At 70.7% G+C, this 57,671-nt stretch carries 34 protein-coding genes, 1 tRNA gene and 5 pseudogenes (1 of these 40 running past the window's edge); 29 read left to right on the forward strand and 11 right to left on the reverse strand.

Going from position 1 to position 57,671, the window contains the following annotated elements; translation table 11 throughout:
- From IPK27_21925 to gap, 6 genes are all read right to left on the reverse strand, one after another.
- On the reverse strand, positions 1 to 251 hold the beginning of the coding sequence (locus IPK27_21925; GenBank protein ID MBK8070169.1) for an MMPL family transporter. It extends 2,263 nt beyond the left edge of the window; 251 of the gene's 2,514 nt are visible here — the first part of the coding sequence; its start codon is at positions 249 to 251; its stop codon lies beyond the left edge, outside the window.
- A 12-nt stretch (positions 252 to 263) separates the two neighbouring features.
- A complete protein-coding gene (locus tag IPK27_21930) occupies positions 264 to 1,367 on the reverse strand; it encodes a hypothetical protein (GenBank protein MBK8070170.1) in 1,104 nt (367 codons plus the stop codon).
- A 130-nt stretch (positions 1,368 to 1,497) separates the two neighbouring features.
- Positions 1,498 to 2,856 (reverse strand): DUF1329 domain-containing protein, encoded by a 1,359-nt coding sequence (locus tag IPK27_21935; protein MBK8070171.1) that lies wholly within the window; start codon positions 2,854 to 2,856, stop codon positions 1,498 to 1,500.
- A gap of 26 nt (positions 2,857 to 2,882) precedes the next feature.
- Entirely contained in the window at positions 2,883 to 4,793 is a 1,911-nt protein-coding gene (locus IPK27_21940) for a DUF1302 domain-containing protein (GenBank protein MBK8070172.1), read from the reverse strand.
- Positions 4,794 to 4,831: 38 nt separating this feature from the next.
- Entirely contained in the window at positions 4,832 to 6,898 is a 2,067-nt protein-coding gene (locus IPK27_21945; protein ID MBK8070173.1) for an Ig-like domain-containing protein, read from the reverse strand.
- A 364-nt stretch (positions 6,899 to 7,262) separates the two neighbouring features.
- Positions 7,263 to 8,273 (reverse strand): type I glyceraldehyde-3-phosphate dehydrogenase, encoded by a 1,011-nt coding sequence (gene gap, locus IPK27_21950; GenBank protein MBK8070174.1) that lies wholly within the window; start codon positions 8,271 to 8,273, stop codon positions 7,263 to 7,265.
- 328 nt (positions 8,274 to 8,601) lie between these two features.
- Between gap and IPK27_21955 the strand changes: the two genes are divergently transcribed.
- From IPK27_21955 to IPK27_22015, 13 genes and pseudogenes are all read left to right on the forward strand, one after another.
- Positions 8,602 to 8,678 (forward strand) — tRNA-Met (locus IPK27_21955).
- A gap of 67 nt (positions 8,679 to 8,745) precedes the next feature.
- Positions 8,746 to 9,252 carry a ribosome maturation factor RimP gene (rimP, locus tag IPK27_21960; GenBank protein ID MBK8070175.1) on the forward strand — a complete coding sequence of 169 codons (507 nt, stop codon included), beginning with the start codon at positions 8,746 to 8,748 and terminating at the stop codon, positions 9,250 to 9,252.
- Positions 9,249 to 10,748 (forward strand): transcription termination/antitermination protein NusA, encoded by a 1,500-nt coding sequence (nusA, locus tag IPK27_21965; protein MBK8070176.1) that lies wholly within the window; start codon positions 9,249 to 9,251, stop codon positions 10,746 to 10,748. The genes rimP and nusA overlap by 4 nt, the downstream gene beginning before the upstream one ends.
- Before the next feature lie 56 nt (positions 10,749 to 10,804).
- Complete coding sequence (gene infB / locus IPK27_21970) at positions 10,805 to 13,423, forward strand: translation initiation factor IF-2 (protein ID MBK8070177.1); 2,619 nt, start codon at positions 10,805 to 10,807, stop codon at positions 13,421 to 13,423.
- 12 nt (positions 13,424 to 13,435) lie between these two features.
- Positions 13,436 to 13,777 (forward strand): 30S ribosome-binding factor RbfA, encoded by a 342-nt coding sequence (rbfA, locus tag IPK27_21975; GenBank protein ID MBK8070178.1) that lies wholly within the window; start codon positions 13,436 to 13,438, stop codon positions 13,775 to 13,777.
- 165 nt (positions 13,778 to 13,942) lie between these two features.
- Complete coding sequence (gene truB / locus IPK27_21980) at positions 13,943 to 14,863, forward strand: tRNA pseudouridine(55) synthase TruB (GenBank protein ID MBK8070179.1); 921 nt, start codon at positions 13,943 to 13,945, stop codon at positions 14,861 to 14,863.
- A 1,221-nt stretch (positions 14,864 to 16,084) separates the two neighbouring features.
- Positions 16,085 to 16,880: pseudogene (locus IPK27_21985) on the forward strand (SDR family oxidoreductase).
- 10 nt (positions 16,881 to 16,890) lie between these two features.
- Positions 16,891 to 17,856, forward strand: coding sequence for a hypothetical protein (locus tag IPK27_21990; GenBank protein ID MBK8070180.1), 966 nt, complete (start codon positions 16,891 to 16,893; stop codon positions 17,854 to 17,856).
- A 26-nt stretch (positions 17,857 to 17,882) separates the two neighbouring features.
- Entirely contained in the window at positions 17,883 to 18,215 is a 333-nt protein-coding gene (locus IPK27_21995) for a hypothetical protein (GenBank protein ID MBK8070181.1), read from the forward strand.
- Positions 18,212 to 19,321, forward strand: a complete 1,110-nt coding sequence (locus IPK27_22000) for a hypothetical protein (protein MBK8070182.1) — start codon at positions 18,212 to 18,214, stop codon at positions 19,319 to 19,321. Before IPK27_21995 ends, IPK27_22000 begins: the two co-directional genes overlap by 4 nt.
- Positions 19,322 to 19,344: 23 nt before the next feature.
- A pseudogene (locus IPK27_22005) lies at positions 19,345 to 20,506 on the forward strand (AAA family ATPase).
- Between the two features lie 5 nt (positions 20,507 to 20,511).
- Entirely contained in the window at positions 20,512 to 22,899 is a 2,388-nt protein-coding gene (locus tag IPK27_22010; protein ID MBK8070183.1) for a hypothetical protein, read from the forward strand.
- Positions 22,896 to 24,008: a VWA domain-containing protein gene (locus IPK27_22015; GenBank protein ID MBK8070184.1), complete on the forward strand. Its 1,113-nt coding sequence runs from the start codon at positions 22,896 to 22,898 to the stop codon at positions 24,006 to 24,008. Before IPK27_22010 ends, IPK27_22015 begins: the two co-directional genes overlap by 4 nt.
- Before the next feature lie 228 nt (positions 24,009 to 24,236).
- On the opposite strand, the gene IPK27_22020 is transcribed toward IPK27_22015, so the two are convergent.
- A complete protein-coding gene (locus IPK27_22020) occupies positions 24,237 to 25,349 on the reverse strand; it encodes a hypothetical protein (GenBank protein ID MBK8070185.1) in 1,113 nt (370 codons plus the stop codon).
- Between the two features lie 106 nt (positions 25,350 to 25,455).
- Between IPK27_22020 and kbl the strand changes: the two genes are divergently transcribed.
- From kbl to IPK27_22070, 10 genes and pseudogenes are all read left to right on the forward strand, one after another.
- On the forward strand, positions 25,456 to 26,646 hold the full coding sequence (gene kbl / locus IPK27_22025; protein MBK8070186.1) for a glycine C-acetyltransferase: 1,191 nt from the start codon (positions 25,456 to 25,458) through the stop codon (positions 26,644 to 26,646).
- 194 nt (positions 26,647 to 26,840) lie between these two features.
- Complete coding sequence (locus IPK27_22030; protein MBK8070187.1) at positions 26,841 to 27,293, forward strand: OsmC family protein; 453 nt, start codon at positions 26,841 to 26,843, stop codon at positions 27,291 to 27,293.
- A 147-nt stretch (positions 27,294 to 27,440) separates the two neighbouring features.
- Positions 27,441 to 28,457: an acyl-CoA desaturase gene (locus tag IPK27_22035; protein ID MBK8070188.1), complete on the forward strand. Its 1,017-nt coding sequence runs from the start codon at positions 27,441 to 27,443 to the stop codon at positions 28,455 to 28,457.
- A 3-nt stretch (positions 28,458 to 28,460) separates the two neighbouring features.
- On the forward strand, positions 28,461 to 29,720 hold the full coding sequence (locus tag IPK27_22040; protein ID MBK8070189.1) for an FAD-dependent oxidoreductase: 1,260 nt from the start codon (positions 28,461 to 28,463) through the stop codon (positions 29,718 to 29,720).
- 1 nt (position 29,721) lies between these two features.
- On the forward strand, positions 29,722 to 30,501 hold the full coding sequence (locus IPK27_22045) for a DUF1365 domain-containing protein (protein MBK8070190.1): 780 nt from the start codon (positions 29,722 to 29,724) through the stop codon (positions 30,499 to 30,501).
- Complete coding sequence (locus tag IPK27_22050; protein MBK8070191.1) at positions 30,498 to 31,787, forward strand: class I SAM-dependent methyltransferase; 1,290 nt, start codon at positions 30,498 to 30,500, stop codon at positions 31,785 to 31,787. Before IPK27_22045 ends, IPK27_22050 begins: the two co-directional genes overlap by 4 nt.
- A 5-nt stretch (positions 31,788 to 31,792) precedes the next feature.
- Positions 31,793 to 32,332 (forward strand): DUF2878 domain-containing protein, encoded by a 540-nt coding sequence (locus IPK27_22055; protein ID MBK8070192.1) that lies wholly within the window; start codon positions 31,793 to 31,795, stop codon positions 32,330 to 32,332.
- Positions 32,329 to 33,111, forward strand: a complete 783-nt coding sequence (locus tag IPK27_22060; GenBank protein MBK8070193.1) for a DUF1295 domain-containing protein — start codon at positions 32,329 to 32,331, stop codon at positions 33,109 to 33,111. The genes IPK27_22055 and IPK27_22060 overlap by 4 nt, the downstream gene beginning before the upstream one ends.
- 17 nt (positions 33,112 to 33,128) lie before the next feature.
- Positions 33,129 to 34,235, forward strand: a pseudogene (locus IPK27_22065) (class I SAM-dependent methyltransferase).
- Positions 34,236 to 41,800: 7,565 nt separating this feature from the next.
- A complete protein-coding gene (locus tag IPK27_22070) occupies positions 41,801 to 42,850 on the forward strand; it encodes a hypothetical protein (protein MBK8070194.1) in 1,050 nt (349 codons plus the stop codon).
- A 252-nt stretch (positions 42,851 to 43,102) separates the two neighbouring features.
- Here the strand turns inward: IPK27_22070 and IPK27_22075 are convergent, their stop codons facing one another.
- Complete coding sequence (locus IPK27_22075) at positions 43,103 to 45,859, reverse strand: DUF11 domain-containing protein (protein ID MBK8070195.1); 2,757 nt, start codon at positions 45,857 to 45,859, stop codon at positions 43,103 to 43,105.
- 176 nt (positions 45,860 to 46,035) lie between these two features.
- Between IPK27_22075 and IPK27_22080 the strand changes: the two genes are divergently transcribed.
- The 6 genes and pseudogenes from IPK27_22080 to IPK27_22105 all read left to right on the forward strand — a co-directional run bounded on the left by IPK27_22080 (position 46,036) and on the right by IPK27_22105 (position 52,982).
- Positions 46,036 to 47,577 carry a CRTAC1 family protein gene (locus IPK27_22080; GenBank protein ID MBK8070196.1) on the forward strand — a complete coding sequence of 514 codons (1,542 nt, stop codon included), beginning with the start codon at positions 46,036 to 46,038 and terminating at the stop codon, positions 47,575 to 47,577.
- Between the two features lie 117 nt (positions 47,578 to 47,694).
- On the forward strand, positions 47,695 to 50,370 hold the full coding sequence (mutS, locus tag IPK27_22085) for a DNA mismatch repair protein MutS (GenBank protein ID MBK8070197.1): 2,676 nt from the start codon (positions 47,695 to 47,697) through the stop codon (positions 50,368 to 50,370).
- Positions 50,371 to 50,531: 161 nt separating this feature from the next.
- Positions 50,532 to 50,942 (forward strand): hypothetical protein, encoded by a 411-nt coding sequence (locus IPK27_22090; GenBank protein MBK8070198.1) that lies wholly within the window; start codon positions 50,532 to 50,534, stop codon positions 50,940 to 50,942.
- A 50-nt stretch (positions 50,943 to 50,992) separates the two neighbouring features.
- Positions 50,993 to 51,952 carry a GGDEF domain-containing protein gene (locus IPK27_22095; GenBank protein MBK8070199.1) on the forward strand — a complete coding sequence of 320 codons (960 nt, stop codon included), beginning with the start codon at positions 50,993 to 50,995 and terminating at the stop codon, positions 51,950 to 51,952.
- Positions 51,953 to 51,980: 28 nt separating this feature from the next.
- Positions 51,981 to 52,397 (forward strand): annotated as a pseudogene (locus IPK27_22100) (hypothetical protein).
- An 85-nt stretch (positions 52,398 to 52,482) separates the two neighbouring features.
- Positions 52,483 to 52,982 (forward strand): annotated as a pseudogene (locus IPK27_22105) (M23 family metallopeptidase).
- Between the two features lie 3 nt (positions 52,983 to 52,985).
- On the opposite strand, the gene IPK27_22110 reads toward IPK27_22105, so the two are convergent.
- The 3 genes from IPK27_22110 to IPK27_22120 form a co-directional block, all read right to left on the reverse strand.
- A complete protein-coding gene (locus tag IPK27_22110; GenBank protein ID MBK8070200.1) occupies positions 52,986 to 53,639 on the reverse strand; it encodes a hypothetical protein in 654 nt (217 codons plus the stop codon).
- 76 nt (positions 53,640 to 53,715) lie between these two features.
- Positions 53,716 to 56,223 (reverse strand): ABC transporter permease, encoded by a 2,508-nt coding sequence (locus IPK27_22115; GenBank protein ID MBK8070201.1) that lies wholly within the window; start codon positions 56,221 to 56,223, stop codon positions 53,716 to 53,718.
- A gap of 247 nt (positions 56,224 to 56,470) precedes the next feature.
- Positions 56,471 to 57,448, reverse strand: a complete 978-nt coding sequence (locus IPK27_22120) for a hypothetical protein (protein MBK8070202.1) — start codon at positions 57,446 to 57,448, stop codon at positions 56,471 to 56,473.
- Positions 57,449 to 57,671: the final 223 nt, after the last annotated feature.

Below are 57,671 nucleotides of genomic sequence, written 5' to 3' on the forward strand. Positions count from 1 at the left end.
TCGATCAGCGCCACGAACACCCGATTGGCGCCGCCGAACTCGACCTCGTAATCCACGAAGGTCTGCATGTACTCATGCTGCAGCGGCAGCTGCTTGCGGAAGCCGGCGTCGATGCGCAGCTGGCTGGCTGCGAGCAGGAAGCCAAGCGTGATCAGCGCGAAGATCGCCAGAACAACGCCGCGATTGCCGAAGATGATGCGCTCGAGCACAGGGTAGCCCTGATGGTCGGCGCCCGATCCAAAACCTGCCATGGTCTGATCCCCTCAGTTCGGCTGGTAGGTGGCGAGACCGTTCTCGCCGATCGTGAGGAACTCGCTCTCGGTGATCGGCAACACGGCGCTCATGACGCCACCGTCGGAGAACGTGTAGCCGCGCAATTGCAGCGAATTGGCCGGCAGCAAGAGCACACTGCCGCTGGCGCCCACCAGCACGGCGCGCGCACCGGGTACGGCTGCGCCACCCAGCAACGTCGCTTCCGTGCCGGTTTCCAGGCGCTCCCAGTTGCGGCCGAGATCGGTGGTCAGGAAGGCATTGCCACGCAGGCCGAAAGCAACCACGGTGTCGTTGTCCAGGCCGACCAGGCCGAACATCGAGCCCTCGTATGGCAGGTCGCCGCGGGTCCAGTTGGCGCCGTTGTCGGTGGAGCGGTAGGTCGATCCGGCTTCGCCGACGATCAGCAGGCCGGCAGAGGTGCGAACGATGGCGTTGAGGTGCGGGTCGCCCTCGTCCTCGCCCATGTCGGTGCTCGCCAGACCGGAATCGTCCTCGCCCATGTCTGTCGCCTCGTCGGCCGCGACTGCGGCGGGGGCCGACGCGCCGACCCGGTCGCTGATCGTCTGCACGGTCCAGTTCGCGCCGGAATCCGTGGTACTCAGGAACTGGCCGTAGGCGCCGATGGCGTAACCGCGTTCGGCATCGAGGAAGAGCACGTCAAGCAACGGGCCTTCGGCGGCGGCGTCGTGATGTTGCAGGGTCCAGGTCAGGCCGCCATCGCTGCTGTAGACGATGACCTGGTCATGACCCACTGCCCACAACTTGTTGTCGACCGCATAGACGGAAGTCAGCATGCTGCGGGTCGGTACCGGCACCTGGCGCCATTCGCTGCGCGATTCGGAGACCAGGATGTGACCGCGATCGCCGACAACCACCGCGCGGTCCCGCGCGTTGGCTGCGTCGAGCAGCAGCGACTTCTGGATGCGCGCCACATCGAGGATCTCGGCCGGAGACGACGATGGGTCGGGCCAGTTGGAAGCGCTCGCGGGCGGCGCGGCCTCGTCCTGCGCATTCGCCGCGCCGGCCATCGCCAGCAGGAGCAAGGGTACGACCGGCCATCGCCGCCAGTCGACCAGGTGTCGGTGCTGCCTCATTCGCTTCCCCTCGAATCAGCCCTGTTCATGGAAGAGCACGCGCCGATGGTTCCGCCGCGGTCTCGATGTCCTGAAAACGCGAACGCCAGCCGGGCACACCTGGCCCCGGCTGGCGTCCGTCAACCAACGCTCAGCGGACGCCGCGGCCGCGCAGTGCCTGCGGGGAGAACTTGTCTGCCGAGGTTTGCAGCGAGAAGTCGACCACGGTTTCCATGTTGTCGATGCCGGAACTGATGTAGCGGCCCGACTTCAGGTCGTGGTGCGTTTCCAGCGTGGTCCAGCACATGGGCTGGTCGTAGAAGTTGATCGTCGCTGCCTCGCTGTAGCGCCACAGCTGGTTCTGGCTGTCGTAGTGATCGATCATCACGATCTGCCAGCTGTCCTCGTCGAGGTAGAAGGTGCGGCGCTTGTTGATGTGACGGAAGCCCTGCTTCAGCGTGGCATCCACCACCCACACGCGATGCAGCTCGTAGCGCATCAGGTCCGGGTTGACGTGGCCGGGACGCAGGATGTCCTTGTAGTCCAGGCCCTTGGCGTGGATCTTGTAGTTGTTGTACGGGATGTACATCTCGCGCTTGCCGACCAGTTTCCAGTCGAAGCGGTCGAGCGCGCCATTGAACATGTCGGTCATGTCATTGGTGCGCAGGCCGTCGGACGCGGTACCCGGATTGTCGTAGGCGACGTTCGGCGCCTTGCGCACGCGGCGCTGGCCGGGGTTGTACACCCAGGCCTGGCGCTGCTGGGCTTCCTGGTTCAGCGTTTCGTGGACCAGCAGCACGCTGCCGGCCAGACGCGCTGGTGCCAGCACTTCCTGGTAGAAGTAGGTCAGCACGTTGTTGATGTCGGCGATCTTGTTGCCTTCCTTCCAGTACAGGCCGAGCAGCTCCTCGCGGATGCGGATCGGCGTGTAGGCGCCGGCCGCCGTGGGGGCTGCCTGGTTGGCCCAGCGACGCACCGCAACGCCCTTGTACTTGAGCTTGTGATTCCAGATGACCTGGAAGCCGTCCTGCGGAATCGGGAACGGGATGCCCTCGGCCGAATCCTCGACGCCGGCGCCCTGCCCGATCATCTTCGCCGTCACCGCATTCTGCTTGGTCATGCGGTAGATGCGCTCGGCGAACGAGGCGCTGCGACGGGTCTGGTACACGTCCATACGGAAGGTCGGGTACTTGGCGAACATCGCCTGCTGACCCGGCGACAGCTTGGCCGCGTAGTCCTTGTAGTTGGCCGGCGTGATGGCCATCGCCACCTTGTCGCCCGGGAACGGATCCGGATGGAAATCGCCCAGCTTGTAGGTGGCCGGCGGCTTGGTGATGCCGCCCTCCCAGGCCGGGATGGTGCCCTCCTTGTTGCCTGCCTTCTCGGCGCCCATCGGCGTCAGGTCCCGGCCCAGCCGATCCGCCTGGGCCTGCGGCACGGCGGCCTGCAGACCCGCGACGAACGACAGGCCAGCTATCGCGCCCAGCAGGCGCAGCTTGTGCTTTGTCATGATGATCTCCCCTCCTGTCGACTGGATCAGAACGCGTAACGTGCGGTGAAAGCGACGAAATCGCGGTCGTGGATCAGATTGAAATTGCCGGCTCCCATGAAGCGCGTGTAGCTCACGTCCACCGACCATTCATTGAGGTAGTTGGCCTCGACACCTACCGTCAGCGAGCGGCGACCCTCGAGGAAGTTGCCGCCCGGCCCCGGGGTGATGCCGTTGACGTCGTGGTTGAACGCAAGGCGCGGAGACAGCGTGAACGGCGAACCGAAGGCATTGTTGTAGTCAGCGCGGCCCGCCAGGCGATAGCCCCACGAGAACTGCGTCGGGAAGCCTTCGTCCAGCGTCTGCGGATTGCGGAACGCGCCGGTCAGGAAGTCCGGGCCGCCACCGGTATCGGTGCCGTCACCCTGGTAACGGAGCACCGAGTGGTCCGGCAGGTCCCACACCTTGGTGAAGCCCATTTCCATCACGGCGGAGATCTGGTCGGCAGCCACCCAGTTGTCGGGTCCGATGATCTTCGTCGCGGTGAACTGGAACTGGCTGACTTCGTGGCGCTCCCAGCCGCGGATCTCTTCGCCCGGCGCGTAGCTGCCAAGCTGGCTGATGAAGCGATTGACCGGCTGCGGAATCACTGCGTTCAGCGGGCTGAGCGCAGAGAACAGCAGTTCGACGTCGTCGATCTGCAGCGGCTGGTTCGGGCGATAGCTGATTTCACCCTGCAGTGCGATGCCGGAGCCTTCCAGCGTGGTGTTGAAACTGAAGCCGTAGAGCTCGATGTCCTCCGGGTACTCGGCGAAGTAGCGGGCCGAGAAGGCATTCGAGTTGGTCACCGCCACGCCCGACAGCAGCGGCAGGCGGCTGTGGTAGTTGAGGAAATACAGGCCGAACTCGGTGTTGTTCAGGTCCGGCGAGAAGTAGGTGAACTTGACGCCGTACTGACCGTCGTCGTCGGCGAAGCGGTCAGGATTGCGCGGCACTGCGGCCGAGCAGGCGGTGCGGTCGATGGTGAACAGCAACTGGCCGGCGGCACTGGTGCCGTAGGGGTTCACGCCGGACAGGATCGTCGGGCAGAGATCGTAGTTGCTCGGCTCGCCGACCAGGCCGAAGTTCAGCATCACGTACTCGCCGCCGAGGCTGGCAAAGTCGTTGGTGCTGAAGTAGGTGCCGGCAGGCTCGGGCTCGGTTTGTTCGAACTCGAGCATGTACAACATCTCCATCGACAGGTTCTCGTTGAACGCGAAACTGGCGAAGACCATGTCGATCGGCAGGAAGGCTTCCTTCAGCTCCGAACCGGCGACGCGCAGTTTGGAGATGTCGATCGGGTTGACGACGTTGATGCCCTGCTGGATGAAGGTGCTCTCACCCCAGCTGACCACCTGGCGGCCGAGGCGTACCTGACTGTCCACCGACCCCATCTGGAAGTTCGCGTAGGCGAAGAAGTCCAGCAACTGGGTGTCCTTGCCGACCTTCTGCTTGGCCAGGTCGGAAATATCGTCGCGGCGCTGGTTCTCGTAGTCGTAGAACGACAAGGCGCGGGCGAAGCCACCGAAGTGCTCGCCGTACTGCCAGGAGAGTTCCCCGTTCCACTTGATCGCGTTGCTGAAGACGTCGCCGCGATCCCACTTGAGGTTGCCGTCGTCCGAGTTGACCGAGAAACGGCCCGGCAGCAGGCGCTGCTGGGCATTCGGCAGCTGCGCCGGGAACAGCACGCCGGCAGCGGGGTTGGGCGTGAACAGATTGGCCTTGCCGATCAGGTTCTCGGCGGGCTTCTGCATGCGCGACTGCACGCCGTAGCTGATGGTGTTGGAGGTCGTCAGCGAAAAGTCGCCGTTGGTGTACTCGAAGGCCAGCGCCGGGGTGGCGCCGACCGCGAGGGCCACGGTGACGGCGGCCACAAGCACTCGGTGCTTCGGCGCGCGGGAGGTTCCGGTGAGCTTCATTGTGTTCTCCATGATCGATCCGGTATTCGCGTCGAAGGTCACTGGGCGCGGATGACGCTGGTGTTGGTCACCGGCACCTGGGTGCCGCCCGTCGCCAGCATCGCCGCCATCTGCGTCTGCATCTCGACCGTCGCGGCACCGGAGGCAGCTGGCGACAGCAGCGAACCGTGGTCGCCCTGGATGAAGCGAACCGCGCCGCGGATACCGTTGGCGTTCTGCGTGGTGGCCGTAATCGTGCTCAGGCCCATCGCCGCGATCAGCGGTTCGGTGCCAGCCAGCGGCGCGCCGGTGACCGTATTCGGAATCACCTGGTCGGGCAGCACGCTGCCACCACCGACGACTTCGTGCAGCAGGATGCGTTCGCTGGTGGTCAGGCGGGCGTAGTTGACCGGGTCAGCCGAATCCACCACGGTCTGAGTCACCAGCAGGAACTGCGACAGCAGACCCGGGAAGCTCGGATCGGTCTGGGTGATACCGCGGGCGGCGGCAATGCCGGCGCGGATTCGCGGGCCGAAGGTCGGGCTGCCGTTGAGGAAGAACGCGATCTGGCCGCCCGGCACGCTCAGGACGCCGGTATTCACAGTCGATTCGAGCGCCATGAATGGCGTACCGACAATGCTGCCCAGCGACTGGCCGGTGAACACGATGCGCGAACCGTCGAAGTCCGGCACCTGGTTGCCGTTGACGTCCATGCTCGGGATCGACGCGGCGACCACGAACAGGTCCGCCACCGCCTGGCGCAGGTTGTCGCGCGAGGTCAGCAGGCTGCCGAGGTTGATCGAGTGCGCACCGCTGGAGTCGACCGTGCCATCGGGCACGTAGGCACCGGTGGTCTCGTTGAGGATGTCGACGTCGAAGGTGCGTTCACGCGCACCAAGCTGGGCGAACGGCGTGCCACCGATGTGGAACGGACGGCAGGGATCCGAGGTACGGGTCGGGTGCGCGCCATGCAAGGGCTGGTCGATCGCGATGACCGCGAAACCGGCTTGCGCCATCGTCGCCGAGATCGCAAGCATGTCGCAGCGGTTGCGGGTCACGCCGTGCTGGAACATCACCACCGGCCAGCCGGAGGCCGGACGGGTGCGGCCGGAAGCAGCGTTCGGCAGCGTGGCCAGGACCGGGACGGTGACCGTGGTGGTGGCCAGCGGGATCGGATTCGCGACGGTGACGTTGGTCGAGGTCGGATCCAGGCCGAGCTGGTTGAACGGGGCCACGTAGGCGCCCGCGCCAGCGCGCCAGAATCCGGTCAGGACCGCGGTCGGCGGATTCGCCGGCGTGCCCACGCCCGGCGCCGTCAGGTAATACGGCAGGTCAATGGTACCGATATAGATGTCGGCGATCGGCGGCAAGCCCGCCGCCGCGGTGGTCAGGCCCGAAAACGCGAAGCGCGTGGTGGACGGGCGCGTCAGCGTGCGCAGTGCACGCAGGGTCGGCGTCACACCCTGGGTGTTGAAGACCCAGGAGACCACGATGTCATTGCGCACCACGCCCGCAGTCACCGCAGCGGCTTCGAAGGTGTTGGTCAGCTGGCGCAGCGGCTCCAGCGCGCAAGCCGAGCTGGCCGGCAGCAGCGGATCCAGCGAGACGCAGGCAGTGCCGCTGCAGGAGGCGAGCGGCGAGGTGCGCTTGGCCAGGAAGTAGGTCTGGTCTGGCGTGGCGTTGTTGCCGGCGGTATCGGTGACGCCCTTCGTGACCACCGCCATGTAGGATTTCAGCTCTTCCAGCGGACGCGTCGGGACGATCGCCAGCGTGCGGCCGGCGGCATCCGAGGTGGCGACTGCAGCCACGTACTCGGAGGGCGAGGCCAGCTCTCGGACCACGCGCTGCACGGCGCCAGTCGCCGGGCCCGAGGTCACGATCTGCACCTCGAAGACGCGCACGGTGGAGCCGCCAACCAGAGTGCCCGGCGCGATCGCCGCGGAGAACACCGCAGTCAACGGTGCCGTGGTGCTGAACCCGTCGAGCGCATTCAGCGCCACGGTGGGGTCGCCAAAATTGTTGGGGTTGGCCGCCGGCGCGTTGATCGTCAGATCGCGCGAACCCTGACTCAGCAGGTTGTTCGGGAACGGGATCACCGCGGCGGTGGGATCGAAGCGCGCGGTCATGATGCCGCTGACGAACGTGCCATTGCCGTTCGTGGCGGGGGCTGCGGGGTAGCCCGCGGGCTGTTGCTGCTGCCGGAGCAGGCGCCCAACAGGAGACCGGCGATAGCCAGTGGAACGAGCCGCTGGAGGTGCATGCGCGGATTCCTTATTCGGTGATCGGGACGAGGGTGTGACGCCTCGATGATAAGGAGCGGCATCAACTGAACGCAACATAAAACTAACGCTTGAAACAAGGACTTATGCTGCGCTGCAGCAGAGCCTGTCGCAGGCGCCGGACACGCAAACGGCGCCCGCAGGCGCCGTTTGCGTTCCACGGTACGCCCCCGTCTTGACGCGCTGCAGGGCGCGCCGGAGGGGTGCAGTCTCAGACCTTCATCATTGCCAGCGCGGTATCCAGCATGCGGTTGCTGAAACCCCACTCGTTGTCGTACCACGCGCACACCTTCACCAGCGTACCGCCCATGACCTTGGTCAGGGTCGCGTCGTACACCGAGGAACGGGCATCGTGGTTGAAGTCCACCGACACCAGCGGCTTCTTGTTGAAGCCAAGGATGCCCTTGAGCGGGCCCTCGGCGGCGGCGGTCACCAGTTGGTCGATCTCTTCCCTGGACGTGGCGCGGGCGGCCACGAAGGACAGGTCGACCACCGACACGTTGATCGTCGGCACGCGCATGGCGAAGCCGTCGAGCTTGCCGTTGAGTTCCGGCAGCACCAGACCGACGGCGGCCGCCGCACCGGTCTTGGTCGGAATCTGCGACATCGTGGCCGAACGCGCGCGGCGCAAGTCGGAGTGATAAACGTCGGTCAGCACCTGATCGTTGGTGTAGGCATGGATGGTCGTCATCAGGCCGTGCGTGATGCCGATGCCCTCGTGCAGCACCTTGGCCAGCGGCGCCAGGCAGTTGGTGGTGCAGGAGGCATTGGAGACAACCGTGTGCTCAGGGCGCAGGGTCTGATGATTGACGCCGAAAACCACCGTATTGTCGACATCGTTGCCGCCCGGCGCCGAGATCAGGACTTTCTTGGCGCCTCCGGCCAGGTGCGCGCCCGCCTTTGCCTTGCTCGTGAACAGGCCGGTGCATTCCATTACCAGGTCGACACCCAGTTCGCCCCACGGCAGCTTGGATGGATCGCGCTCAGCGAGCGCGCGCACGCGATCACCACCGATCACCAGCGAATCGCCATCAACCCCGACGGATTGATTGAAGCGGCCATGCGCGGTGTCGTACTGGGTCAGGTGGGCATTGGTGCCCGCGTCGCCGAGGTCGTTGACCGCGACGATCTGGATCTCATGGTTGCGCTGCGACTCATAAAGCGCGCGCAGGACATTGCGACCGATGCGGCCGTAGCCGTTGATTCCGACTCGAAGGGCCATTGGAGACTCCGTGGGGCTGGGAAAGTGAGGCCGGATACTAGCGGGTGGGACGCACCTTGGGTTTGGCAGGGATCAAGCCAGCGGCGAGACGGTGCTGGTTGCTGGTGTTGGTTGTTGGTGTTGGTTGTGGGAGTTGGTATTGGTTTTGGCGTCAGAGGCTGTTGCGGGGTACAGCATCAACCAGGTTGCAGCGACCGGGTGCTGCTGGCCGGTTATCGCGTGCAGGAACTCTCCCGATCTGCCGGCCTTGTCCAACAACCAACACCAACAACCACCTGCCACCCCCTTGCGCCGCCCACCCATCGACGCTACTATGGCGAGCTTCTGGTGCGGGGTGGAGCAGTCAGGCAGCTCGTCGGGCTCATAACCCGAAGGTCGCAGGTTCAAATCCTGCCCCCGCTACCAATGGTTTTCGACAGAAAGCCTCTTCGGAGGCTTTTTTGTTGCCCGAATTCCACCCAGGCAGGGCCAAATGGCTGCGCAGCGCAAGGCGGAAATCGAGGCACTGCTCGGCCCCACGGTGCAGGCGCTCGGACTCGAATTATGGGGCAGCGAACTGGCGCTGTCGCGCGCCGGCGGCCTGTTGCGCCTGTACATCGACCACCCGGACCGCCCGGTCACGCTGGAAGATTGCGAGCAGGTCAGCCGCGAGGTGTCGGCGCTGCTCGACGTGCATGACCCGATCAGCGGCAACTACACGCTGGAAGTCTCCTCCCCAGGCCTGGATCGCCCGCTGTTCCGCGGCGAGCAGTACGCGCGCTTCGTCGGATCGGACGTGCGCGCCACCACCGGCGTGCCGATCGACGGCCGTCGCCGCTTCCTGGGGCGCATCGCCAGCGTGGACGGCGACCGGGTGACAATCGAAATGGACACCGGACCGGTCACGCTGGCCGTCGCCGACATCGAAAAGGCGAAACTGGTGCCGCGCTTCGCGCCGGCGCAGGTTTCGCGCTCACCGCGCAAGGGTAAGAAAGCATGAGCAAGGAAATGCTGCTGGTCGCAGATGCCGTCGCCAACGAGAAGGGCGTCCCGCGTGGGGTGATCTTCGACGCGCTGGAGGCGGCGCTCGCTTCAGCGGCCAAGCGCAAGCATGGCGGCGACATCCTGACGCGGGTGTCGATCAATCGGGTCACCGGCGCCTATGAGACCTTCCGTCGCTGGGAAGTGATCGCCGACGACCAGCCGCTCGAATTCCCGGAGCGACAGACCGCGCTGACCGTGGCGCGCGACGACAACCCCGGGATCGAGATCGGCGGCTTCGTCGAGGAGCCGATCGAGAACGCCGAATTCGGCCGCATCGCCGCGCAGGCCGCCAAGCAGGTGATCGTGCAGCGCGTGCGCGAGGCCGAGCGCGGCCAGGTGGTGGACCAGTACAAGGAAAAGGTCGGCACCCTGGTCACCGGCATCATCAAGCGCATCGAGCGCGGCCACATCTACCTGGACCTCGGCGCCAATGCCGAGGCGATCATCCTGCGCGAACGCGTGATCCCGCGTGAGAACTTCCGCGCCGGCGACCGCATCCGCGGCATCCTGTACGACGTGCGCAGCGAGGCCCGCGGCCCGCAACTGTTCGTCTCGCGCACCGCACCCGAATTCATGATGGAGCTGTTCAAGCTCGAAGTGCCGGAAGTCGGCCAGGGCGTGGTCAACGTGATGGCCGCCGCGCGCGATCCGGGCGACCGCGCCAAGATCGCCGTGCGCGCCAACGACAACCGCACCGACCCGGTCGGCGCCTGCATCGGCATGCAGGGCTCGCGCGTCAAGGCGGTGTCGAACGAGCTGAATGGCGAGCGCATCGACATCGTCCTCTGGAACGACAACCCGGCGCAGTTCGTCATCAACGCGATGGCGCCGGCGGAAGTGCAGTCGATCGTGGTCGACGAGGAAAAGCACTCGATGGACCTGGCGGTGGCCGAGGACAAGCTGTCCCAGGCGATTGGCCGCGGCGGCCAGAACGTGCGCCTCGCCAGCAAGCTGACCGGCTGGCAGTTGAATGTCATGACCCAGCAGCAGGCCCAGGCCAAGAGCGAGGCCGAATCGACCCAGGCGGTGCAGTTGTTCGTCGACAACCTGCAGGTGGACGAGGAAATCGCCGCGATCCTGGTGCGCGAGGGCTTCAGTACGGTCGAGGAAGTGGCCTATGTGCCGGCCGGCGAGCTGCTCAACATCGACGAGTTCGACGAGGACCTGGTCGAGGAGCTGCGGGCGCGCGCCCGCGACGCGCTGCTGACCGAGATGATCGCCAAGGAAGAGGCGCTCGAAGAACACAAGCCGGACGATTCGCTGCTCGCGGTCGCGGGCATGGACGAGGCCACCGCCTATGCGATGGCCGCCGCCGGCATCCGTACCCGCGACGACCTCGCCGACCTCGCCACCGACGAACTGATGGACGTCGAGGGCATGACCGAGGAGCGTGCGGCGGCGCTGATCATGGCGGCGCGCGCGCCCTTGTTCGATGGCGACACCCAGGCTTGAGATGAACCGGTGCGCGCCCCTCCCGGGCGCGTCCGACGCTGAATTTGGAGAAGCGAATGGCAGGAGTGACCGTCGAAAAGCTGGCGACCGTGCTGGGGGTGAGCCCCGAGCGCCTGCTTGAACAGCTGGCCGAGGCCGGCATGAAGTTCAACAGTGTCCAGCAGGAGGTCAGCGCCACCGAGAAGGTCGCGCTGCTGGAGCATCTGCGTTCTGCACACGGCAAGGCCAAGGCCGACCTGAAAGCGCCGAGCCAGATCACGCTCAAGCGCAAGACTGTCAGCGAGCTGACGGTCCCCACCGGCGGCCCCGGCCGCGGCGCGAAGACGGTCAACGTTGAAGTCCGCCAGAAGAAGATCTACGTCAAGCGCAGCACCGTCGCCGAGGCCGCCGAGCACGATCCCGAACGCGAGGAAGCCCAGCGCCTGCTGAACGAGTCGCACCTGCGTCGCGAGAGCGAGGACATGGTCCGCCGCGACGCCGAGGCGCGGCGCCAGGCGGACGAGGAAAAGCAACGCGAGATCGAAGAGGCGCGCAAGCGCGACCGCGAGGAAGCCGAGCGCCGCGCCGCCGAGGAAGCCGAGCGCCTGCGCGAGGAAGAAGCCAAGCGCAAGGCCGAGGAAGAGCGCGTAAAGACCGAAGCCGCCAAGCCGAAGAAGCCGGGCCGCGTCGAGGCCGACGACAAGCCGCGTGGCCACAAGCCGGACAAGAACGCGCCCAAGCGCGCGCCGGTCGCCCGTGCGATCGAAGACGAGGTGGTGGTCGACGAAGCCGAACCGGTAGTTCCGGCCGCCGGCCAGCTGCACCTGTCCGATCACGCGCGCCGCGCCAAGAAGAAACCGCACAAGCGCTATGGCGCTCCTGAGCCGCAGCGCGGCGGCGGGCGCGACCACGGCTTCTCCCGTCCTACAGCCCCGGTGGTGCGCGAAGTGGAAGTTGGCGACACGATCATTGTGGCGGACCTGGCGCAGAAGCTTGCGGTCAAGGCACCGGAAGTCATCAAGGCGTTGATGAAGATGGGCGTGTTCGTGACCATCAACCAGAGCATCGACCACGACACCGCCGTGCTGGTCTCCGAAGAGCTCGGCCACTCAGTCAAGAAGTCCGGCGCCAAGGACGTCGAGGCCGACATCCTGTCGCACGATCCGAGCGCGGGCGACGCGCAGACGCGTCCGCCGGTGGTCACCATCATGGGTCATGTCGACCACGGCAAGACCTCGCTGCTCGACCACATCCGCCGCACCCGCGTGGCGGCTGGCGAGGCTGGCGGCATCACCCAGCATATCGGCGCGTACCACGTGAACACCAAGAAGGGGATCATCACCTTCCTGGACACGCCGGGCCATTCGGCCTTCACCCAGATGCGTGCGCGTGGCGCCAAGATCACCGACATCGTGATCCTGGTGGTCGCCGCCGACGACGGCGTGATGCCGCAGACGATCGAGGCGATCAACCACGCCAAGGCGGCGAAGGTGCCGATCATCGTGGCCGTCAACAAGATGGACAAGGCCGACGCCGATCCAGAACGGGTCAAGCAGGGCCTGCTGCAGCACGAGCTGGTCCCCGAGGAATACGGCGGCGACGTTCAGGTGATCCCACTGTCGGCCAAGTCCGGCATGGGCATCGACAACCTGCTCGACGCCATCCTGGTGCAGTCCGAAGTGCTCGAACTGAAGGCCGCAGCCAAGGGCCGTGCGCGCGGTACGGTGGTCGAATCCACCCTCGACAAGGGCCGCGGCCCGGTGGCGACGGTGCTGGTGCAATCCGGCTTGCTGAAGAAGGGCGACATCGTGCTGTCCGGCACCCAGTGGGGCCGCGTGCGCGCGATGTTCGACGAAGCCGGGCGCCAGATCGCCGAGGCTGGCCCGTCGATTCCGGCGGTGGTCATCGGCCTGCAGGGCACGCCGAATGCCGGCGACGACTTCCTCGTCGTGGCCGACGAACGCGCCGCACGCGACGCCGCCACGGCGCGCGAACTGCGCAACCGCGACGTGCGCCTGGCCAAGACCTCGAACAAGCTGGACGACATCTTTGCCCAGATGGGCCAGGGCGAGGTGCAGACCCTCAACCTGCTGGTCAAGGCTGATGTGCAGGGCAGCGCCGAGGCACTGCGCGAGTCCCTGACCAGGCTGGCCACCGACCAGATCAAGGTCAACATCATCGCCTCGGGCGTCGGCGGCATCACCGAATCCGATGCCACGCTGGCGGTCGCCAGCAAAGCCATCGTCATCGGCTTCAACGTGCGTGCCGATGCGCAGGCTCGCAAGGTGCTGCAGGAAGGCGGTGTCGAGATCAACTACTACAGCATCATCTACGAAGCAATCGATCATGTGCGCAAGGCGCTCACCGGCATGCTCGGCACCGAGACGCGCGAGCAGATCATCGGCCTGGCGCAGGTGCGCGACGTGTTCCGCTCCAGCAAGTTCGGTGCGGTGGCGGGCTGCATGGTCATCGAGGGCGTGGTCAAGCGCAACAAGCCGATCCGCGTGCTGCGCGACAACGTGGTGGTCTTCGAGGGCGAACTGGAATCGCTGCGTCGCTTCAAGGACGTGGTCGAGGAAGTGCGCAACGGCATGGAGTGCGGCATCGCGGTGAAGGCTTACAACGACGTCAAGGTCGGCGACCAGATCGAGTGCTTCGACCGCATCGAAGTGCAGCGCACGCTGACGTCTTCCTGAGGAGCACCGCCGATGGCCCGCGGTGGATTCGAACGTACCGATCGCGTCGCAGCGCTGCTGCGGCGCGAGGTCGCGGTGCTGGTGCACGAGGACGTCAAGCAGCACCAGCTGCCGGAGATCAGCGTGTCCGACGTCGAAGTCAGCCGCGACCTCGCGGTGGCCAAGGTGTTCATCACCGCGCTGAACCCGGAAGACGCCAAGCCGGCGCTCGCACTGCTCAAGGAAGAGGCCAAGCGCTACCGCCAGGCCTTGTCGAAGATGATGAGCACCCGTACGGTCCCCGAGCTGCGTTTCCACTACGACGATTCGGTGGATCGCGGCAGCCGGATCGATGCGTTGCTGCGGGGTGGGTGAGGCGGGCAGCGAGAGTGGGGAGAGGGTCAGGGGTCAAGGGAACGGCCTCAAGGCATCCAGGCCTCCATCGCTGCTCGGAGCGCGCCTCCTTCGACTGAGCCACTGGCTGTTCCTGCGCAGGCTCCCGTCCCTCGCCCCCTTCCCCCTGCCCCGCTTCTGCTCCACATGTCCTCCCTGCCTCCCCGCCGCCACCTCGACGGTGTCCTGCTGCTCGACAAACCCATCGGCCGCAGCTCCAACGCCGCGCTGCAACGGGTCAAGTGGATCTATCGCGCCGAGAAGGCCGGCCACACCGGCAGCCTGGATCCGCTGGCCACCGGCCTGCTGCCGGTGTGCTTCGGCAATGCCACGCGGCTGTCGTCCTACCTGCTGAGCGGCGACAAGGGTTACCGCGTCACCGCGCGGCTGGGCATCCGCACCGACACCCTCGACGCCGATGGCCGCCCCGTGGCGGAGGCGCCGATCGGTGACCTGGATGCGGCCGCCATCGAAGCCCAGCTCGGGGCTTTCCGCGGCGAGATCGAGCAAATCCCGCCGATGTACTCGGCGCTCAAGCGCGACGGCCGCCCGCTGCATGAACTGGCGCGCGCGGGCGTCGAGATCGAGCGCGAACCGCGCAAGGTGCGCATCGACCGCCTGCAGCTGGTCGAGTGGACCGCTCCCTTCCTGGTGCTCGACGTCGACTGCACCACCGGCACCTATGTGCGTACCCTGGTCGACGACCTCGGCCAGCGTCTCGGCTGCGGCGCGCATGTTCACGCGCTGCGGCGCACCTGGGCCGCGCCCTTCCGTGACCCGCAAATGCACCCGATGGACGAACTCGACCAGTTGATCGGCGATTTGCCGGCGCTCGATGCGCTGCTGCAGCCGATCGAGACCATGGTCGCCTGGATGCCGCAGGTGCACATCGAAGGCCGCGACCTCATCAGCTGGCGCCACGGCAATCCGCTGACCCTGAAGGATCCGCCGGTCGCCGAAGAGATCGCGGTCACGTCGATGGACGGACGCCTGCTCGGCATCGGCCGCTGCGCCGACGCGCAGACGGTCTATGCGGTACGGGTGCTGGCGCGGCCGGGCGCGAGTTAGCCCCGGGGCTGTGGGTTGTGGGCAGCGCAGTTTGAACGCCGCAGGTCTGTGAGATTCCCGGTCGCCCCTGCCCGTGCGCTTGTCCTTGCATCGAACTGTCGCATTCCGGTGCCTGCTTTCTTGTCCGCAAAGGACGCAAAGGACGCAAAGAAGGCAGAAGCGCCTTGTGTTGCGCAGAATCCCCATGTCCCGCATCCGGCTATGGATTTGGCTCCACTTCGCGTCCTTTGCGTTCTTTGCGGACAAAAGTGTTTTCTTTCCTGCACTTGAATCATGTTCGGTGAGAGTTCCGGTCGTCCCTGCCGGTGCGCTTATTCGCGCATCGAATTGTCGCGGACCGATGCCTGTTTTTGTCCGCAAAGGACGCAAAGGACGCTAAGAAGGCAAAAGCGTCTTGGGTTGCGCAGAGTCGCCATGCGCCCGCATCCCCCTATGGATTTGGCTCTACTTTGCGTCCTTTGCGTCCTTTGCGGAAAATGTCTTGTATTTCAGAACTTTAATTCATGTTCGGTGAGAGTTCCGGTCGCCCCTGGCGGTGCGCTTATTCGCGCATCGAACTTCTTCGCGACCCGCGCTACTTTTCTTGTCCGCAAAGGACGCAAAGAACGCAAAGGAAGCGAAAGCGGTTTCCGCTCTTCTTTGCGTCCTTCGCGTCCTTTGCGGACAAACTGCTCTTCAGATCAATGAGTTATCGGATGTTTGGTGAGAGTCCCGGTCGCCCCTGCCGGTGCGCTTATTCGCGCATCGAACTGGAGGGCACGAGGCCACGAGGGCACGAGGGCACGCAAGAGCCAGTTCGGTGCGAAGGAGCGCCTTCGCGTGCCCTCGTGCCCTCTTGCCCTCGTGCCCTCCGAGTTTGTCATTTATAAATCAATGCCTTGCGACATGTTCGGTGAGAGTCCCGGTCGCCCCTGGCGGTGCGCTTATTCGCGCATCGAACTGGAGGGCACGAGGCCACGAGGGCACGAGGGCACGCAAGAGCCAGTTCGGTGCGAAGGAGCGCCTTTGCGTGCCCTCGTGCCCTCTTGCCCTCGTGCCCTCCGAATTTACCTTTTCTAAATCAATGCCTTGCGACATGTTCGGTGAGAGCCGATTCTGTCGGCGATCTCTTGCTGGCAACTACAGGAAGGATCGCGGAGTGAGTCCGCTCCGACTGGCGGACCCAAGACAGCCCGCCGCCACCCGGTTATCGTCGCGCCATCGCCTCGACGGAACCGCGTCATGAAACACCGAATGTTGATCACCGGGGCCTCGGCCGGCATCGGCGAGGCCTGCGCGCGGGAGTGGGCGCGGCGCGGCTGGGACCTGATCCTGACGGCGCGGCGCACCGATCGACTGCAGTCACTTGCTGACGCTCTGAAGACCGAGTTCGGCTGCGATGCGGCGGTATTCAGTGCCGACCTCGCCGACCCGCTGGCACCGACGCAACTGGTCGAGGCGATCCAGGCGCGCGGTTTGCAGGTCGACGGCCTGATCAACAACGCCGGCTACGGCGTGTCGGGCACCCTGCTGTCGGTGCCCTGGCGCACCCATGCTGATTTCCTGCGCGTACTGCTGTGGGCACCGACCGAGCTGATCTACCTGCTGCTGCCCGGCATGCAACAGCGTGGCTTCGGGCGCATCGTCAATGTCGCCTCGCTGGCCGGACTGGTGCCGGGCACCGCGGGACACACGCTGTATGGCGCGACCAAGAGCTACCTGATCCGCTTCTCGCAGTCGCTGGCGCAGGAAACCCTGCCGCGAGGCGTGCACGTGACCGCGCTCTGCCCCGGGTTCACCTACAGCGAGTTCCACGACGTCAACCAGATGCGCGAAACCGTGTCGAAGATGCCGAAGTTCATGTGGATGGACGCGCGGACCGTGGTGCGCCAGGCCTATGAAGCCAGCGAGCGCGGCGACATCGTCTACGTCAACGGGCGCTGGAACCGCTTCGTCCGCACCCTGACCAAGGTGCTCCCCGGACCGCCTCGCGCTGGCCCTGGTCTCCGGCCAGTCGCGCAAGTTCCGCAAGACCTGAGGCGCAGGACGTGAGCGCGAAGGACCTCCTCCAGGCCGAGATTTCCGCCGGCGCGAACCTGTCGCTGCAACTGCGCACCCAGGCCAACCTGCTGCTCGCCATCTACTGGAGCGCGAGCACCTGCCATGCCTACCTGCAGACCGTTTCAGCCGATGGCACGCCGCACCGCCGTCTGCAGCACTATTCGCGGCATGATGGCGATGTCGGCCGCGTGCTGCAGTTGCTGCTCCCGCATTGCGATGCGGTGCGGCTGGGCAGCGTCGAGATCGCTGCGACCGGATTCTCGGCCAACGCCGCCGCGCTGCGGCCGCAGGTGATCGCCGCCCTCGCCGACCTGATGAACCTGCCGCAGCCCGACGCCGCCGCGCTCAAGGCCGAGCAGCGCGCCCGCAGCGAGCAACGCAAGGCTGAGCGCGCGGCGCGCGCTGAGGCCAAGGTCCGGCTGGCGGCGCGCATCGAGGAGCGTCGCCAACGCGAACTGGCCGAACGCACGCCGGCGCAGGCGGTGACCGATGTCGCCAGCCTGATCGCTGCCCTGCCGGTGCGCCTGAAGGATGGCGCGCGCCTCGCCAAGGCCCTCGCAATGCTCAAGAAGGAGGGCTTCCAGCTGTTCCATGAGGTCGGCGACGACGCGATCGCGGGCGTCGTGCGCAGCCAGTCCGGCGATGACCTGGTCTATGCCTGTCGCCTCGGCGCCAATGGCGACGTGTCCTGCTGCACCCAGAACCTGAATGTCTGCGGCGGCCTGCGCGGCGAGGCCTGCAAGCATCTGCTGGTGCTGCTGATCGGCCTGGCCCAGGCGGGCGCGGTGGATGCGGCTACGGTGGACCGCTGGCTGGCCGCTGGCCTCGAGCGCAAACCGGTCCTGGACCGCGAGCTGATGGCCGAGGTGTTCCTGCGCTATCGCGGCGCCGAAGCAGGCGAGGTCGACTGGCGCCCGACCGCCACCTTGCCCGAGGACTTCTATGCCTACTGAGGGGCGCCTTCACGCTGGGGCGGCGGATGTCGGCTGACGCGGCCGCCGCCGAAGCGCTGCTGCTGGTCGAGCGCCTGAATGCCCTGCTGGATGCCCTCGCGGTCCGCGGCCTGCGCGCCGCGGGCAGCGAGGAACGCGCGCGCCTGTCCAGCCTGCGCGATGCGCTGGCGCAGATCGGCGCGGAGCATCTGCGCGATGGACTGGCGCAGTTGCTGACGGACCTCGACGCCGGCCGCCGCGAGGCGGCCCGCACGCTGCTGCGGACGCGCGCCAGCGTGCGCGTGTTCGAACGCCTGCTCAGCCTGCACATCGTGCGCGCCGAACTCGCCACTGCGGTGCGCGAAGCGGAGGGCGCATGAGCGATCAGCGCCAGCTGGCCTTGTTGGACGAGGTCGCGGGAGCGATCGAAGCGTTGCTGCTGGGCGGCACCACCACGGCCTCGGCAGCCACCCAGCGCACGCTGTCGGCCGCCTTCGAGGAGGCATCGCGGGCGCGCTTCCTGCGCCTGGGCTCGACCCTGCGCATCGTCATCGAGGAACTGAAGCGGCTGGACAGCGCGCCCGAACGCTTCTCCGGCAGCCGCCTCGCCTTCTTCCTCGATCGCGCCTGGCTGCTCGCCAGTGCCACCCGCAAGGCGCTGAGCGACCAGGACGCCAGCGCATTGCAGCGAATCACCGCACTCCCGGCGAACGAGCCAGTCGCCGCGCTGGCCGTGGCGACCCTGGGCGTGCACAAGCGGGTGGTGCCGGGTGCCTTCGCCGCATTCGAGTTCCGGCTCCGGCTGACCCGCCCCTTGACCCTGGCGGGTGGCGCGACGCTGGCCCGTGGCACGCCCCTGCTGTGGTCGATGGTGTTCCCGCTGCGCGCCGACCTGGCGGTGCCACCGGAGGCCTTCCTGTCGCTGCAGCAGAAGCAGGGTTTCCGCCCCACCGATTTTCTCGACCGGCGGGAGATCTTGATTACCCAGGTGCAGCTCAGCAGTGCCCCGCCCTACCGCATGACGCTGCTGCCGGAAACGCGCGTGACCCAGGGCGAAGCGGTGTCCGACTGGACCTCGCTGGCGCACTGGGACCTGCCGGGCTGGCTTGCGCAGCTGCGCGCGCATCGCCCCGATCCGCTGGAGCTGGCGGTGGAGCTCAGCAGCGAGGCCCTGTTGCCCGACTGGCGCATCGACGGCGAGTTCGCGCCGTCCGCGGTGCCCGGCCGCGAGGCCAGCGAGCGCGAGGCGGAGATCAGCGCGCTGGGCTGCCGCTTCCGCCTGCGCATCGACGCCGGCGAATCCGCTCTGGAGCAGCGCCTGGTCGCCGCCAGCGGCCAGTGCGCGCTGATGGCGAATGTGCATGTCGAATATGGCCGCCAGGTGCTGATGCCGTTGGCCTTGATCGACAGCGCGCCGGAGTACCCCACGCTGGACCCGAAGAAGTTCGACAAAGCCGCGCTGGTGCGCGCCCTCAACACCCGCTGAAACCCTCGTATTGGTGACCCGTCATGGCCAGGAAATCCCCGCCACCCGCCACAACCGCCGAGGCCGAGCGCCCGGAGGACCAGGTCCTGCGCCAGCCCGCGGAACAGGAGCATGCGCTGGAGCTGGCCGCGTTGCGCGAGCACGACGGCGAGCCGCGCCCGGCCAACTGGCTGCTGTCGCCGCGCGCGGTGCTCGCCTACATCTGTGGCCGCGATCCGCTGCCGCTCGCCGGCCAGGCTGCCCCGGTGCCGATCCGGCGCAAGTTCTTCGGTGACATCGCGCTGGTCGAACGTGCCATGGTCACCCTGGCTTCGGAGCGCGCGCTGCTGCTGCTCGGCGAGCCCGGCACCGGCAAGAGCTGGCTCAGCGAGCACCTCGCCGCGGCCATCTGCGGCACTTCCCTGCTGGTGATCCAGGGCACCGCCGGCACCACCGAGGAGCACATCAAGTACTCGTGGAACATCGCCCGGGTGATCGCCGAGGGCCCGCGCGCCGACAACCTGATCCCCTCGCCCACCCTGCAGGCGATGCGCCGCGGCGCCCTGCTGCGCTTCGAGGAAATCACCCGCTGCGTGCCCGATGTGCAGGATGCGCTGGTCTCGATCCTGTCCGACAAGCGCGTCGCCATCCCGGAGCTACCCGGCGACAGCAGCATCGCCGCCCGACCGGGTTTCAACGTGATCGCCACGGCGAACTCGCGCGACCAGGGCGTCAACCAGCTGAGCGCGGCGCTCAAGCGGCGCTTCAACTACATCCACATCCCGCTGGTGGCCGACAAAGCAGACCGAGATCGCGATCGTGCGCGAGCGCAGCGCGCAACTGATTGCGCGCTACTGCATCCCGGCCACCCTGGATGAGCCGATCCTCGATCTGCTGACCACCGTGTTCCGCGAGATCCGCCAGGGCCGCAGCGAGGACGGCGTCAGCCTGAAATCGCCGGGCACCACGCTGTCCACCGCCGAAGCGATCGGGGTGGCGCTGGATGCCGCGCTGCATGCGCGCTATTTCGGCGGCAGCGTGGGCGGGCGCGGCATCGCGCGGCAACTGGTCGGCTCGGTGGTAAAGGAGGACCCGGCCGACCTGGCGGTGCTCAAGGAGTATGTGCATCTGGTGGCGAAGAAGCGTGCGCAGAAGGGCGGCCCCTGGCGCGAGTTCTACGACGAGGCCGAGGCGACACTGGGCTGAGTGCCGTGACCGCGAGCGCCTTGCGTCTGGAACTGCCGCAGCCGGCCGAACTGGCCCGGCGGGTGGACGCCGTGCTCGGCGATGCCCTTTACTGGTTCCCGCTGCGGCACCACTCGCCCACGGTGGCGAGCGTGCTCGAACGCGCGATCCGCCAGCGTCGGCCACGGCTGCTGTTCCTCGAAGCCCCGGCCGGCCTGGAGCACCTGCTGACGCCCTTGCTGGAACCGGATACACGCCCGCCGGTGGCCCTGTACTCCAGTTTCCGCGACGACACCCGGATGTTCGGCGGCGACCCCGAAGAGCCGCCGCTGCAACTCGCATCGTGGTTTCCGCTGCTCGCCTGCTCCCCGGAGTACGTGGCCATCCGCACCGCACGCGCGGTCGGCGCGGAGGTGGTGTTCATCGACCTGCCCCACGCTGCGGTCGCGGCCGCGCGAATCGGGCTGGGCGCGGCGGCGCCCGCGCCGGAGGCCGCCGACAGCGATCAGCTGCTCGCGCATACCGATTTCTACGCCCGGCTGGCCCGCGCCGCGGGCTATCGCCGCTGGGATGAGGCCTGGGACAGCCTGTTCGAGCACGGCGCCATCGGCATGGATGTCGAGGCCTACCGTCACCCGCTGGCGGCTTTCTGCGCCGCGGCGCGCGCCAGCAGCGGCACGCCCGACGAGGACACCCTGGCGCGCGAACGTCATATGTGGCGCTGCATCCGCGAGACCCTGGCGGCACGCGCTTTGCCGGACAGCGCGGCCATGGTGGTCTGCGGCGGCTACCACCTGTTCCTCGACCGCGCCGACCCGCTCCCACCGCCGCCGCTGCCGCCGGGCACGCTGCACCATGCGCTGGTGCCCTACAGCTACCTGCGCATCTGGGAACGCACCGGCTATGGCGCCGGCAATCGCGCGCCGCAGTTCTACCAGCGGCTGTTTGAGGCGATCCGCGGCGGCAACCCGGATGAAGTGGTGGGTGCGCACGTGGTCGACATCCTGCGCGCCGCGCGGCGCCAGGGCGAGCGCCTGGCAACTGCAGACGCCATCGCGGTGCAGCACCACGCCACCCTGCTGGCGCAGTTGCGCGGCCGCAGCCGGGTGGTCCTGGATGACCTCGACGACGCGCTGCTGAGCTGCTGCGTCAAGGGCGACCCGGCGCAGGAGGGCGCGCTGCTGCGCAAGACCGCGTTGGAGATCCACATCGGCAACCGGGTCGGCAAGGTCAGCGCCAGCGCCGGGCAGTTGCCGCTGGTGCGCGACTACTACGCGCAACTGGAGGCGCTGGAACTCGGCGGTCGCTTCGAGGCGGAACAGGTGCAATGGCTGGACCTGGACCGCCGCACCCCGCTGGATGCGGCGCGCTCGGCCTTCCTGCACCGCCTGCGGCAACTGGAGGTGCCGCTGGGCGAGGCGGAGACGCGCAAGGATGGCTTTGGTCAACTGCTTTTCCGCGAGCGCTGGCGGCTGGCCTGGAGCGCCGGCATCGAGGCTGCCCTGATCGAGCGCAGCCTGGACGGCGACACCGTCGCCGGCGCCGCACTCACCGCGCTCTCCCGCGCACTCGCGCAATCGGGGCACGATGCCGCCGGCACCTGTCGCTTGCTGCGCAGTGCGCTGGCCATGGACCTGCCTCAAATGCTCGCGCGGGCGGAATCCGCGTGCCAGCAGGCGCTGGACATGGACAGCCGCTTCGCCTCGCTGGTGGATGCCCTGACCACCCTGCGCGTGATCGAAGGCATGCTGGCCGGCCAAGCGGCGGCCCGCACCGACGTGGCACAACTGATCGAGCGCGCCTGGGACCGCGCCTGCTTCGCGCTGGCGGATGTGACCGCCGCGCCGCAGGACGAGCACCCGGCGATCATCGACGCGCTCAAGGCCCTGGCCGAGGTGGCGCTGACGCGCGAGGACGTCGATGCCGAGCTGTTCGCGCGGAGCGTGCAAGGCGCTGCGGCGCAGACCGCGCAACCCGAATTGCGCGGCGCCTTCCTCGCGATGCTGGTGGAAATCCGCCAGCTCGACGCCGCCAGCCTGGCCGCCGAGCTCGCCGGCTATGCAGATTCCGCGCCGCAGACACAAGCACTCGCGGGCGATTTTTTGCACGGCGTGCTCGCGGTTTCCACCACCGCGGTGATGGTCGGCGCCGGTGCCCTGGTCGCCGCGCTGGACCGTTTGCTGAAGGTCGCCGACAGCGAGGTCTTCATGGCGATGCTGCCGCGCCTGCGTGCGGCCGTCGAACAACTGCACCCGCGCCATCGGGATGCCTTCGCGGCGGCGGTGGCACGCCACCTGGGCCTGGGCGAAGCGCGACTCGACCGCATGCTCGACCACAGCGCGGCCGGCCAGGCCCTGATCGTGGAACTGGACCGCGAGACGGCCGCGATCATGGCCGACTGGGGGCTGGCATGACCGCCGCCCGCTGGCGCGTGGTGCTGGGGCGCGAGCGCGCCGAGCAGCAGGGCATCGGCCCCGGCAACGGGCCGGGCGCGGAAGGCGAGCGCCTGGACCGCGCCGGCGAGCTGCTGGATTTCCTGTTCGCGCCGGAGGGCAACGGACGCGACGGCGGTCAGGCCGGCGAGGGACTCACCATCGCGCACTGGGTCGACGCCGTCGGCGAGCTGTTCCCGCACAGCGCCAAGGAAGTGATGGAGCGGGAACTGGTGCGCCGCAAGGGCTTGCGCGAGCTGCTGCAGAAGCCCGAGTTGCTGGAGCGCATCGAGCCCAGCGTGGACCTGGTCAAGACCCTGATCAGCCACCGCGATCTGCTCAACGAACAGACCCGCGTGCTGGCGCGCAAGATCATCGAGCAGGTGGTGGCCGAGCTGCGCGAGCGCATCCGCCTGTCGGTGGAGGATGCGCTGACCGGCGCGATCCGGCGCGACCGTCATTCGCCGCGCCAGGTCGCGCGCAACTTCGACCTCAAGACCACCGTGCGCCGCAACCTGCAGCACTGGGACGCCGAACGCGGGCAACTGATGGTGCAGCGGCTGTACTTCCATGCCGCAGAGCGCAAGCAGCGTCCGTGGCACATCATCATCGCCGTGGACCAGTCCGGGTCGATGCTGGACTCGGCCATCTTCAGCGCGATCATGGCCTCGATCTTCGCCGAGCTGCCGTCGCTGCGCACCTCGCTGTTCCTGTTCGACACCCGCATCGCCGATCTCTCGGACCAGGTGGGCCAGCCGGTCGATGTGCTGATGAAGGTGCAACTCGGCGGCGGCACCCACATCGGCATGGCCGTCGAGTACGCCGCCAGCCTGGTGCGCGAACCCGCGCGCAGCATCCTGGTGCTGATCACCGATTTCTACGACGGCGGCGACACCCAGCGCCTGCTGCGCGGCATCGGCGAGCTCGCCGAAGCCGGCGTCCGCTGCATCGGCCTGCCCGCCCTCGGCTCCGACGCCCGGCCGCAATACGACAAACACACCGCCGCGCGCTGCCGCAAGGTGGGCATGGACATCCTCGTATGCACCCCGGAGCGGCTCGCCGAGGCCATGGCCGAGATCATCCAGGGGTGAGACCGGGCCGATTCAACGCGGAGACGCGGAGGACGCAGAGAAAGGCAGAGGAAGCTGGTGGAAGCGGAATCCCAGCAGGTGCCCGCTCATGCTCTTCCCGGCGTCCTCCGCGTCTCCGCTTCAGCGGAAGAGATGGAACGAGGCGCAAGGCGCAAATGCAGCAAGAAGCGCCCTCCTGCTTTTCTCTGCGTCCTCCGCGTCTCCGCGTTGAATGGGGCTGAATTGCGCTCAGAACGCGTAATAGTCCTCAGGCACGGTCTCCATCGGGCGCCAGTCGAGTTCGCCGGCGGTGGCGGCCTTGTAGCGCAGGATGGTGTCGGCCAGCAGGTCGCGCATGGAATCGCCGCCGGTGGTCTTGCGCGACTTCGGCTGCGCGGCGGCGGCCAGCCAGGTGCGCGCGGTGGAGGGCGGCAGCTGCCCGCCCTGGACCAGGCCCATCAGCAGGACCAGGAGGTGCTTGCAGACGCCGCCGCCCATGCCCATGCACCAGGCCAGGCCGGAGTCGCAGCAACTGAAGCGCCCGTCCGCCGAGAGCCGGGTCGAGTAGTAGTCGGCAAATCCGGTCTGGCTGCGCACGATGCCGGCGACGTGCTGTTCGCCGACATCGGCGTACAGCTGCATGCGTTCGCGCTTGAGCATGTCGAGCGCGCGCTTGATGCGGCCGGCGTCGGTGACGCTGGGCAGGGCGACGAACAGTTCCGCCAGCGGGCTGGCCGCCTGCACCGGCTGCGCGGCGGATCCCGCGTGGGCGCGCAGCAAGTCGACGAACATCTCCTCGCTGAGCAGTTGCAGGCGCGCGCCGCCGGCGATCAGTTTCTCCGCCGCCGCCAGCGCCGCGGCCTTGCCGGCGCCCCGGCGCAGGCCGACCACCAGGTAGTCGAGGGTGTCGTCCACCTTCTCTGCGTAGACGCCACCGAGAGTGGTCACCAGCGCCGGCGGCGCAGTGGCTGCGGCGCCGCGGCCAAAATCCAGCTCGCCGGCGACATGGAAGCGCGCGCCGTCCAGCTTGGGCCGCAGCAGGTGGATGAACCCGGCCTCGTCCAGCACCACCAGCCCTGCGCCAGCCGTTACCAGCTTCTCGGCCTTGCGCTGGGCCTCGGCCTTGCCCTTGCCGCGGCCGTTGCCGAAGACCGCGTAATCGACACCGGCCACCAGCGCCGGCTCGACGATGCCACCGCGCGCCTGCACCGCCGCCTCCGGATCGCGCCCGAGGTAGCGCGGGAAACGCTCGAAGGCACCGCAGATCACGAAGCGCTTGTTGCGCAGGTCGGCGTGCCAGTCGAGCCTGGGGAACAGCTGCGCGCGCTGCGCTTCTTCGATTTCGTCCCTGGTCGGATACATCGCTGCCACCCCCGATTGCGTAGCCGCCGAGCATAGCCCGCGTGCGCGGCAGCGGTCGCGGCAGGCAGAATGCGCCTCCCTGCCCCGCCACCGATGGACCGCCGCCATGACCTACCCCGCCCAGGACCGTTTCCAGGCCGAACTGGCCGAGATCGAGGCGCAGGGCCTGTACAAGCGCGAGCGCATCATCGCCACGCCGCAGTCGGCTGAGATCGTGCTGGCCGACGGGCGCAAGGTGCTGAACTTCTGCGCCAACAACTACCTCGGCCTGGCCGACCACCCCGAGGTGATCGCGGCGGCCAAGGAGGCGCTCGACAGCCACGGCTTCGGTGTCGCCTCGGTGCGCTTCATCTGCGGCACCCAGGCGCTGCACAAGCAGCTGGAAGCCAAGATCAGCGAGTTCTTCGGCACCGAGGACACCATCCTCTACGCCGCCTGCTTCGACGCCAACGGCGGCTTGTTCGAGCCGCTGCTGGGCGAGCAGGACGCGATCATCTCCGACGCGCTGAACCACGCCTCGATCATCGACGGCGTGCGTCTGTGCAAGGCGCAGCGCTACCGCTACGCCAACGGCGACATGGCCGACCTCGAAGCCCAGCTCCAGGCCGCCAGCAGCGCGCGCACGAAGATGATCACCAGCGACGGCGTATTCAGCATGGACGGCGCGATCGCCCCGCTCGACCGCCTGACGGCGCTGGCACGGCAATACGGCGCGCTGGTGCACATCGACGAATGCCACGCGACCGGCTTCCTTGGCCCCACCGGCCGCGGCACCGCCGAGTTCCACGGCGTGATGGACAAGATCGACGTCTACACCTCGACCCTCGGCAAGGCGCTCGGCGGCGGGCTCGGCGGCTTCACCACCGGCCGCCGCGAGATCATCGATCTGTTGCGCCAGCGCTCGCGCCCGTACCTGTTCTCCAACTCGCTGCCGCCGCCGATCGCGGCCGCCAGCCTCAAGGTCTTCGACCTGCTGATGCGCGCCGACGATTTGCGTATCCGGCTGCGCGACAACGCGCGCTATTTCCGCGAGCGCATGACCGCGGCGGGCTTCGACCTCAAGCCCGGCCAGCACCCGATCACCCCGGTGATGCTGTACGACGCCAAGCTGGCGCAGGCCTTCGCGGCGAAACTTCTGGATCACGGCATCTACGTGATCGGTTTCTTCTTCCCGGTGGTGCCCAAGGGCCAGGCGCGCATCCGCGTGCAGATCTCGGCGGCGCACACGCGCGAGCATCTGGATCGGGCGGTGGACGCGTTTGTAGCCGTGGGGAGGGAGCTGAACGTCGTGACCTGAAATCTGCGCCACGGGTCAAACGTGAAACGGAAAACGTCAACCGGAGCCCGCTTCCGTTGACGTTTCACGTTTCACGTTTGACCCTGATAGCGCAAGACCGGGACGTGCCCTGCTGCCGCGCCAACCCCCACACGCTTGCGCATGCTCCCCGCGATGCGCGCTAATCGCGGTTTGCCTCCAGACCGGGAATGACCATGAGCGAACATCACGCGCGCATCGAATGGCGCCACAGCGCCGGCAGCTTCGCCGACAAGAGCTTCTCGCGCGACCACCGGATCCATTTCAAGGGTGGCCAGAGCGTGCTCGCGTCGTCGGCACCCGGATTCAATGGCAACCCGGAGGCCGTGGATCCCGAGGACGCCTTCACGGCGTCTATCTCGTCGTGTCATATGCTGACCTTTCTGGCGGTCGCCGCAGTCAAGGGCTTCGAGGTAGCGTCCTACGAGGATGCCGCTGTCGGCACCCTGGACAAGAACGCCGAAGGTCGCTTCTGCATGACCCGTGTCGTGCTCCGGCCCCGTGTGGTCTTCAACGGCCGCCAGCCGAGCGCCGAGGAACTGGCCGGCCTGCACGAGCGTGCCCACAAGGGCTGCTTCATCGGCAACTCGGTCAAGACCGAGGTGGTGGTGGAGACGCCGGAACCCTGATCGAGACCGCACCCGATGAGCAGCCGCAACGACAGCCTCGCCCTCGACTCGAACCCGCTGCAGCAGGCGGTCGGCGAGACCCTGGATGAGGCGCGGCGCCAGGCCATCGCCGCAGCCCAGCAGGTCGAGCGCGGCGTCGGCGAGGCAATGGACTCGGCGCGCGCCCAGGTGGGTCACGCGGCGGAGCGGGTGGAACTGGCCTACGACGAGACCGTCGCGCGCACCCGCAGCCTGTGGCGGCGCGCGCTGGTCGCGGTGCGCAACTGGTTCGACACCAGCGCGGTGCTGCCGGTCGACGGCCCGGAAGCCGATCGCATCGCCTGGCTGCGGGTGGTGCCCTTCATCGGCCTGCACCTCGCCTGCCTGGGCGTGATCTGGGTCGGGATCAGCGCGTTCGCCGTCGGCGTGGCGGTGGCGCTGTACCTGCTGCGGATGTTCGCAATCACCGGCTTCTACCACCGCTATTTCTCGCACCGCGCGTTCAAGACTTCGCGCCTGCTGCAGTTCGTGTTCGCGCTGATCGGCGCCAGCTCGGTGCAGCGCGGGCCGCTGTGGTGGGCGGCGCACCATCGGCATCACCACCGTAATTCGGACCAGCCGGGGGATCTGCATTCGCCGGTGCAGCACGGTTTCTGGCGCAGCCACATGGGCTGGTTCATGACCCCGCGCGCCTTCCCGATCGACTTCAAGGTCATCCCGGACCTGGCGAAGCATCCGGAACTGCGCTTCCTCGACCGCTTCGACATCCTGGTACCGGTAGCGCTGGCAGTGTTCCTGTTCCTGCTCGGCGGCTGGCTGGAAACCCAAGCACCGGGGCTCGGTACCAGCGGCCCGCAGTTGCTGATCTGGGGTTTCTTCGTGTCCACCGTGGTGCTGTTCCATGCCACGGTGACCATCAACTCACTGGCGCATGTCTGGGGCAAGCGCCGCTACCAGACGCGCGACGACAGCCGCAACAATTTCTGGCTGGCGCTGCTGACCCTCGGCGAAGGCTGGCACAACAACCATCACCACTACCCCGCGTCCACCCGCCAGGGCTTCTACTGGTGGGAGATCGACATCACCTACTACCTGCTGAAGGCGATGAGCTGGGTCGGCCTGGTATGGGATTTGAAGCCGGTGCCGCCGCGCATCCGCGACGCACGCACGCGCGGGCGGGGCTGAGCGATGCGAATTGCCATCGTTGGCGCCGGCATCGCCGGCCTGGGTGCGGCTTACCTGCTCGGACGCAAACATGAGGTGGTGGTCTACGAGGCCGAGCAGCGCCTCGGCGGCCACACCCACACCCACGCAATCGATCTCGCTGGCGAGAAGCACGCGGTCGACACCGGTTTCATCGTGTTCAACCCGGACCACTACCCGCTGCTGACCCGGCTGTTCGGCGAACTCGGGGTGGAGTCGCAGCCCACCATCATGAGCTTTGCGGTCAAGAACGAGATCACCGGGCTCGAATACAACGCGACCAATCCCGAGCGCCTGTTCTGCCAGCGGCGCAACCTGTTGCGCCCGCGCTTCTGGGGCATGGTGCGCGACATCCTGCGCTTCTACCGCGAGGCGCCCGCGCTGCTGGCCGATCCGGCCCCGGGCCCGACCATCGGCGAGTACCTCTACCGCGGCGGCTACGGGGCGCTGTTCATCGAGGACCACCTGCTGCCGATGGCCTCGGCACTGTGGTCCTCGCCCACCGAAACGGTGATGGACTTCCCGGCGAAGTACCTGGTGCAGTTCATGGCCAACCACCAGATGCTGGATCCGGGCACGCGCAAGCCCTGGCGCGTGGTGCGCGGCGGCTCGTCGCGCTACCTCGACAAGCTGATGCCGGCGATCCGCGCCGAGTTCCGTCGCGGCGCGCCGGTGCGCAGCGTTCATCGCGACGGGGACGGCGTGACCCTGCGGGTGGATGGCGACTTGAGTCGCTTCGACCAGGTGGTGCTGGCCTGCCACGCCGACCAGGCGCTGGCCATGCTCGGCGATGCCAGCGCGGCCGAGACCGAGGTGCTGGGCGCGATGCGTTTCCAGCGCAACGACACCGTGCTGCACACCGACACCAGCCTGTTGCCGCGCAACCGGCGCGCCTGGGCGGCCTGGAACGCGCTGCGACTGAAACCGGATCCACGCCATCCGGCGGCGCACGCCTGCACCGTCAGCTATTCGATGAATCTGCTGCAGGGGCTGGCGACGGATACCCAGTTCATCGTCACGCTCAACGCCACCCAGCGCATCGACCCGGCGAAGATCCTGGCGCGCATGGACTACGCGCACCCGCTGTACTCGCACGCCTCGGTCGCGGCGCAGGCGCGCTGGGCCGAGATCAGCGGCGCGCGCCGCACCTGGTATGCCGGCGCCTACTGGGGCTGGGGCTTCCACGAGGACGGATTGCGCAGCGGCGTGCGCGTGGCGCAGGCGCTCGGTTGCGAATGGACCTGAGATGAGCCTGGCCAGCGCGCTGTACCTCGGCCATGTGCGCCACCGCCGCAGCCGCCCGCACGCGCACGCCTTCCGCTATCGCATCGCGCAGCTGTATGTGGACCTGGACGAACTGCCGCAGATCGTGGCCGGGCGCTGGCTGTGGTCGCTGGAGCGGCGCAATCTCGCGTCATTTCATCGCGCCGACTACCACGGCGATCCGGCGATCCCGCTCAAGCAGGCGGTGCTGGACACCGTCGAACGCGCCACCGGCGCGCGGCCAGGCGGCGCGGTGCGCATGCTGGCCCACTGGCGTTACTTCGGCTACTGCTTCAACCCGGTCAGTTTCTACTACTGCTTCGACGCGGCCGGCGCGCTGCACAGCATCGTCGCCGAGATCACCAACACTCCCTGGGGCGAGCGTCACGCCTATGTGCTGCCGCTCGCCGCGGCCAGCCACCATGGCACCGGCGGGCGCGTGCATGCGTGGGCCTTCGACAAATCCTTCCACGTCTCGCCCTTCCTGCCGATGGAGCTGCGCTACGACTGGCGCTTCGAGGAACCGGGCGAGCACCTGCGCGTGCACATGGACGTCGCCGATGGACAGGGTTCGATCTTCGATGCGACCCTGGTGCTCGAGCGTCGGCCCATCGATGGCGCCGCCCTCACACAGTTTCTGCTGAACTATCCTGCGATCACCGCGCAGGTGGCGCTGAAGATTTACTGGAACGCCCTGCTGATCCGGCTCAAACGCAATCCCTTCCACGACCACCCGCAGACCTCCAAGGCCGACCGTCGATGACCGAGCACACCCTGGCTGCCGACCGCACGCCCACCCCGACGACGCTGGCGGAGATCAGCGGACCCTTCTTCAAGCGCCGCCTGCTGGCGCAGCTGACGCGCCTGCGCCATGGCCACCTGACGCTGGTCGACGGCAGCGAGCGCTACGATTTCGGCAATGTGGGGCGCGACGATGGCCCGCGCGCGACGGTGCGCATCGAAGATGCGGACGTCTACCGCCAGATGGCGCTCGGCGGCAGCGTGGGCACCGCCGAGGCCTACATGGACGGCGCCTGGAACTGCGAGGACCTGACTGCGCTGGTGCGCATCATGGTGCGCAACCGCGAGGTGCTGGACGGCATGGAAGGCGGGCTGGCGCGCCTCGCCACCAGCGCGCTGCGGCTGTGGCACAGCCGCCGGCGCAACACCAAGAGCGGCAGCCGTCGCAACATCGCCGCGCATTACGATCTCGGCAACGATTTCTTCCAGCTCTTCCTCGACGAATCGCTGATGTACTCGAGCGCGATCTACGTCGATCCCGCCGAATCGCTGGAAACCGCGCAGCGGCGGCGGCTGGAGCGAATCTGCACCAAGCTGGACCTCAGGCCCGGGCAGCGGGTGGTCGAGATCGGCACCGGCTGGGGTGGGTTCGCGATCCACGCCGCGCGCGAGCACGGCGTGCACGTCACCACCACCACGATCTCGCAGCGCCAGTACGAACTGGCCCGCGAGCGCGTGGCGCGCGCCGGCCTGAGCGACCGCGTGACCCTGCTGCTGGAGGACTACCGCGACCTCAAGGGTCGCTACGACAAGCTGGTCTCGATCGAGATGATCGAGGCGATCGGCCACCAGTACCTCGACACCTACTTCGGCAAGGTGTCGTCGCTGCTGGAAAGCCACGGCGCGGCGCTGATCCAGGCGATCACCATCGAGGACCATCGCTACCAGCGCGCGCTGACGGACATCGATTTCATCAAGCGCTATATCTTCCCAGGCAGTTTCATCCCGTCGAACGCGGCGATGCTGGGCGCGGTCGCCCGCAGCAGCGATTTGCGCCTGACCCATCTGGAAGACATCGGTCCGAGCTATGCCCTGACCCTGCGCGCCTGGCGCGAGCGCTTCATGGCGGCGCTGCCGCAGGTACGCACGCAGGGCTACAGCGAGGCCTTCATCCGCATGTGGCAGTTCTACCTCAGCTACTGCGAGGGCGGCTTCCTCGAGCGCTCGATCGGCGATGTGCACCTGCTGCTGCAGAAGCCCGGGAACCGCCGGCCGCAATTCCTGCCCGACCTCGCGCCGGCCGTCTGATCCCGATGAATATCCTTCTGAACCTGGTGCTGTTCCAGCTGGGCTGGGTCGCCACGGTCGCCGGTGCCGGGAGCGGCATGTGGTGGGCGGGCCCGCTGTCGCTGCTGGTGCTGGCGACGGTGACTTTCCGCCTGAGCCCCTGGCCGCGCACGGACCTCGCGCTGGTTTGCAGCGCCTGCCTGATCGGGCTGGTCATCGACAGCGCCTACATCCAGCTCGGCCTGATGCGCTTCGCCGAACCAGTGCCATTCATGGACCTGGCGCCGATCTGGATCCTCGGCATGTGGATGAGCTTCGCGCTGACGCTGAATCACTCGATGCGCATGTTCAAGCGCCATCTGCTCGCAGCCAGCGTGTTCGGGCTGGTTGGCGGGCCGCTGGCCTACTACGTTGCCGCGCGCAATTTCCAGGCGGTCGAGATGCTCGCCTCGCCCTGGGCGGTCTACGGCACCATCGCAGTGGTCTGGGGCGTGGTGACGCCGCTGCTGCTGGCCATGGCCAACCGCTGGCTTCCGTCCTTCGACCCGGCGGCGCGCCAGTCATGACCGAACTGGTCGCACCGCTGTTGTCCGTGTGGGCGGGTTCCGCCGTCGTGATGACCATGGTCTGGTGGCTGCAGGTGCGCACCCGGAATGCGGGCTATGTCGACGTCGCCTGGGCCGCCCTGCTGGCTTTTTCCGCGCTCTACTACGGGGTGATCGCCGACGGCGCACTGCTGCCCCGGGTGCTGGTGGCGGTGCTCGCCGCCACCTGGGGCTTCCGCCTGTCGCTGCACCTGCTGCACCGCGTGATCAGCGAGAAGGAGGACGGCCGCTACGCCCACCTGCGCGAGCACTGGAACGGCCACCAGGGCAAGTTCTTTGCCTTCTTCCAGGCGCAGGCGCTGGCCGTCGCGCTGTTCTCGTTGCCGTTCCTGGTCGCGGCGAACAACCCGGTCGCCACCCTGACCCCATGGATCGTCGTCGGCGTGCTGGTCTGGCTGTTCAGCCTGGCCGGGGAATCCATCGCCGACCTGCAGCTCGCGCGTTGGCGCGCGGACCCGCGCAACCGCGGACGCACCTGCCGCGCTGGCCTCTGGCGCTATTCCCGGCATCCGAACTACTTCTTCGAATGGACCCACTGGTTCGCCTACGTCGTCCTCGCCATCGGCGCGCCGCACGCCTGGGCAGCACTCATCGGCCCGGCCCTGATGCTCACCAGCCTGCTGTGGGTGTCCGGCATCCCCTTCGTCGAAGCCCAGTCCCTGCGCTCGCGCGGCGACGATTACCGCGAGTACCAGCGGACCACCTCGATGCTGGTGCCGTGGGGGCCGAAGAAGCGGTAAAAAGTAAAAGGTAAAAAGTGAAAGGAGAGCGGCCGCTCGCTTCACTTTTCACTTTTCACTCACTTCGGACTCCTTTCACCTCACCTTTCACTCCACGAGCTCCCCATGTCCCTCATCAACTCTGCGAACGCGGCCTGATCCCCGACCCTCTCACCCGCATCGGCATCCGGCGGCTGTGTGCGCAGCGGCTGCGCGATGAATACGCCGGCGACTGGTATGCGCGGTTCGCCGAGCGCATCGATGGACTGCGGACCAGTCCGATCGCGATCGAGACCCGCGCGGCGAACGAGCAGCATTACGAGCTGCCGCCGCCCTTCTTCCTGCGTTGCCTGGGCAAGCGGCTCAAGTATTCGTCCTGCTTCTACCAGACCGGCCGCGAGACGCTGGACGTCGCCGAGGAGGCGATGCTGTCGCTGTACAACCTGCGCGCGGAACTGATCGACGGGCAGGAGATCCTGGAACTCGGCTGCGGCTGGGGCTCGCTGACGCTGTGGATGGCCGAGCACTTCCCGAACGCGCGGATCACCGCGGTGTCCAATTCCGCGCCGCAGCGCGAGTTCATCGAGGCGCGCTGCCGCGAGCGCGGATTCGGCAACGTGCGGGTGATCACCTGCGACGTCAACCAGCTCAAGCTCGACCCCAACACCTACGACCGCTGCGTCTCGATCGAGATGTTCGAGCACATGCGCAACTACGAAGTGCTGCTCGGGCGCATCGCCTCGTGGCTGAAGCCGGGCGGCAAGCTGTTCGTGCACATCTTCGTGCATCGCGAAGTGATGTACCCCTTCGAAACCGAGGGCGAAGACAACTGGATGGGCCGCTACTTCTTCACCGGCGGCCTGATGCCGGCGGCGGACACGCTGCTGTATTTCCAGAAGGACCTGCGGCTGGAAGAGCAATGGCGGGTCAACGGCCGGCATTACCAGCAGACCAGCGAACACTGGCTCAACAACACCGACACCCACAAGGCCGAGATCCTCGATCTGTTCCGCGCCACCTACGGCGCCGACCAGGCCGCCGTCTGGCTGCAGCGCTGGCGCATCTTCTACCTCGCCTGCGCCGAATTGTTCGGCTACGCGGGCGGCGAACAGTGGATGGTGGGGCACTACCGCTTCGTCCGGCGCGGGGGGGGGGGGGGGGGGGGGGGGGGGGGGGGGGGGGGGGGGGGTGCCGTGCTCGGCGTCGCGCCGAGGCGAGCCGGGGGCCGGGGCGGCCCCGCCCCCGGCGCCCCCCCCCCCCCCCCCGCCCCCCCCCCCGGCCCGGCCGGCCGCCCCGGGCCGCCGGCCCCCCCGGGGGGCCCCCCGCGGGCCCCGGCGGGCGGCCCCCGCGGCGGCCGGCCCCCCCCCCCGGCCCCCCCCACCGGTCGATGAACTGAAGACATCCATCCGCCAGGGGCGGCCGCAGCGCCGGCGGGGGTGTCGGGGGGGTGCCCGGGGGGGGGGGCCCGGCCGGGGGGCCACGCCCGGGGGCCCCCGGGGCCCGGCGGGCCCCCCGGGGGGGGGGGGGGGGCGGCCCGGGTTCCGGGGCCCGGCGGGGGGGGGGGTTTCGCCCCCCGCCAGGGGGGCGCGACGGCGGGGGGGGGCCCGGGGTCCCGGCCGGGGGCCCCGGGCGGGGGGGGGGGGGAAAGGGCCTCGCCAAGGGGGGGGGGGGGGCCGCACGGGGGGGGGGGGGGGGGGCCCGGGGGGGTCCCGGCGGCGGGGGGCCGGGGGGGGGCGGGGGTGTGGGGGCCCGGCGCCCTCGCCGGCGGGGGAGACCTCGGGGCCCGGCGGGGGCCCCCGGGGGGGCCCCCCCGGGCGGGGTCCGCGGGGGCGGGGGGGCGGGGGCGGCCGGCGGGCCCCCCCCCGGGGCGTCCCCCCCCGCGCCTTCGGGGGGGGCCGGCGGGTTGGGGGTGGGGGGGGGGGAGGGGGGGGGGGCGGCGGCGCGGCCGGCCCCCGGGCCCGGGGGGGGGCCCACGGGGGGGGGGGGGGGGGGGGGGGGGGGGGGGGAGGGGGGGGGGGGGGGGGTGCGCTGGGGGGGGGCGGGGGGGGGGCCGGGGGGGGGCCCGGCGGGGAACGGGGGGGGCCGGGGGGGGGGGGGCCTCCCGGCCCCCAAGACCGGGGGGGGGGGGGGGCCCGCCCCCGCCCACGGGGCCCGGGGGGGCCGTCCCCCGGGGGGGGGGGGGAAACCGGCCCCCCGGGGCCCCGCGCGGGGGGGGAACCGGCGGCCCCCGGGGGGGGGGGGGGCTTCGGGGGGGGGGGGCCCCGGGGGCGGGGGGGGGGGGGGCGCGGCCCCCCCCTCCCGGGGGGGGGGGGGGGGGGGGGGGGGGGGGCGGCCCCCCGGGGGGAAGGGGCGGGGGCGGCCCCCGCCGGGGGGGGCCCCTGCCCCGGGGGGGGGGGGCTACAGGGGGGCGCGGGGGGGGGGGCCGGGGGGGGGGCGGGGGGGGGGGGGCTCCCCGGGGGCGGGGGCGGGGGGGGGGGCCTCCCGGGGTTCGGCGGAGGCCGGGCCCCCCGGGGGGCCTTGCGGGTTCCTCCCCCGGGGGGGGGGGGGGGGGGGGGGGGGGGGGGGGGGGGGGGGGGGGGGGGGGGGGGGCGGGGGCCCCCGGGGGGGGGGGGGCGTGGGGCGGGGGGTGGGGGGGGGGGGGGGGGGGCGGGGCCGGGGGGGGCGGGAACAGGGGGGGGGGGCGGCGCCCCGGGGGGTTTTCGGCCCCCCCGGGGGGGGGGCGGGATAGAGGGGGGCGGGGGGGACCCCAGCCCCCAAAACCCCCCCGCGCAAAAACGAAAGAAGAGCCCGCCCCCCCAACCACGGCCGCCCCCCCCCCCCGCCCGCCAAGACCCCCGCGGCGCCCCCCCCCCCCCCCCCCCCCCCCCCCACCCCCCTTTTTTTTTTTTTTTTCCCCCTGGCCCCAACAAAAAAAAAACCCCGCCCGGGGCGGCACCCCCCCCCCCCCCGCCGGCCCGCGCCCCCAGAAGAAAAAAAAAAAAAAGAACAACCCGCCCCTTCCGGGGGGCAAAACGCTTTTTTTCCGCGCCCCCCCCCCAGGCGCCCCCCGGTTGCCGGGGGGGCCCCCCCCCCCCCCCGGCCGCCCCCCACCGGCCGCGGGGCCGCGCCGCCCCCCCCCCCCACCCCGCCCCACAACAAAACCCCCCCGCCCCCCGGCGCGAGGCGGGGCGGGGCCGCCCCCCCCCCCGCCCCCCGCCGCGGCGGGCGCCGGCGCGGCCCCTCCCGCCGCGCCCCCCTCCCCCCCCCCCCCCCCCCCCCCCCCCGGCCGGCGGCGTGGGGGGGCCGCGCGCGCGCCCCCCCCCTTCCCCCCCCCGCCCCGGGGCGCGGGGCGGGGGGCGCGGCCAACAACGCCGAGGGGGGGCCCCCCAAACCAAAAGGAAGGGTTTTTTGGTGTGGTGTTGTGGTTTTTCCCGGGGGGGGGGGGGGGGGGGGGGGGGGCCCGCCGGTTTTTTTTTTTTTTTGGCTTGCTTTTCCCCCCCCCCATTCCCCCCGCCAACAGATGCCACAAAAGGGGTTTTTTAGGCTACGGCCGGTGGCCGCTCCCTTTTTTTAGGGGGGGCGTGGGGCGGGCCGCGCCCCCCGCCGCCGGGGGGGGCGCCGGCGGGGTCCCCACCCGCCCCGCCTCAGGGGGGGGCGGGCGCGGCCCGCCGCCCCTTTTCTTTTCTCTCCCGCCCCGCGGGGGGGAAAACGGCGCCCGGGGGCAAACACCGCCCCCGCCCCCCCCCCCGCCGCCGCGCCCCTCCCCCCCGGGGCGGCCCCCCCCCCCCCCCCCCAAGCGCAGCGCGCCCGGCCCGCCCCCCCCCCAACCCCCGCCCGCCGCCCCCCCCGCCCCCCCCCCCCCCCCCCCCCGCCCCCCCCGCCCCACCCCCCCCCGGCGGGGCCCCCCGGGGGCCCCCCCCCCCCCCCCCCCCCGGGGGGCCGCGGCCCCGCCCCCCCCTCCCCCCCCGCCGCCCCCCCCCCCCCCCCCCAACGCCACAACCCCGCGGGCCGCGCCCCGCGGGGGCCCCCCCCCCCCCCCGCCGGCCCCCCCCCCCCCCCCCCCCCCGACCCAACAAAAAAAAGGCGCGCCCCCCACCCCCCCCCCCCGCGCGCCACCCCCCCCCGGGCCCCCTCCCGCCCTTTCCCCCACCCCCCGCCCCCCGGGCCACCGCCCCCCCCCCCCCACACGAGGCCCCCCCGCCCCGCGCCCCCCCCCCCCCGGGCCCCCCCCCCCCCGCGCCGCCGCGCCCCCCCCCCCCCCCCCCAACCCCCCCCCCCCCCGCGCGGGGCGGCGCCCCCCCCTTGCTTTCCCCGCGCGCGCCCGGCCCCCCCCCCCCCCCCCACCAAAAAGACGGCCCTCACCCCCGCCAGGGCGCCCCCCCCCGCGGCGGCCCCCCCCCCCCCGCCGCCGCGCCCAACAAAACGACAAAAAGGCAACACCCCTACTCCTGCCGCCCCGGCGCCCCCCCCCCGCGCGCCCTCCCCCCCCCCCCCCCCCCCGCCACCCAAACACCAACCACGCCCCCCCCCCGCGCCCCCCCACAACCCCCCCCCCCCCCCCCCCCCCCCACCCCCGCGCGGCCGCCCCCCCCCCCCCCCCCCCCCGCACGACGAGCGGCGCGCCCCTTCCTACCGGCGCCCCGCACAAACCCCCCCGCGGGGCACCCCCGCGCCCCGCGCCGCGCGCCGCCCCCCCCCCCCCCCCCCCCCCCCCCCCCCCCCCCGCCCCCCCCGCCAACAACAACAACAACCGCGGCGCCCCCGCCCCCCCGCCCCCCCCCGCCCCGCGCCCCCGGCCCGCGCGCCCCCCTTTCCCCCCCCCCCCGCGCGGCAGGCGCGCCCCCCCCTTTCCCCGCCGGCGCCGCCCCCCCCCCCCCCGCCGCCCCCCCCCCCCGCCCCGGGGCCGGCGCCGCCGCCCTTCCCCCCCCCCCCCCCCCCAACCCACGCCCCCCCGGCCCCCCCCCCACAGTTCCCCCGCCCGCGCCGGCCGGCCCCCCCCCCGCCCGCCCCCCCCCCCCCCCCGACCCCAACCCACCCCCGCGCCGCGGCCCGCGGCGCCACCCCCCCCCCCGCGCCGCCCGCCCCGCCGGCCGGCCCGCGGGCCCCCCCCGCGCGCCCCTCCCCCCCCGCCGGCGGCGCCCGCCCGCCTTCCCCCCCGCGACGCGGCCCTCCCGCCCGCGGCCGCCCGCGCCCCCCGCCCCGGCCGCGCCCCCCCCCTCCCCCCCCCCTCCCGCGCGCCCGCGCCCCCCCCCCCGCCCCCCCCCCCCCCCCCCCCCCCGCCCGTGCCCGACAAGGGCGGCTTCCGCCCCCGCCCGGCCCCCCCCCCCCCCCCCCGCGGGGGGCCGGCCGCGCGCGCGCCGCCCGCCGCGGCCCCCGCGCCCCCCCCCCCCCCCGCGCCCCCGCCCACCCCCCCCACCCCCCCCCCCGCCCCCCCCCCCCCCCCCCCCCCCCCCCCCCCCCCCCCCCCCCCCCCCCCCCCCCCCCCCCCCCCCCCCCCCCCCCCCCCCCGCCCCCCCCCCCCACCCCCCCCCCCCTCCCCCCCCCCCCCCCCCGCCCCCGCGCCCTCCCCCCCCGCCGCCCGCCCGGGCGTTCCCGCCGCCCCACCCCCGGCGCGTTTCCCGCGGCGCCCGGGGGCGCCCCCCCCCCCCCCCAAAGCCAACGCCCGGCGGCCCCCGCGCCCCCCCCCCCCCCCCCCCCCCCCCAAACCCCCCCCCCCCCCCCCCCCCCCCCCCCCCCCCCCCCCCCCCCCCCGCCGCGCCCCCCCCCCGCCGCGCCCGCGCCGCCGCCGCCGGCGCCCGCCCCCCCAGCGGCGCCCCCCCCGCGCGCGGCGCCAACAACCCCCCCCCCCCCCCCCCCCCCCCCCCCCCCCTTCCCCCGCCGCCGTCCCCCCCCCCCCCGCCGCCGCCCCCACCCCCCCCCACAGAACCCGCCCCGGCGGCGCTCCCAACCCCCCCCCCCCCCCCCCCCCCCCGAAGGAGGGGGCGGGGGCGCGGCGCCCGCCGCGCCGCCCCCCCCCGCCCCACCCCGCCCCGCCCGCGGCGCGCCGCCCCGGGGCCGGGGGGGGCTTCCCTTCCAACCCGCCCGGCCCCCCCCCCGCGGCCGCCGCCCCTTTTTTTTTTTCCCCCCCCGCGGCGCCCCGCGGCCGCCGCCCCCGGCCCCCCCGCCCCCCCCACCGCGCCGCGCCCCCCCCCCCCCCCCCCCCCCCCCCCCCCAACAAGGGCGGCCCGGGGGGCCGGCCAGAGGCGGCCCCACCCCCCGCCGCCCCCCCCCGACCGGCGCGCCCGCGGGGGGCCCCGCCGCAGGGGGGGCGCCGCCACACCCCCCCGCGGGGGCCGGCGACACCGCCGCGCCGCGGCCGCGCGCGGCCCCCCCCCCGCCGGTTCCCTTTCCCCCCCAAAGGGGGGCCCCCGCGGCCGCCCCACCCCGCCGCCCCCCCCCCCGCCCGCCCCCCACCCAACCCCCCCCCCCCAACGACGCGGGCGTTCTTTCCCGCCGCCCCCCCCCCCCCCCCCCCCCCCCCAACAACAAGAAGGCCAGCCCCCCCCGCCCCCCCCCCCCCCCCCAACCCCCGCGCCCCCGCCCCCCGCCTCCCCCACCCCCCCGCGCGCCCCGCCCCGCCGCCCCCACCGCCCACGGAAGGGGGCCGGCCGCGGCGCGCCACACAAAACAGCGCCGGCGCACGCCCCCCCCCCCGAAGGAAAGCCGCCGCGCCCCCGCCGCGCCGCGGCCGCGGCCCCCCCGCCCTTTTCCTACCCCCGCCCCCGCGCGGGGGGGGGGGGCGGCCCCGCGGGGGCGGCCCCCGGGGGGCGCCCCTCCCCCCCCCCCCGGGGGCCTTTCCGCCCCCCCTCCCCCCCCCCCCCCCCCGCCAAGACGCAAAGGAAAAGACGGCGGCGCGGCATGGCCCCGACGCGCCCACGATTCGCCGGTGCGCCGCCCTGGACGCTCAAACCGCTCTCCTCCGTGGCCGGGGCCCCGCCGGGCGGGGCGGGGCGGGGGGCCCCGGGCCCGGGGGCCCGCGCCCCCGCGGCGGGCCGGGGCCCCGCGGGGGGGGCCCCCGCCGCGCGCCCGCCGGGCCCGCGCGGATCTCTCTGCTTACTGCCTCTGCGTTCTCTGCGTCCCGCTTTTCGCCGGGGGGCGCCCGGGAGGGACCCGCCCAGACCCCCCCCCCCCCAAACGGAGGGCCGCCCAGACCGGAACTTTGGCCCCCCCCCCGCCCGGAATTTAAGCTTGCGTGGCCGGCCCGTACCACTTTTTCGCACCGCATTTTGTTGGCAGCGACGGCGGAAGCGAAAGGTTCCTCTTTTGGCCTCCGCCTTGGGACCGACAGGGGGTTCGGGAGGAGCTGCGCCCCGGGCGTCCACAATGAGGGCCGAGGCCACAGGGCACACGGCACCGCGCCGTCTGGGCGAAGGAGCGCCTGCGGCCCCGCCCCCGCCCTCGGCCCCCCTCGGCTTCCTCTGCGTTCCTCCGCGCCGGGCCGGCCCCGCCCCCCCCCCCCCCCCCCCCCCCCCCCCCCCCCGGCCCCCCCCCCCCCCCGCCCCCGCCGCCCCCCGCCCCGCCGCGCGGCGCGCGCGCCCGCGCGCCCGCCCCCCCCCCCCCCCCCCCCCCCCCGCCCCCCCCCCCCGCCCCGGCCCCCCCCGCCCCGCGCCCGCCCCCCCCCCCCGCCCCCCCCCCCGCCCCCCCCCCCCCGCGGCCCCCCCCCCCGCCCCCCCCCCCCCGGCGCACGCGCCCCCCCCCCCCCCCCCCCCGCCCCCCCCCCCGCCCGGCCCCCCCCCCGCCCCCCCCCCCCGGCCCGCCCCCCCGCCCGCCGCCCCCCCCCCCCCCCCCCCCCCCCCCCCCCGCCCCCCCCCCCCCCTCCCCCCCCCCCCCCCCCCCCCCCCCCCCCCCCCCCCCCCCCCCCCCCCCCCCGCCCCCCCCCGCCCCCCCCGCCGGCCGCCGCCCCCCCCCCCCCCCCCCCCCCCCCCCCCCCCCCCGGCCCCCCCCCGCCCCCCCCCGCCCCCCCCCCCCCCGCCGCCCACCGCCCCCCCCCGGCCCCCCCCCCCCCGGCGCCGGCCCCCCGGCCCCCCCCCCCGCCCCCCCCCCGGCCCCCCCCCCCCCTCCCGCCCCCCCCCCCCCGCCCCCCGCCGGGCCCCCCCCCCCCCCCGCCCCCCCCCCCCGCCCCCCCCCCCCCCCCCCCCCCCCGCCCCCGGGCGCGGGGCCCCCCCCCCGCCCCCCCCCCCCGCCCCGGCCCCCCCCCGGCCGGCCCGCCCCCCCCCCCCCCGCCCCCCCCCCCGCCGCCGCCCCCCCCCCCCCCGGCCCCCCCGCCCGCCCCCCCCCCCCCCCGCCCCCCCCCCCCCGGCCGCCCCCCCCCGGCCCCCCCCCGCCCGCCCCCGGGCCCCCCCCCCCCGGCCCCCCGCCCCCGCCCCCCCCCCCCCCGGGGCCCGCCCCCCGCCCCCCCGGCCCCCCCCCCGCCCGGGCGCGCCCCCCCCCCGCCCCCCCGGCCCCCCCCCCCCCCCCCCCCCCCCCCCCCCCCCCCCCCCGCCCCCCCGGCCCCCCCCCCCCCCCCCCCCCCCCCCCCCCCCCCCCCCGCCCCCCCGCCCCCCCCCGCCCGCGCCCCCTCGCCGGCCGCAACCGCCGACCTGAGCGACCGATGCTGCTCCGGCGCTGATCGTTTGCAGTTGGCGCTGTCCGGCGCGGCGCGATCGGACGTTTGGCATGACTGTCGGATGTCCGACGGCCTCGCCCTGCCCCGATGCTGATCTTCGGCAATCTCTGCCTGTGCCTCGCGGCACTGGTCTACCTGGTTCCATGGCAAATGGTGCTCAACGAGGTGCCGCGCGGGCCAGACGCCGGGGCGGGCGTGTTCTGGGGCGCGGTGATCATTGCGCTGCCGCTCGGGCTGCTGCTCACTGTCGGCTGGGTCGCGGTGGTGGCACGCGATGGCCTGCAGTGGCTGACCCAGGCGCGCGCCCTGCAGTACCTCGCGGTGCTGACCGGCGGCCTCGCGGTGACCGTGGTGATTGCGCTTGCGGCCGCGATGCGCACCGAGTCAGCCGCGCAGGTGCCGTGGGCGATCCGCCCGCTCGTTCCCTACGCCGCCTGGGTGCTGCCGCCGCTGCTGGTCGCCGGCGGGATCTTCCTGCTGAATGCCGCGGGCAGCGCCGTCCTGGTGAGCGCGTCACGCATTGGCTGGGTGGTCGCGGTGGCATCCGCGCTCGTGGTCTGCTGCGGATTGCTGGTCCAACTGGTCCAGTCCCAGGCAGCGCGCGCCGATGCGCGGGCGCAGGAAGAGACCGCGTTCCAGCTGAAGCGCGACCATCAGGTGTTTTCCGAGGTCGAGCGGATGACCGCCGCGCAAGACCTGCCGCGCCTGCTCAACCACAGCAATGTCTGGGAATCCCCGCGCATCCGGGAACTGGCGCTACGCAAGCTCGCCGACCACCCGGACCTCAGCGCCGGCGTCGAGCGTGAGCTGCGCGAAGGCGCCGCCTACGAGGCGATCATCTACCTGCAGGGCAATGACCCGCCCGATCCGGCCCGCCTGGCAGCCGCCGTCGCCATCGCGATCGAGCGCATCGCCGCGCGCCTCGCGGCCGAGATCGCCGGCACGCACACGCTGTACGCCGAGCAGGGCGAGCCCGAGGTGATCCGCATCCTCGAGGTCGTCGCCCGCTTCCAACGGTATGGCGTCGATTTCCGCCCGGCGCTGGTGAAACTGCGCCAGGCGCTGGACGATTCGCGCCCCAACCAGGTCCGCCTGCTGGCGCGATCGCGGCTGGATCGCTGGTTGGCGGAACACTGACGCTTTTCGCCAACGATGTGACCCGCCTGAATCAAGCGCAGGGGCACCGAGCCTGCTTCGCCAAGCAACGGATGCCTGGACCCAGCCCGCGCCGCGCAACCCGAAGCAAGGCCACCGCAGCGGACTCAAGCGGTGGTGAGATGCGCGACAGACCAACCCCCGTGCGCGTGCACTCGGATGCAATCCCGATCCGCCATCGAAAAAAAGGGGCGGCCCTGCGGCCGCCCCTTCCCGTGACCAACGCTTCTGCGATCAGCTCTGGCGGCGCACCGCCACAAAGCCCATCAGGCCCAACAGCAGCCCCAGCAGCATCAGGCCGGACTGGCTCAGCGTCGGGATCTCGTTGAACGGGTAACCGACCACCACGCTCAGCGACGCGTTGTTGTTGCCGGGCACCAGATCAGTCGTCTGCGACATCGTGTTGGCATTCACTGCGGTGTTGCCCTCGACATTGCTGTAGGCCACGACGGTCAAGGTGCGCGTCGCACCCGGAGCCGTTGCGCCCGCCCAGGTGCACACGATCGCACCGGTAGTGCCGATCTGTGGCGTGGTGCAGGTGGCACCGGTCGCGGAGTGACCACTGTAGCGGAAGTCCGGCGTCAGGGTGATCGTCACCGAGACGTCTTGCGCATCGGACGGCCCACCGTTGCTGCTGATCGCGGTGAATGTCACCGGGACGTTGATCAGGACTTCCGGCACCGAGGAGGTCAGGGTGACGCCCAGATCGGCCCTGGCGATCACATCTGTCGTCGTGCTTGCGCTGTTGTTCGCCCCATTCGGATCCGGCGAGCCGGCGGTCACGCTGGCGGTGGCATTGATCACCGTGTTCTCCAGCACCGAGGCCGCAACCAGCACCGTGATGGTGACCGTGCGCGAGGTGCCCGGCACGATGCTGCCGGTGATCGAGCAACTGATACCCGCGGCACAGGAACCACCGCCCGTCACTGTGCCGGAAACGAAGCTGGTACGGGTGGGCGTCGGCAGGTTGACGACCACGCCGGTGGCATCCGACGGACCGGCGTTGCTCACGACCGCCGTGTAGGTCAGCTGGGTGCCGGCGATCACCGGATCCGGCGCATCGGTCAGCGTGATGCCGAGGTCAGCCTGCACTTCCACTTGGGTAGCCGCGGTTGCCATGTTGTTCGCCAGCGCCGGATCGGTGGTAGCGGACGCCGCAGTCACGGTGGCGCTCAATGGCGCGGTTTGGCCCGAGTTCACGCTCACGACGATGGTGGCGGTGCGCGTGGCGCCTGGCACCGTTGCACCAGCCCAGGTGCACACCGAGGGGTCGCCCGCGGTGCAGATGCCGCCAGCGCTGGCGCCGACCGAGAACGACATGGTGCCGGCCGGAATCGGCAGGCTCACCGACACATCCTGCGCATCGGACAAGCCGCCGTTGGTCACCGTGGCAACGTAGGTCAACTGGGTTCCGGCGATCACCGGGTCCGGCGAGTCGCTCAAGGTGACGGACAGATCGGCCGCCGCATTGACCGTGGTGGCCACCGTGACGACGTTGTTGCCGCCCGCGGGATCGTTCGTTGCAGACATGACCTGCACGTCTGCATTGATGATCGTGCCCTGCGCCACGTTCGCCGCGATGGTGGTTGCCACGGTGACGGTGCGCACTGCCGCGGGAGCGGTGACGCCGACCCAGTTGCAGGTGATCGTGCCGGTGCCGCTGCAAACGCCGCCCGCGCTGGCCGTCACCGTGCCCTGGGTCACTTCCGCGGGCAGGTTCAGCGTCAGCTCGGCGTCCTGCGCATCGGAAGGTCCGGCGTTCGTCAGCGTAGCGGTGTAGCTCAGGGCATCGCCGGCGATGGCCGGGTCGGGCGTGTCGGTCAACGTCGCGACCAGGTCGGCGGCGGTGATCACGCCGGTACCAGCGGTCGAGGTGTTATCGGCCGGATCCGGATCCGGGGAGGCGGACGTAGTGGTCGCAGAGGCCGAGATCAGCGAGTTTTCGGCGGTGTTGGCCGGGACGCCGACCACCAGAGTCGCGGTACGGGTAGCGCCATTGGCGGTGCTGCCGGCCCAGGTGCAAGTCACCGGGCCGCTGCCGGCGCAGGTGCCACCGGCGCTGGCGCTGGAAGAGACGAAGGTCGTGCCGGCGGGCAACGGCAGGGTTACCGAGACATCTGAAGCCGCAACCGGGCCGGTGTTGGTCACCACTGCCGCGTAGCTGATCGTCTGGCCGGCCGTCACCGGATCCGGCGTGTCGGTCAACGTGATCGCGAGGTCAGCACCCACACCGCTGCCGAACGGGAAGGCCGGGTGATAAATGCACTGCGCGGACCCGGCGGGCACCGAGGCCGCCGTGTTGCAGGCGTAGTTCAGGGCGACCGTCGGCGGCGGCGCGTTCTGCAGGCCGGTGGTTGAGCCACTGCCCTCCTCGGGATTGCCGGCGCCATGCTGGAACACTATGCCGAAGCTGGTGGTGTAGAGCACCGCTTCGAAGGTGAAGGGGCCGCCGCCACCAAAGTGGGTCATGTTGGCCCACTGGAACACATAGCAGCCCTCCGCAGCGCCCCAGCCGCTCGGGCGCGGGCACACGGGGAAATGCTGGAAGTAGACGTCGCCGATCAGGTCGTCGTGCAAGGGATAGATGCGCGCGCCACCGCCGGTGCTGGGCAACACCGGCAACGGGCAGTCATTGCTGAGATCCCCGCCGGTATCGGCGGGATCGGTGCTCAGGTAGCCGTTGGTGATCGCGGCCAGTTGGGTGAAGGTCGAGCCGTAGAAGTTGAATGCGGGCCCCGGCAAGTTGACCGGCGCGCCCGCATCGTCACCAGTGACCACCAGCGTACCGGTCGCCGTGATGTCGATGAACTGCGCCGTGCACTGCGGCTCCGCCTGGTCGTAACCCTGGTAGCCGAAGGCATCCGGGCCGAACGCTGTGCGCGGCGTCGATGCGGGCGCGCCCACGGCCGGATTAGGATCCTTGGCTTCCTGGGCGCTGGCCGCGGTGGCGGCGAGCAACGCGACAGCCAGCAAGTGCTTTGGCAGATGCATGAGAGTTTCCCTGAATGAAGGACCTGGGCAAGGCGCCCGAACCGCAGGGAGGATACCCGTCCAGGTCACGAACTGCACCCATCAGATGGCGCCCGCCGCCGGCGTTATGCTGTGCACCCCATGACCGGCCAGCCGGCCAAGGGTATCTCACCAGGCACCGGGCGAAGGAAACGGCGATGGCAGGGACACAAGCGAAGGGACTTGCCCTTGCCGGCGGCTGCCTGCTGGCCGCAGCCGCAACGATCGCACAGGCGGGCGCAATCGAGCTGACGCCCTTGGGCGGAATGCCGCCGACCGACCATGTGGGACCCGGCGTCGGAATCGACTATTTCGCTTCTGGACTGGCCTTTGCCGATTTCGACAACGACCACAGCCTCGACCTGGTCATGACGTCCTCCAGCGCGGGCAATGTGCTGCTCGCCAATGCCGGTAACGGCGTGTTGCAGGTTTCGCCGCGATCGGCAGACATTGCGCTGCCAGGCGCCTTTCACGGCGGCGCACTGGCGCTGGACTACGACAACGACGGCTGGCGCGACCTGCTGGTGCTCTCCTTGGACCGGGTGCAGTTGTTTCGCAACCAGGCCGGCGAGGGCTTTGCCGATGTCACCGTGGCCTCGGGACTGGGCGACTTGCGGATCCAGGGCGAGTCCGCGGCGGCTGGCGACATCGACGGCGACGGCCTGCTCGACATCTACCTGGTCGGCTGGTTCGACATCGGCCACCCGCTGACCAGCGATCGCCTGCTGCGGCAACGCCAGGGCGGCGGCTTCGATGACTGGTCGGCAGCGCTGACACTGGCCACGCGCGCCCGCCCCGGTTTTGCCGCCAGCATGCTGGATCTGGACGACGACGGCGACCTCGACATCTACGTTGTCAACGACAAACAGGTCGGCAACGCACTCTGGCGCAACGATGGCCCGGGCTGCGGCAGTTGGTGTTTCACCGACGTGGCCGCGGCAACCGGCGCGGCCCGGCCGGTCTTCGGCATGGGCCTGGGCCATGGCGATTACGATCACGACGGCGATCTCGACCTGTACTTCTCCAGCATCGGCGAACAGGTGCTGCTGCGTAACGAGCTGCAGTCCGGTCACCTGGCTTTCACCGATGTCGGCAGCGCCAGCGGCACCCGCTTCACGGGCATCGGCTGGGGCGCCGAACTGGTCGATCTCGACAACGACGGCTGGCTCGACATTTACCTGTGCACGATGAACTCGGCGCCGTCGATGGGCAACCGGGTCTATCGCAACCGCGGCGACGGCAGCTTCGACGATGTCTCCCTGGCAAGCGGCGGCAGCGACAACGGACCGTCAGTGGGGCTTGCCCGCGGGGATTTCGACGACGATGGCCGGATCGATCTGGCGATCGGCAACTGGCGCGAGCGTTACGTCCTCTACCGCAACCAGACTGCGCCCGGCGGGAACTGGCTAGGACTGCGACTGGTCGGCACCGGCGCGGTCAACCGCGATGCGGTCGGCGCCAAGGTTTACATCAACGACAGCGCCGGGCGGCGCCACCGCCGGGATGTGCACCTGGGTTCGGGCATGGGCGGCAGCGGCGATGTCCGCATCCATGTCGGGCTCGGCAACGCCAGCGCTACCGACGGCCTGATCCGCTGGCCGGATGGCACCATCCAGTGGATCGCGCCAGTCATGGGCGCCTACCAGGATGTGGTGTACGCGGGCGTACCGGAACGGATGCACGCCAACGGCTTCGAGTAGGCCAGCCCGAGCCCAGGCGTCGCGGCGGCGCGGCCGGCCTTCTATGCTGCGCGCCAGTCCCATGTCGAACTGCCCATGTCGGCCGCCGTCCAAGAATTCCCCGAACATACGCCCCTGATGCGCCAGTACCTCGCGCTGAAGGCCGAGCAGCCCGACCTGTTGCTGCTGTTCCGCATGGGCGATTTCTACGAGTTGTTCTACGACGACGCGCGGCGCGCGGCGAGCCTGCTCGACATCACGCTGACCCAGCGCGGCCAGTCGGCCGGCGCACCGATCCCGATGGCCGGCGTACCGGTGCATGCACTCGACGGCTACCTCGCCAAGCTGATCCGGCTGGGCGAGGCCGCCGCCATCGCCGAACAGATCGGCGATCCGCGCGAAGCCAAGGGCCTGGTCGAACGCCGCATCACGCGCATCGTCACGCCGGGAACCGTGGTCGACGATGCGCTGCTGGAGCAGCGGCGGGACAATCTGTTGCTGGCGGTGGCGGTGGGAGAGCGGGGCAGGCTCCACGAGGGCACGAGGGCACAGGCCGCCCGGGCTCAAGGTGCGAGGGAGCCAACCGTCGGGGCTCTCCCCTGCCCCCTGCCCTCGTGCCCTCGCCTGGGCCTCGCCTGGCTGGACCTCGGCTCCGGCCGGATCCGTGTCAGCGAGATCGATGGCGAGGCGCTGGCGGCGGAGATTGCGCGGCTGGCGCCAGCGGAGACGCTGGTGCCGGAGGACTTGCTGTCGCTCGACGGCATCGAGGCCGGGCTGGTGCGCAAGCTGGCGCCGTGGCATTTCGACGTAGACGCCGGGCGCCGCGCGTTGACCCAGCAGTTCGCGGTGCGTGACTTGTCGGGCTTCGGCTGCGATCACCTCGGTGCGGCGCTCGGGGCCGCGGGCGCGCTGCTGCACTATGTGCGCGAGACCCAGAAGGCCGCGCTGCCGCGGCTGGCCGGCCTGGCGGTGGAACAGGGCGAGGACTCGCTGCACCTGGATGCCGCCACGCGGCGCCACCTGGAGATCGAGGAACACCCCTCGGGCCGGCGCGAGCACACCCTGATCGGCATTCTCGACCGCTGCCAGACGCCGATGGGCGCGCGCCTGTTGCGGCGCTGGCTGGCGCGTCCGCTGCGCGACCACGCCGAGTTGCGCCGGCGCCAGGATGCGATCGAATCGCTGCGCAACCTCGCGCTGATCGCGCCGTTGGCCACGGCGCTGGAGCCGCTGGGCGATGTCGAGCGCATGCTCGGGCGCGTGGCGCTGGGCTCCGCGCGCCCGCGAGACTTGTCCGGCTTGCGCAACGCGCTCGGCGCCTGCCCGGCCATCGCCGACCTGGCAGCACAAGGCGAGCCGAGCGCGCTGATCGAATGGGCGCAGGCGCTGTGCGGGATGGAAGACACCCACGCGCTGCTGCAGCGCGCGCTGGTGGCCGAGCCGCCGATCTTCATGCGCGACGGCGGCGTCATCGCGCCGGGCTTCGATGCCGAATTGGACGAACTGCGCACCCTGTCGGCCGGCGCGGACGAATTCCTGGTCGACCTGGAACGCCGCGAGCGCGAGGCCACCGGCATCGCCAACTTGCGCGTGGCCTACAACAAGGTGCACGGCTACTACCTCGAAGTCACCCGCTCGCAGCTCGAGCGCGTACCCGCGCGCTGGTCGCGGCGGCAGACGCTGAAGGGCGCCGAGCGCTACATCACCGAGGAACTGAAACTCTACGAAGACAAGGTGCTCGGCAGCCGCGAGCGCGCGCTGATGCGCGAGCGCGGGTTGTACGAGGAACTCGTCGCCGAGCTGCAGCGCCACCTGGACACCCTGCGCCTGGCCTCCGATGCCCTCGCCCACCTGGACGTCGTCACTGCGCTGGCCGATGGCGCCGAGCGCTGGAACTGGGTGCGCCCCACGCTGACCGACGAGCGCGTGCTCAAGATCGAGGGCGGACGCCACCCGGTAGTCGAGATCGTGCGCCGCGAGCCCTTCGAACCGAACGACCTCGACCTGCACAACGACCGCCGGATGCTGGTGATCACCGGCCCCAACATGGGCGGCAAGAGCACCTACATGCGCCAGAACGCGCTGATCGTGCTGCTGGCGCACATCGGCAGCGCGGTGCCCGCCACCCGCGCCCGCATCGGCCCGATCGACCGCATCTTCACCCGCATCGGCGCCGGCGACGACCTGGCCCGAGGCCAATCGACCTTCATGGTCGAGATGGCCGAGACCGCGCGGATCCTGCACAACGCCAGCGATACCAGCCTGGTGCTGATGGACGAGATCGGCCGCGGCACCAGCACCTACGACGGCCTGGCCATCGCACGCGCCTGCGCGATCGAACTGGCCGAGCGCAACCGCGCCTACACCCTGTTCGCCACCCACTACTTCGAGCTGACCGAGCTTGCCGACGAGTGCGAGGGCGTCGCCAATGTGCACCTGGACGCGGCCGAGCACGGTCATGCGCTGGTGTTCCTGCACGCCGTCAAGCCGGGTCCGGCGAATCGCAGCTTCGGCCTGCAGGTTGCCGCGCTGGCCGGCCTGCCCGGCCGCGTGCTCAAGCGCGCGGAGGCGGTGCTGCGCGGGCTGGAGGACGGGGCAAGGGCCACGGGGCACGGGGCACGCGACGAAGCCGGGACCCGGGACCCGGGACCCGGGACGCGCCAGGGCGGCAGAACCGAAGCAAAGCCGGCGCAGTTCGATCTGTTCGCGCCGCCCTCGCCCGCGCTGGATGCGCTGCGCGACATCGATCCCGATGCGCTGACTCCGCGCCAGGCGCTGGACCTGCTGTACCGGCTGAAGGCGCTGTCGCAGTAGGCCGGGGTACGCGCAACGCGCGTTCCCCGGCTGCTCGCCGCAATTTACCGGCGGTGAATCGCTGCTCGATCCACCGCCTACGCAACCGCTCATCCAAAGTCGTGACGCTGCGCTCAGGCGCCATCGGCTAGCCTTGCGCGCTCTTATCCGGACTTGCGACCATGGCGATGAATGGCGGGCGCGTAATCGCGCTGCTCGGAGTAGGACTGTTCACCGGCGCGCTCGGTGCCTTTGTGGTGATGAGCACGCTGGCGCAGCGGCACACGGTGCCGCGCGGCACAATGGCGCTGATGCAGTACCACATGGGCCAGGCGCGCAAGGCCGCGCGCTCGACCGGTTGCGATGCGCCAGCGGCGGTACGCCACCTTGGCCGCATGCGCGACCTGGCCCAGGATTCCACCCCGATCTTCGATGCGATCGGCTATGTGGACGCCACCTACGAGCGTCGCCGGGACAGCTTCATCGTCGAGATCGACAAGGGCCTGGCCTCCGGACCGGACTGCGAAGTCATCGGCACTGCGCTGAAGCAGATTGCCGACGCCTGCGAGGCCTGTCACCACGATACGCGCTAGCCGGCGTGGCTGGGCTAGACTGAGGAGGTCTGCCCAGCCACCCAATCGCAGTGAACCGGGAGCATTTCAACACGGACCGCGCCACGGTGATCGTGGGTCCCGACGTGGACCCGCGGGACCGGCCGCCGCGACTGATCGTGGTCAGCGGCATCTACCTGGGACACCAGTTGGAAATCGGCACCGAGCCGGTGGTGGTCGGTCGCGCAGTGGAAGCCACCCTGAGCCTGCCGCACCCCAGCGTATCGCGCAGCCATTGCCGCGTCTGGCGCGAAGGAGACCGGTTCTTCATCGAAGACCTCGGCTCCACCAACAAGACCTACCTCAACGGGCAGGCGGTGATGCGCGCCGAGCTCAGCGACGGCGACCAGATCGGCGTGGGCAACCACGCGCTCAAGTTCTTCTGCGGCGCGAGTGCGGAAGCACGTTACCACCAGGAACTGATCGACTTGGCCGTGCATGACGGCCTCACCGGTTTCTTCAATCGACGCCACTTCCGCATGCTGCTCGACGAGCATGTCGTGCGCGCGCGCGCCGGCGTCCCGCTGGCGGTGCTGATCATCGATCTCGACCACTTCAAGCAGATCAACGACCACTTCGGTCATCTGATCGGCGACCAGGTCATCGCCAACGTCTCGCAGCTGATCCGCGAAATGAGCTATTCCAGCTGCCAGCTCGGCCGGCTGGGCGGCGAGGAGTTCGCCGTGGCCTTGCCCGAAGCACCGCACGATGAGGCCTGCGGCTTCGCCGAGCGCATCCGCGCGGCCATCGCGCAGCACCGCTTCGACATCCGCGGCCAGCCCCATCCGATCACCACCAGCGTGGGCGTGGCCAGCTGGGGCAGCGCGATGCAGAGCAGCGCGGACCTGCTCCGCCTGGCCGACGAGCGCCTGTACAAGGCCAAGGCGAACGGGCGCAACCGCGTCGAGTCGGCTTTGAACGGCAAGGCCCTTTGCGTCCAGCGCTTTCTTGGGGCTGTTGCGTCTGCGTTCCATTTGTCGCGGTTAGTGTGATGAGAACCCCGCACCTGGCCATGACTCCTTGAGCACCCTCGCCTTGACCCTGGCTGGCTGCGCCAGCGCCGCAGCGGCGCTGGCCCATGTCGCTTGCGTGCTGATCGGCGCGCCGGCCTACCGCGCAATGGGCGCGGGCGAGCGCATGGCGCGCGCGGCCGAAGCCGGCCTGTTGCAGCCCACGGTACTCACCCTCGGCATTGCCGGCATGCTCGGCATCTGGGCGCTATACGCATTCTCCGCGGCCGGCCTGCTGCCGCGCCTGCCGCTGATGCGCTGGGCACTGGTGCTGATCAGCACTGTCTACCTCGCTCGCGCCCTCGCCTTCCCGTTGTTGATGGCGTCGTTCCCGGAAAACTCGCTGCGCTTCTGGCTGGTGTCCTCGTCGATCTGCCTGGCGATCGGCGCGCTGCATGCCTGGGGCACCTGGTCGCGTTGGGCGGAGGTGGTGAGCAGCGATGACGCCGGGATCACAGGCAGCCGGCGACCCTGCCGGCGCGCCCCCAGCACGCCGGCGCTGGCCGAAGGTCATGCTGATCGTCGCCAGCATCCTGCTCGGCGGGCTGCTGCTCCCGGCGCGGATGCAGATCCCGGTCGAGGGCGCTTCCGCGCACGACTGGAATCCGCGCTCCTTCTGGTTCGAGCCCTGGGGTGTATCCGGGGTGCACAAGGGTATCGACATCTTTGCGCCCAGGGGTCGCGCGGTGCGCGCCGCCAGCGCGGGCGTGGTGGTCTACACCGGCGAACTGGCGCAGGGCGGACGCGTGGTGCTGGTCCTCGGGGCTCGCTGGCGCGTGCACTACTACGCCCACCTGACTCGATCGATGTGGGCATCGGGCGGCCGGTGTCCAGCGGCACGCGCATCGGCAGCGTGGGCGATTCCGGCAATGCCCAGGGAAAGCCGCCGCACCTGCACTACAGCGTGCTCAGCCTGCTGCCGCATCCCTGGCGCTGGGACGACGCCACCCAAGGCTGGCGCAAGATGTTCTACCTCGACCCCGGCGCGCTGCTGCCCACCGACGGCGTCTGAGCGTCAACGCCGCCGGGGCTTCGCTCCGATCACGCCGCCGTTGGGCACGCAGCCCTCCACCGCCAGCCGCTGGCCGTTGTCGAAGACCATGCTCACGCTGTCGAACTTGCCAGCCTCGTGGGTCACGGACACCAGCCTGGCCTGGAGCAGCGTCCCCAGTTCCGGCAACTGGCAAGCGCCGAAATGCATGAAGTCCAGGCGCACCGGACGCCCGTCGGCGAACTGGAAATCCAGCACCACACGTGCACCCCAATCGCGTTGCAACGCGAGGCCGACGAACTCCGCGCCGATCAGTTCGTCCCAGTCCGCGAGCCGTTTGTCGGCGCGCGCCTCGCTGCCGAAACCGGCGTCCTGCGGGTCGGTGCAGGTCCAGCCGTCGGCCTCGAAGGCCTCCACCAGCGCCTGCACGGCGTCGGTGTCGACCTCCCCGTGCAGGCACCAGTGGAGATAGCCCGGATGCACGGTCAGCTCGCCCATGAAGCCGTCCACCCGCCCACGCAGCGGGTCTCCGACCAGGGTGCACTCCGGATGTCGCGCCAGCAGCGCGTCGAGCGCCTTGCGCTGCGCACGCTGGCGCGCGGGCGTTGCGGCATGGTCGGGCGCGCGCAGGGAGTCGAGGATGGTCTTGCGCGGATGCAGGTAGAGGTCCAGGGCCATCGATCGTCCTTCGGTCAGGATCGGATGCCCTTTACCCGAAACGCCGCCCGCGCGCCGCGCACTGGCGACGCCGGCTTTACTCCCAGCGCAGCGCGACCAGCGGATCGACCCGCGCCGCCCGGCGCGCCGGCCACCAGGCGGCGAGCAGCGCGATCGCCGCGAGGATCGCGCTGGCGCCGAGCAGCACGCGCAGATCGTGTCCGTCCAACTGGAACAGCAGCGCCTGGGCCGCGCGCCCCAGCATCAGCGCCAGCACCAACCCGATGCCACCGCCGATGAGGAACATGCGCCCGGCCTGACCCAGGAGCGAGGCCTGTACGCGTCCCGGCGCGGCTCCGAGGGCCAGCTTGAGCCCGATTTCGCGCGTGCGCTGGCTCAGGGCGTAGTTCAGCACGCCGTAGACACCGAGCGCCGCAAGCAGGGTGGCGAGCACCGCGAAGGCCCCGGACAGGGTGCCGACGAACACATCCAGGACCAGGTTCTCGCGGATCGACTGCGGCAGCGTCATCAGCCGCTCCACCGGCAAGTCCGGGTCCACCTGCGCCACCACCGCCGGCACCAGTTGCAGCAGACGTTCGGGGGCAAGCTGTGCGCGCACGTAGAACACCATCGAGCCGGCGCTGCCGAACTGCTTGCGCGCCATGTAGAACTGCGGCGCCGGGGCATCGCGCACGCTGTCATAGCGCGCGTCCGCGGCCACGCCGACAATCTCCATGTCCAGGTCTTCGCTGCCACCGAAGGCCATGCGCTTGCCCACCGCGTCCGGCCAGAGGCCGAAGCGCTCGGCGAAGGCGCGGTTGACGATCGCCACCTTCGGCCTGCCGGCGGCGTCGGCATCGACGAACTCGCGCCCGGCCAGCAGAGGCTGCTGCAGGGTGGTGAAATAGCCCGGCCCCACGGCGTTGTGCTGGGTTCCATCCTCGCCCGGATCCTGTGCCCCATGGCCTTCGACCGAGACATTCGACGTCCAGTCGTCGCCCGACAGCAGGAGCACCAGCGAGGTGGTCACCGATGCCACGCCCGGCAAGCCGGCCAGTCCGCGCTCGACCTCATCGTAGAGCCGTTGGGAACGCGCGTTGTCGTAACCGTTGCGCGCGGGCGACAACTCGAAGGTCGCAATCGATTCCGCGCGCAGGCCGAGGTCCACCCGGCTCAGGTTGTCGAGGCTCACGAGGAACAGACCGGCCACCACCAGCGAGACCATCGACAGCGCGATCTGTGCCGTCGCCAGCACATTGCGGAAGCGCAGCGCGATACGCCCGCCACCAGCGCCGGCGCCGGCACGCAGGCTGTGGATCGGGTCCGTGCGCGCCGCGTGCAGCGCCGGATAGAGGCCGAACACCAGCACCGTGCCCAGGGCCACCAGCAAGCCGTAGCGCATCGCCACCGGGTCCAGCTGCATGCTGATCGCCTGCACCGTGTCGCCCGGCATCAGCGAGACCACTGCCTGCAGGCATACCGCAGCCACCGGCAATCCCGCCAGGCCACCGAGCAGGGCCAGCAACAGCGCTTCGGCCAGGTGCTGGCGCAGCAACTGGACACGGCTGGCGCCGATGGAGGCGCGCAGCGCCACTTCCGCCGAGCGCGTGGAGGCGCGCGCCAGCAACAGGTTGGCGCAGTTGAGGCAAGCGAGCAGCAGCACCAGCGAGGCGACCGCCATCAGCAGCAGCATCGGCGTGGCCGAGCGCGCGGACACCGAACTTTGCCCACGCGCGCCCGGCAACAGTCGGATCGGTGCCGCCTTGAACTGCGCCAGCGTGATCTGGTCCATGTCCGCGTTGAGCGGCACCTCCACCTCGTTGATGATCCGCGCGTGCAGCGCCGCGAGTTCGGCGGAAGCCTGTTCCAGGGTCACGCCCGGTTTGATCCGGGCAAACAAATAGATCCACCAACTGCGCCGATTGCCACTGTCGTCGTCGATGCCGGACGTCAGCGCCCAGCGCATCGTCAGCGGCACATACACCAGCGGGCGCACACCGAAGGAAGTGCTGTCGAAACCCTCCGGCGCCACGCCGATGACGGTCAGGGTCTCGCCATTGACCTTGACCGGTTTGCCGATGATGTCCGGCGCGCCGCCCAGCTGCGATACCCAGTAGCGATGGTTCAGCACCGCCACGCGGCCCTTGCCGACGGCGGTGTCGTCGTCCTCCGCAATCAGCCGCCCCGCCGCCGGTGCCAGCCCGAGCACGGAAAAATAGTTCCCCGACACCATCAGCGCGCGTCCGGCCTGCGTGCGGCCTTCCACCGCCAGGTTGATCCCCAGGTCGCGATGGCCGGCAATCCCGGTGAACACCGATTGCTGCGCCTGCAGGTCGCGCAGCATCGGGTAGCTGAAGATCTGCTCGCGCGGGCCGATGCCGCTGTTGGAAGTCATCCCCCAGCGCGGACCCGCGGACGACAGCGCCACCAAGTCTTCCGCGGCCGCTACCGGCAGCCGGCGCAGCACCACCTGATCGTAAAGACTGTAGATCGCCGTGTTGGCGCCGATGCCCAGCGCCAGCGTCAGGGTGATGACCAGGGTGAAGCCCGGACGTTTGAGCAGGCCACGCAAGGCATGGCGCACATCAGCAATGAAAGCGAGCATCGAGGCTTCTCCGGGCGCAGTCCGGGATTCGCCTAGCAAGGCGCATGCCCGCGCCCAAGTGCCTGATTTCCCGTCCCTGAGCCCGGCCCGGGGCGCAACTTCGCACACTGCCGTTCGCAAACGGACATCGGCGCAGCCCGACCATCGCCCACGAAAAAGCCGCCTACCGGCGGCCCTTTCATTCCTGCCTGGCGGGCGCTTTGCGCCGCCGTCTTCTCCTCCGGCGAGACCGAGCCACCGGATCAGGTCAGGCGGGGCGTTCCGCCAGCCATGCGGCCAGCAGGGCCGGGCATTGGGCCTTGAGGGTCTTGCGCAGGGTCAGATTCTGGCCGTCGCGGACCAGTTGGTGGGCGAGGCGCAGCCATTGCGCGCCGGGACGCTGGTCGCTATCGGGTGGCAGCGGGAAGTCGACGCCGCGGGTCAGGCGACACCAGGCAGGAAAGGCCTGCATGGGCAGTGCGTCATCCAGATCGCACCAGTTGGCCCAGCGCCGGGACCAGGTGCGGCTGCTGCTCAGCCAGACCTCGGCCTCGTCCGGCCAGTCCAGGCACAGTTCGAGAAGGTCTGCCGCCAGGCTCTCACTCCACTGCGCCTGCTCGCAGAGCCCGGCATGCCACAGCAATGCGTCCGCCTGCTGGCGCCAGCGCGGATCCTGCTCCAGGGCGGAAATGGCCCGGGCAGTTTCGCCAAGCGCCTGCCACAGGTAGCTGGGGTGGGCGTGGCGGCAGGCGGAGTCGAAAGGCGGCGCGCCGGCATGCTCCAGCAGCGCATGCCAGGCCGGCCGGGTGAGCAGGGATGCGTCGCCCTGCAGGCAGCGCTCGGCGGCGGGCTGGAGCACGGATTCCAGCCAGGGGACCGCGTTGACTGGATCCGTCCAGCGCGGATCCCGGCGCTCGATGAGTTCGATGCAGTGTTCGCAATCAGCCAGGAAGGCGGCAAAGTCGGGCATGCGGGAAAGCGCGCTCAGGTGCTGGCGCGCGGCTGCCGTGTCCAGTGCACCCAGTGCGCGCCGCGCCCTGGCGGCGGCCATCTGAGCGGGCGAATGGCGGAACAGGTCGAGTTGATCGTCTGGCCCGATGCGGAACAACAGGCCTGACCACGCGGGATCCGCATCGGCAGGCTCCACCTCGGCCGGCGCCGGAATCGGCGGCGACAGAACAGCCGCGGGTGGCCCGAAAAGATCGAGGGTTTCACAGCGGATCAACGCGGCTGTTGCGACTTGCATGGACGCGCAGGGTTGCGACCGGGTCTTCATGCTCGGCAATTCCGGTCACTCGGACAAGCAGCCGGGGCCCTGACCTGCAGGGGCTTTGCGATGGTTCTCGTCAAGGCTCGCTGAGTTCGGGACGATGGACGCGAGGGTCGAAAACGGGATCTCAAGCCGGGAGACGAGTCGGAAGGAGGATCGACAGGGTCTGAACCAGGGGCGCCGGCCTCGCTTCGAGGCA

It is taken from the genome of Rhodanobacteraceae bacterium (assembly GCA_016713135.1).
GTDB lineage: Bacteria > Pseudomonadota > Gammaproteobacteria > Xanthomonadales > SZUA-5 > JADKFD01.

Coding starts and splice junctions, on each gene's coding strand:
- IPK27_22015 (MBK8070184.1), top strand. CDS start 22,896: ATGACCGCCGCCCGCTGGCGCGTGGTGCTGGGGCGCGAGCGCGCCGAG.
- IPK27_21935 (MBK8070171.1), bottom strand. CDS start 2,856: ATGACAAAGCACAAGCTGCGCCTGCTGGGCGCGATAGCTGGCCTGTCG.
- IPK27_21995 (MBK8070181.1), top strand. CDS start 17,883: ATGTCGGCTGACGCGGCCGCCGCCGAAGCGCTGCTGCTGGTCGAGCGC.
- kbl (MBK8070186.1), top strand. CDS start 25,456: ATGACCTACCCCGCCCAGGACCGTTTCCAGGCCGAACTGGCCGAGATC.
- IPK27_22055 (MBK8070192.1), top strand. CDS start 31,793: ATGAATATCCTTCTGAACCTGGTGCTGTTCCAGCTGGGCTGGGTCGCC.
- IPK27_22080 (MBK8070196.1), top strand. CDS start 46,036: ATGGCAGGGACACAAGCGAAGGGACTTGCCCTTGCCGGCGGCTGCCTG.
- mutS (MBK8070197.1), top strand. CDS start 47,695: ATGCGCCAGTACCTCGCGCTGAAGGCCGAGCAGCCCGACCTGTTGCTG.
- IPK27_22070 (MBK8070194.1), top strand. CDS start 41,801: ATGCTGATCTTCGGCAATCTCTGCCTGTGCCTCGCGGCACTGGTCTAC.
- IPK27_21940 (MBK8070172.1), bottom strand. CDS start 4,793: ATGAAGCTCACCGGAACCTCCCGCGCGCCGAAGCACCGAGTGCTTGTG.
- IPK27_22035 (MBK8070188.1), top strand. CDS start 27,441: ATGGACTCGGCGCGCGCCCAGGTGGGTCACGCGGCGGAGCGGGTGGAA.
- IPK27_22040 (MBK8070189.1), top strand. CDS start 28,461: ATGCGAATTGCCATCGTTGGCGCCGGCATCGCCGGCCTGGGTGCGGCT.
- IPK27_22060 (MBK8070193.1), top strand. CDS start 32,329: ATGACCGAACTGGTCGCACCGCTGTTGTCCGTGTGGGCGGGTTCCGCC.
- IPK27_22045 (MBK8070190.1), top strand. CDS start 29,722: ATGAGCCTGGCCAGCGCGCTGTACCTCGGCCATGTGCGCCACCGCCGC.
- IPK27_22120 (MBK8070202.1), bottom strand. CDS start 57,448: ATGCAAGTCGCAACAGCCGCGTTGATCCGCTGTGAAACCCTCGATCTT.
- truB (MBK8070179.1), top strand. CDS start 13,943: ATGTCCTCCCTGCCTCCCCGCCGCCACCTCGACGGTGTCCTGCTGCTC.
- IPK27_22020 (MBK8070185.1), bottom strand. CDS start 25,349: ATGTATCCGACCAGGGACGAAATCGAAGAAGCGCAGCGCGCGCAGCTG.
- IPK27_22030 (MBK8070187.1), top strand. CDS start 26,841: ATGAGCGAACATCACGCGCGCATCGAATGGCGCCACAGCGCCGGCAGC.
- IPK27_22090 (MBK8070198.1), top strand. CDS start 50,532: ATGGCGATGAATGGCGGGCGCGTAATCGCGCTGCTCGGAGTAGGACTG.
- gap (MBK8070174.1), bottom strand. CDS start 8,273: ATGGCCCTTCGAGTCGGAATCAACGGCTACGGCCGCATCGGTCGCAAT.
- IPK27_22110 (MBK8070200.1), bottom strand. CDS start 53,639: ATGGCCCTGGACCTCTACCTGCATCCGCGCAAGACCATCCTCGACTCC.
- infB (MBK8070177.1), top strand. CDS start 10,805: ATGGCAGGAGTGACCGTCGAAAAGCTGGCGACCGTGCTGGGGGTGAGC.
- IPK27_21945 (MBK8070173.1), bottom strand. CDS start 6,898: ATGACCGCGCGCTTCGATCCCACCGCCGCGGTGATCCCGTTCCCGAAC.
- IPK27_22000 (MBK8070182.1), top strand. CDS start 18,212: ATGAGCGATCAGCGCCAGCTGGCCTTGTTGGACGAGGTCGCGGGAGCG.
- rimP (MBK8070175.1), top strand. CDS start 8,746: ATGGCTGCGCAGCGCAAGGCGGAAATCGAGGCACTGCTCGGCCCCACG.
- IPK27_22115 (MBK8070201.1), bottom strand. CDS start 56,223: ATGCTCGCTTTCATTGCTGATGTGCGCCATGCCTTGCGTGGCCTGCTC.
- IPK27_21930 (MBK8070170.1), bottom strand. CDS start 1,367: ATGAGGCAGCACCGACACCTGGTCGACTGGCGGCGATGGCCGGTCGTA.
- IPK27_22050 (MBK8070191.1), top strand. CDS start 30,498: ATGACCGAGCACACCCTGGCTGCCGACCGCACGCCCACCCCGACGACG.
- nusA (MBK8070176.1), top strand. CDS start 9,249: ATGAGCAAGGAAATGCTGCTGGTCGCAGATGCCGTCGCCAACGAGAAG.
- rbfA (MBK8070178.1), top strand. CDS start 13,436: ATGGCCCGCGGTGGATTCGAACGTACCGATCGCGTCGCAGCGCTGCTG.
- IPK27_22075 (MBK8070195.1), bottom strand. CDS start 45,859: ATGCATCTGCCAAAGCACTTGCTGGCTGTCGCGTTGCTCGCCGCCACC.